We start from the raw sequence: 53,931 nt of genomic DNA, 5'->3' as shown, positions 1-53,931 counted from the left end.
CCGGGGTGCTGATCGCCATCGGGTTCAGCTCGCTGGTGGGGCTCACCTGGTGGAGCCTGGCGCTGATCATCCTGGCGGCGCTGACCCTGGGTCCCTATGTGCGGGCCGGGGAGTTCGTACCGGAGGTGGCGATCAGCGCGATGCTGGTGCTGGGGCTGACGCGGGTGGGGCCCGGGGCGTTCGACCGGGTGCTGGAGACGCTGATCGGGGCGCTGACCGGGCTGGCGTTCAATCTGCTGTTCGCGCCGCCGCTGTGGGTGGAGACGGCGGGCGACTCGATGGTGGACCTGTCGCGCCGGATGCGGCGGCTGCTGCTGCACCTGGGCGAGCAGTTGGAGTCCCCCACCCCGTGGCCGAAGGCGGCGGAGAGGCTGCACGAGGCGCGCCGGCTGGACCATGACATCGCCGAGGTCGACGCCTCGATGCGGCAGGCCGAGGACAGCCTGCGGCTCAACCCGAGGGTGCGGGAGGGCCGGCTGCACCGGGTGGTGCTGCGGACCGGTCTGGACACCCTGGAGATCTGCACGGTGGTACTGCGGGTCATCGCCCGCACCCTCACCGACCTGGCGCGGGAACGTGAGCCGCAGCCGCTGGTGAGCCGGGAGGTGGCGACGGCGCTGCGGGAACTGCTGGGATATGTGGCGGACGCCCTGGTGAGTTTCGCCGTACTGGTCACCACCCGCACCAGTGAGGACGCGGAGCGGGCCGAGGAACGGCTGCGCAGCGAACTGGAGGCGGCGGGCGCGGCCCGGGAGACGGTGGCCGGGCTGCTGCTGGACGTGGTGCGGGAGGACGCCGACGAGTGGCAGTTGCACGGGGCGCTGCTCACCGAGGTGGACCGCATCCTCGACGAACTCGATATGGAGCACCGCTCCCGCAGGCTGATGGAGGAGCTGGACCGCAGCTCGGCGGTACTGCACGAGCGGCTGCCGAGGCTGGCGGCGGCACAGCGCCGGCTGAAGGCGGCGGCGCGGGGACGGCGGTAGCCGGCGGCGGAGGTACACCGCGGTCAGCCGGGGGACTCATGCGGCGGCGGGTGCTCGGGGTGGACCGCGCCACGCTGTGCGGCCCCGCGCCGCCCGGTGCCCGCCTCGTCGGTGTCGGGCACGGACTCGTCCGGGTGCTCCGGGTCCGGTCCCTCCTCGCCGCTGTCCTCCCCGGCCTGCTGGTCGGGCAGGTCACGCGGTACGGGCGGCTCTCCGCCCGGTCCGCGTCGTCGTCGTTGCGCCACGGGGCATCCTTCCTTCCGGTCCGGATCGGCGGTCCGGTCTCGTAGGGGCGGCCCGGGCGGGTACCCGGAGTGCGGCGGGCGACACACGTCACGCCGGGAAGGAGCACCGGAGATGAGCGGGAGCGGCGAGGGCAACGCCGAGTACGGCAGGAAGAAGTTCAAGCGGTCCAGGAGCCACTTCGCGGACCGGATCACGGCGGACGGGCGGGACGGCTGGCCGGTGGAGGCGGGCCGCTACCGGCTGGTGGTGAGCAGGGCCTGCCCGTGGGCGAGCCGCGCCCTGGTGTCCCGGCGGCTGCTGGGCCTGGAGGACGCGCTGTCGCTGGCGGTCGCCGATCCCCTTCAGGACGACCGGAGTTGGCGCTTCACCCTGGATCCCGGGGGCCGGGACCCGGTGCTCGGCATCCGGTATCTGAGCGAGGCGTACGACGCGCGGGAGTCGGGGTATCCGGGCGGGGTGAGTGTGCCGGCGGTGGTGGATGTGCCGAGCGGCCGGCTGGTGACCAACGACTTCCAGCAGCTCACCCTGGACCTGGCCACCGAGTGGCGCTCCCTGCACCGGCCGGGCGCCCCCGACCTGTACCCGGAGGCGCTGCGCGAGGAGATCGACTCGGTGATGGACGGCGTCTACCGGGATGTCAACAACGGTGTGTACCGCAGTGGTTTCGCCACCACCCAGGACGAGTACGAGGCGGCCTGCGGGGATGTGTTCCGGCGGCTGGCGCAGTTGTCGGAGCGGCTGGCGGACCACCGCTATCTGGTGGGCGACACCCTCACCGAGGCCGACATCCGCCTCTTCACCACGCTGGTGCGGTTCGACGCGGTATACCACGGCCACTTCAAGTGCAACCGATGGAAGCTGGCGGAGGACCCGGTGCTGTGGGCGTACGCGCGTGATCTGTTCCAGACGCCGGGCTTTGGCGACACGGTGGATTTCGACCACATCAAGCGGCACTACTACCGGGTGCACACCGGGATCAACCCCACCGGCATCGTGGCCGTGGGGCCGGACACCGCACTGTGGCTGACGCCGCACCACCGGGAGCAGTTGGGCGGCCGCCCGTTCGGCGAGGGCACCCCGCCCGGCCCGGTCCCGGCATCCGAGGTGGTCCCGCCCGCGGGCCGCGCCGGAGCCGCGGCCTGACCGGTACGGCCCCAACGGCCTTGCCCCGGGCCTCGGTTGGGCGGGTCCGGGTCAGGCGGTGGGCAGCGGGCGGCGCACTACATAGGCGCCCACCGCGGACGCCAGGACGATGACGCAGCCCGCGAAGACCAGGCCCGCGGTGCGCAGCCCCAGGGTGACGGCGAGGGCGCCGACACCGACCACGGGCAGCGAGATACCGCAGTAGGCGACGACGAAGAACGCGGAGATGGTGGCGGCCCGGCCGGCGGCGGGGGCGGCCGCGCCGACCGAGGTCAGCCCGGCCCGGAAGGCGAGCCCCTGCCCCGCCCCGCCGCACACCGCCCCGAGCACCAGCAGCGGCGCCGTCTCCAGCAGCAGCGACAGCCCGACCAGCACGAGTCCCGCGACCAGCACCGCGCAGCCCAGCGGCAGCGCCCGAGGCGGCGGGACCCGCCCGCCCGCGGCCTGCCCGAGCGTCGAGGCGAGGAACACGGAGAACACCACGGCACCGGTGACGGCCAGATTGCGCTGGTGCAGCGTCTCCGCGAGGAAGCCGGGGGCGACCGCGGTGAACAGCCCGAGCAGGGCGAAGCCGGCGAACGCGGCCAGCGCGGCCGGGGCGAACACCCCACGCACCTGAGCGGGCACCACCACGCCCCGCGGCCGCGGCAGGCCCCACACCGGATCGCGCACCGTCTCCGGGAGCCGCTGGACCACCACGGCGGCCAGGCCCAGCAGCACCAAGTGGACCTGGAAGGGCAGGGTCAGCGGGTGCGCGGTGTACTCGGCGAGGATCCCGGCCAGGAGCGGGCCGCAGCCGAGGCCGCCCATGTTGGCCGCGGTGGCGGCGAACCCGGCGCGGGCCTGGCCGCCGGGCGGGGCGAGTTCCAGCACGGTGGCGGTGGCGGCGCCGCTGAACAGCCCGGCGGCGAAGCCGGACAGCACCCGCCCGGTGAACAGCAGCGGCAGCCCGTCCTCCAGCAGGAAGCAGCCGGCGCTGGCCGCGGACAGGGCGAGACCGGTCCACAGCACGGGCCGCCGCCCGATCCGGTCGGCGAGGTCCCCCGCGGTGAGCAGCACGAAGATGACCCCGACCGCGTACGCGGCGAAGACGATCGTCACCATCAGCTCGGAGAAGCCGAGTCGGTCCCGGTAGAGGCCGTACAGCGGGGTGGGGAGGGTGGTGCCGGCCATACCGACGGCGAAGACGACGGCGGCGGCCAGGTAACCGAGGCGGCCGGCGCGGGCGGAGCTGGTGCTCATCCGGTCACCGTACGGGGAGGGTGCGGGGCCCGGTGGGCTGGGCCAAGCTGAAGCGGTGGCGGCGCGGTGGGCGCGCCGCGGCGAGCGGAGGTGGCGATGGACCCCGTGGACGCGCTGCGGCGGATCGCCTTCCTGCTGGAGCGCGACCAGGCCCCCACCTACCGGGTACGGGCCTTCCGTACCGCGGCCGCGGTGGTGGCCGCGATGCCGGCCGGGGAGCGGGAGCGGCGGGCGGCGGACGGCACGCTGGAGAAGGCGCGCGGTATCGGGCCGAAGACGGCGGGCGTGGTGCGGGAGGCGCTCGCCGGCCAGGAGCCCGGGTATCTGGCGAAGCTGGCCCGGGAGCCGTGGCCGCCGGTGGAGGGCGGGCGGCGGTTGCGGGGGCTGCTGCGCGGCGACTGCCATCTGCACTCGGACTGGTCCGACGGCGGCAGCCCGATCGAGGAGATGGCGCTGACGGCCCGTGCCCTGGGCCACGAGTGGGCGGTGCTCACCGACCACTCGCCGCGGCTGACGGTGGCCCGCGGCCTCTCCCCCGACCGGCTGCGGGAGCAACTCGCCCTGGTCGCCGCGCTCAACGAACGGTGGGCGCCGTTCCGGCTGCTCACCGGGATCGAGTGCGACATCCTCGACGACGGTTCGCTGGACCAGAAGCCGGAGTTGCTCGACCGGGTCGACCTGGTGGTGGTGTCGGTCCACTCCAAGCTGCGGATGGACGCCCCGGCGATGACCCGTCGGCTGCTGGCCGCGGTGCGCGATCCGCACGCGGACGTACTGGGGCACTGCACCGGGCGGCTGCTCGACGGCCGGGGGCGGCCCGAGTCCCGTTTCGACGCGGACGCCGTCTTCGCCGCGTGCGCCGAGTCCGGTACCGCCGTCGAGATCAACTCCCGTCCGGAGCGGCTGGATCCGCCGCGGCGGCTGCTGCGGCGGGCGGTCGCGGCGGGCACCCTCTTCTCGGTGGACAGCGACGCCCACGCGCCGGGGCAGCTCGACTGGCAGATCCTCGGCTGCGCCCGCGCCGAGGAGTGCGGGGTGCCGCCGGAGCGGATCGTCACCACCTGGTCCGCGGACGCGCTCCTGGAGTGGACCCGCACCGGCCGCACCCCGGGCGCCTGACCGCGGCGTGCCGCTGCCTGGCGGTGTCCGGGGCGCGGGGTGAGGATGGGCCGTCATATCCGACGACGGACGAAGGAACAGCAGATGCCACTCGACGGCGAGTACGAGCCCAGCTCCAGCCAGTTCGTCCGCGACCAGGTCGCGTTGTACGAACGGTCCGGCGGGACCGAGGGCACCACCATGAAGGAGTTGCCGGTGGTCATCCTCACCACCCGCGGGGCCCGCAGCGGCAAGATCCGCAAGACGCCGTTGATGCGCGTCGAGCACGACGGCCGCTATGCGGTGGTGGCCTCGCTGGGCGGCGCGCCCCGGCACCCGTTCTGGTACCACAACCTGGTGGCGGAGCCGCTGGTGGAGTTGCAGGACGGGCCGGTGCGGCAGGACATGACGGCGCGTGAGGTGAGCGGCGAGGAGAAGGCCCTGTGGTGGGACCGCGCCGTGGCGGCGTTCCCCGAATACGCCGAGTACCAGAAGAAGACGGACCGGCAGATCCCCGTCTTCGTGCTGGAGCGGGCCGGTAGTTGAGGTGTCCGCGCACCCCGCCGCCGGGCCGTCAGGTGCCGTCGGCGGGGGCGGCGGCCCGGGGGCGGGGGCCGGACACGGCGCAGGTGCGGGTGGTGACGGCGGTGGCGGCGGGCACCGCGGGGGTGGTGTCGGCGTCCGGCACCAGGTGCACGGCGGCCTCCTCAGCGGAGGCGGCGGCGCCGTCGATGCCGACGTCCCGGCCGACGAGGTCCTTCTCCTCGTCGCGGTGGGCACCCTCGTCGGGAGCGACGAGACGGCCGGCGCGCACCCCGCCCACCTCCTCGTCCCAGAGTTCGCCGTCGCCGCCCGGCGCGTCCCCGATGCCGTCCCCGTCGGCGGATGCGTCCCGGTCGGGCTCCTCCTCGGCGAGCCGCCGGTCCAGGCTCTCGCCGCCGTACTGCTCGGAGAGGGCGGTGCCGCGGTGCTCGACCGCGTAGGGCCGCTCCGGCGGTGAGACACCCTCCTCGTACGGGTCGGTGCCGCGGTCGTCCAGGGTGTCCTCGCGGTCCCGTACGCACTCGGCGGTGGCGATCTCGCCGTCGTCCGGGCCGCCGGGCTGGTACACCTCGTCGCCCCATACGCTGCTGTCGCTGGTCATGGCTCTCGCCCTCCGTCCGGAGCGGGTCGCACCGCCACCGCCTGTGCACCGCGTATCCAGCCTGGGCCCGCCCACACCATCCGGCACACCGGGCCGGGGTGTCAGAGGGCGGTGGCGGTGACCTCGTGGCAGAGCTCGACCACACCGTTGCCGAAGGTGCGGGTGCCGGTGAGGCGGAGGTCGGCCGGGGGCGGGGCGGGGGTGGCGCCGTCCGGGTTGAAGAAGGGGGTGCCGCGGCCGACCAGCACGGGGTGGACGTAGACGCGGTAGACGTCGATAAGGCCGAGGCGGCGGAAGGTGTCGCCGAGCCGGGCGCCGCCGAGGACCAACTCACCGTCACCGCCCGCCTTCAGGGCGCGTACCTCGTCGGGGTCGACGCGGGGGACGACGGTGGTGTTCCAGTCGGCGGTGCGCAGGGTCGTGGAGTACAGGTACTTGGGCATCTCGCGCCAGATTCCGGCGAACTCGGCCATCTGCGGGGAGGTGTCCGGGTCCTGGTCGGCGGTGGGCCAGAAGTCCGCCATGAGCTGGTGGGTGATCCGCCCGTCGAGGAACGCGTCGGCGGTGCGGAGGCGGTCGTTGAAGTACTGGTGGAGTTCCTCGTCGACGCGGTGCCAGGAGATGTCGGCGTCCTCCCCCTCGTAGAATCCGTCCAGCGAGACCGACATGACCTGCACGATCTTCCGCATGATCCTCATCCTTCCTGGGTCCGGTTCCGCGGCAGTACATCACGGAACAAGCCCATCCAGATGACGTTCCGTGACTCTCCGGGGGCCTTTCGGGCGGCATTCCGCGGCGCGTTCACGCCGGATCTGCGCACATCTGGATTCACAGGCTGCCGAGTGTCCGGATTGCCCTTGGATGACGGACCATGGAAGAAGACGGCCCGGCGGATCCGCGCACGGCGCGGCGGTGCCGGGCCAGGCCTGCCGAAGGGTTCCGGGGTGATGGTGAAATGCAGAGCCGCTTCCAGCCCGACCGGAAGCTGACCGCCCGTATGGGCGTGACGCTCTTCCTGCTCGGTCTGCTCTACGTGGCCTTCGTGGCCGCACTGATCGTGCTGCTCAAGTCCGTGGTGCTGGTGGTGGTCGTGGCCGGTGGGCTGCTCTTCGCCCAGTACTGGTTCTCCGACCGCATCGCCCTCTACGCGATGCACGGGCGGATCGTCGAACGGGACGAGCAGCCCAAGCTGCACGGCGTCGTGGACCGGCTGTGCGCCACCGCCGATATGCCGAAACCGCAGATCGCGGTCGCCGACATCCCGCTGCCCAACGCCTTCGCCACCGGACGCAACGCCGACCACGCGGTGCTCTGCGTCACCACGGGGCTGATGCGGCGGCTGGAACCGGAGGAACTGGAGGGCGTCCTCGCGCACGAGCTGTCCCATGTGGCGCACCGGGACGTGGCGGTGATCACCGTCGCCTCGTTCCTCGGGGTGATCGCCGGGCTGATGGTCCGCTTCGCGCTCTACTCGCAGCTCTTCGGCGGTGGGCGCCGCGACCAGAACACCCTCGCACTGCTGGGCATCATCCTCGGGGTGTCCGCCGCGGTGTACGCCATCAGCTTCGTCCTGATCCGCGCCCTGTCCCGGTACCGCGAACTGGCCGCCGACCGCGCCGCCGCCATGCTCACCGCACGGCCCTCCGCGCTGGCCTCCGCGCTCACCAAGGTCACCGGTGACATCGCCCGCATCCCGCACGAGGACCTGCGCACCGCACAGGCCTTCAACGCCTTCTACTTCACGCCCGCCTTCGGCGAGGGCTCCAACATCTCCCGGATCTTCGCCACCCACCCCAGCCTGGAGCAGCGTCTGGAGCAGCTCGCCCGGATCTCCGCCCAGCTCGGACCCACCCCCGACGCCGACCGCCGGAGCTGACACATGGGATTCCTGGACACCCTCCTCGGCCGCAGCCGCCCCGCCCAGCCCGACCTGGACCAGTTGTTCGCGCTGCCCTCGGCGGCCATCACGCTGGAGGCCGCGGCCGGCTTCACGCCCACCGGGATCGGCTCGGTGTGCTTCGCGCGGGCCGAGGGCGCCGAGTTCGACCGGGTCCGCGAGGAGGTGCGGGAGCTGCTGGACGCCGACACCTCCCGCACCACACCCCCCGTCGAAGCCGAGCAGGACGGCTACGGCTACTCCTGGCTGGTCTCCCGCCGCACCCACGACGACCTGGCCGGTCTCGTCGGCGATCTGCACGCGGTCAACTCGGTGCTCCAGGACGGCGGTTTCGGCCCCCAACTCCTCTGCTCCCTGGCCGCGTTCCGGGACACCGAGAACCGGCGGCTGGCGCTGATCTACCTCTACAAACGCGGCACCTTCTACCCCTTCGCCCCACTCCCCGGGGAGCGCCGGGACAGCAGCCTGGAACTCCAGGTACGGGCCGCCCTCGGCGACGATCTGCGGCTGGAGAAGGACCTCGCCCGCTGGTTCCCGGTGTGGGGGGCGCCGGGGATGCGGGACGCGGACTGAGCCGGGCGGGCTCCCGGCGCGGGCGGGGGTCCTGGGATTCCTGAAGCACCTGGCGTTTCCCTGGGCGTTATTGCATAGTGTGGGCACTGCTTCGCCTGGCATCCTGCGGGTCGAAGAACTTCCGCGGGGCCGGCCCCCTTGGACGGTCAGGGAGTGCACACGGATGCGTTCGACAGGGGACCGGCCCCCCGCTGCCCGCCGCGCTCTCGCCCTCGACCTCGGCAGCGCCCGCACCCGCGCGTGGGTCCCTGGTACCGGTCTGGTCGCCGATCTGCCCAGCGGCGTCCCGCACACCCGGCTGCCCAGGACAGCCCGGTCCGAACCACGTCCGGTCCCGGTCCGGTGGGGCCGGGTCGCGGACCAGGAGGCCTGCGCCAGGTTGCTGTACGAGATCGCGGACGGCGCGCTCGGACCGGAGCGCCGGGACTGCCTCGTGGTGGTGTCCCATCCGGTACTCGCCGGGCTTGAGCACCGCGAGCATCTGCGGACGCTGGTCGGCTCGCTCGGTGTGGGCCGGGTGCTGCGGGTGGACAGTGCCCGCGCGGCCGCCGCGTACGCCGGGGCCGGGTCCGAAGGGCCGCTGCTGGTGGTCGACTTGGGCGCGGGGCTCACCGAGGCGACGCTGCTGGTGCACGGCGCGGTGCAGGACGCCCGGCTCGCCGAGATCGGCCTCGCCGACCTGCCCGCCGGATCCACCCCCGCGCCCCTGGTGGGTACCGCCGCCTCCCTCGTCGAGGAGATGTGGCTGCGGGACCGGCACGGCGCGGTCCGGGGTGCGCTGCGCCGCGGGGTGCTGGTGACCGGGGGCGGTGCGCTGCTGCCGGGGCTGCTGCCGCGGCTCGCCGCCCGCCTCGGCGCCAAGCTGCGGCCGATCACCGAGCCGGAGACCGCGGTGGTACAGGGCGCCGCCCTCCTCGCGGACGCGGCCGTACGCCACCCGGCGGGTCGCCGCACCACCCAGGACCGGCCGCTGTGACGCCCCACCCGCCGCCCGCTCCCCGAAGGCGCACCGCGCCGGGTCTGGCGACGGCTCCGGGTGTGCGGCGGGGTGTGCGTGCGGTGACCTCGGTGGCGGCGCCGCTGACCGTACTGCTGACGCTGCTCGCCGTGCTGTGCGGTGCGCAGCCCCCGCCGCTGGCTGCCGCCGCCCACCCGGTGCCCCCGGCCGCCACGGCCCACGCCCACCTCCCGCTCTCCCGCGACGGCGCCCACCCGCCCTACGCCCACCGTGCGCCCGCCGCCGCGGCGCCGGCCACCGTCAACTCCCCTGCGCCGCCTTCGGGTTGGACGCCCCCGCGACCCAGCCGCCCGGCACACCCCGGCCCGCGCACCGCGCCCGCCGACGCCGCCCCCAACGCGCCGCCGCACTACTCCCCCGCGACTCCGCTCACGCCCACCGAGCAGTCGGTGGCCCCGGGGAGCGACGCGGGGGCGCCGCACACCGTCGAGGCCCGGGTCGGGTTCCCGCACGCCCGTTCCGCGTTGCCCCACGCGGAGCCGGTACGGCGGGCCGGGGCCGGGTTCGGGGCCGAGGCCCATCGCTATCCGCAGCCGTATCCGCACACGGGTGCCGTGCTGCCGGAGTGCGGGATGCCGGGGCCGCCCCTCGCGGGTACGGCGGTGGCCGCGGGGGCCGGTGACCGGGTCTGCGCGGCGCGGCGGGAGGGGCTGCCCGGGGTGCGGGCGCCGCCGGTGAACTCCGTGTCCAGGTAGGCCCGTTCACCCCTATCCGGCCCCTCCCCCGCACTTCGCGAACCGATGGTCACCGCACCGGCGGGCACACCCTTGCCCGGCCGCGGTGGGCCGTGGTGTCCGTGTGCCGCGGGGCGGGCCGGGCACCGGAGGAAGACCCGCACGTGAAAACGACCCCGTCCCCATCCCGCGCCACCCTGGTGCGGGCCGTACTGGCGGCCGTGGTGCTGCTGGCCTCGGTCTGCATCGCGCTGACCGTCCCGCCCCGACTCGGCCTGGACCTCCAGGGCGGCACCCGGATGGTGCTCCAGGCCAAGGACACCCCGGGCGCGGCCGCGGACCGCTCGGCCACCGACCGCACCATCGAGGTGCTGCGCGGCCGTATCGACGCGCTCGGTGTGGCCGAGCCGACCCTGACCCGTTCCGGCGAGGACCGCATCGTCGTCGAACTCCCCGATGTGCAGGACCCGCGCAAGGCCGCCGAGGTCCTGGGCCGTACCGCGCAGCTCGCCTTCCACGCGGTGGAGGGACCGGCCGCGGGCGACCCGGCGAAGGACAAGGCGAAGGAGAAGACCGAGAAGAAGCCACAAGACCCGCGGGCCGCACGGGAGTTGGCGGACGAGCAGGGCAACAGGCTCCGCCTCGCGCCGGCCGCCTTCTCCGGGGCCGGGGTCAAGGACGCCACCGCCCGCTTCGACGCGGAGCAGGGCGGCGGCTGGTATGTCGACCTGGCCTTCCGCAAGGGCGCCGGGAAGGACTGGGCGAAGCTCACCGGTGCGGCCGCCTGCCACCCGGCGGGCGACGAGCGGCGCCGGGTGGCGGTCGTCCTCGACCACCGGATGATCTCCTCGCCGCAGGTCGACCCCTCGGTGGCGTGCCGGGTCGGGATCGACGCGGGCGCCACCCGTATCTCGGGCTCCTTCACCGCCGAGGAGGCGAAGGAGCTGGCGCTGCTGATCAAGGGCGGCGCGCTGCCGGTGCCGGTGGAGGTGGTGGAGCAGCGCACCGTCGGCCCGACGCTGGGCGCCGCGGCGATCGACGCCAGTATGCGGGCCGCGATCATCGGAGCGGTGCTCACCGCGGTCTTCATCACCGTGGTGTACCGCCTCTTCGGCGCCCTCGCCTCGGTGGCACTCGCCGCCTACGGGGTGATCTCGTACGCGGTGCTGGTGGCGCTCGGGGTGACGTTGACGCTGCCGGGTCTGGCCGGGTTCGTGCTGGCGATCGGGATGGCCGTGGACGCGAATGTGCTGGTCTTCGAGCGGGCCCGGGAGGAGTGGTCGGCGATGCCGCGGAAGTCGCTGCGGTCGGCGATGACGCGGGGCTTCAAGGGGGCGTGGAGCGCGGTCGCCGACTCCAATGTGACCACGCTGATCGCCGCCGGACTCCTCTTCTGGCTGGGCTCGGGGCCGGTGAAGGGCTTCGGGGTGACGCTGGCGGTCGGTGTCATGGTGTCGATGTTCTCGGCGCTGGTGGTCGCCCGCGCACTGACCGAACTCGCCTCCCGCGCTGGGTGGGTGAACACCCGGGCGGGGGTCAACGGCATCGGACGACCAGGCGCGGTACGGACCCGGCTGCTGGCGTGGAACCCGCGGCTCTTCCGGCGTCCGGCGCGCTGGCTGCTCTGCTCCGGGCTGCTGGTCGTGCTCGCGGTGGCGGGGATCGTACTGCGGGGTGTGCACCCCGGGGTGGAGTTCACGGGTGGACGCCTGATGGAGTTCTCCACCAGCAGACCGGTGGGGATGGAGGCGGCCCGGGACGCGCTGGCCGGTGCCGGGTACGGCGACGCGGAGGTGACCACCTCGGGCGACGGCGAACTGTCGGTACGTACCGGGGTGCTGGACGACGACGAGGCGGCCGGGGTGCGGACCGCGCTCGCCGGGGCGGGCGGGCACACCGAGAAGCTGCGCGACGAGCTGATCGGTCCGAGCCTCGGCGACGAGCTGAAGCGCAACGCGCTGATCGCGCTGGGCATCGCGGTGGTCGCCCAGCTCTGCTATCTGTCGGTCCGCTTCCGGCTGGCCTTCGCGGCGGGAGCGGTCGGGGCGCTGCTGCACGACGTGGTGATCCTGGTGGGCGCCTTCGCCTGGCTGGGCCGCGGTATCGACGGGGTGTTCGTGGCCGCGACGCTGACCGTCATCGGCTACTCCGTCAACGACTCGGTGGTGGTCTTCGACCGCATCCGCGAGTTGCGGGCCAAGCGGCGCAAGGCCGGGCCGCGGGAGACGGCGTCCCAGGCGGTGCTGCAGACAGTGCCGCGGACCGTGAACACCGGTATGGGCGCGCTGTTCATCCTGGCGGCGCTCGCGGTCCTCGGCGGTGACTCGCTGATGGACTTCGCGCTGGCGCTGCTGATCGGTGTGGTCGTCGGCACCTACTCCTCGGTGCTGACCGCGGTGCCCGCCGCGCTGGTCCTGGAGCGCGGCGACCGGGCCCCGGCGCGCTCCGTCACCCGGGGCGGCCGGAAGCCCACCACCCGCGCCCGCGACAACGGCGCCCGGGTGTGACCCGCCCCGCCCCCGCCGACCTCGGCGGGGGCGCGGTCGGCGCCGCCCGGGATGTCGGCCGCCGCGGGCGGCGCCATCATGGGGTGATGACTTCCCCCCAGGACCAGGACCCGCAGAGCGCGGCCCCGCTGCCGGAGGACTGGGACCGCTGCCTGTGCGTGGTGGCCCACCCCGACGACATCGAGTACGGCACGGCGGCCGCCGTCGCCCGCTGGACCGGGCAGGGCAAGCAGGTCGCCTATGTGCTGGCGACCCGCGGCGAGGCCGGCATCGACAGCCTGCACCCCGACGAGGCGGCCCCGCTGCGGGAGCGTGAGGAACGCGCCGGAGCCCGTGAAGTGGGCGTCACCGACGTGGAGTTCCTCGGCCACCGGGACGGCGCCGTGGAGTACGGGCTGCCGCTGCGCCGCGATCTGGTGCGGGCGATCCGCCGGTTCCGGCCCGAGGTGGTGGTGACGGGAGGGTTCACGGTGCGGATGGTGATGGGGGTGACCAATCAGGCCGATCACCGTGCGGTGGGCCTCGCCGCGCTGGACGCGGCGCGGGACGCGGGCAACCGCTGGATCTTCCCCGAGCTGGCCGAGGAGGGCCTGGAGCCGTGGCCGGGGGTGCGGCTGGTGTGCGCGGCGGGCGCCGCGCGGCCCACGCACGGCGTCGATGTCACCGGTGAGCCGCTGGAACGCGGTATCGCCTCGCTGACCGCGCACGCCGAGTACACCAAGGGCCTGGACACCGATGTGTTCGAGCCGCGGCCCTTCCTCACCTGGGCGGCGCGGCAGGCGGGGGCGGCGCTGGGTGTGGAGTCCGCGGTCCTCTTCGACGTCCACGAACTCATCCCGCAGGAGCCGCCGCCCTGGGCGTGAGGGGGCCGTCGCTAGATGCGCCAGGTGCGGAGCCGGTCGGCCGCCAGGTAGAGGTCCGCGCGGCCTTCGCGTACTTCCCTTACCAGGGTGGAGAGTTCACCGTAGGGCGGATCGATTCCCTCGCCGGCCTGGCCCATGTACTGGGCGGCGACGAGGGCCGCGTACAGGGAGTTGAGGTGGGGCAGGGGCTCCAGGCGGACGATGCTGTGCAGCAGGGCGGAGGCGCGCCAGGCGGCGTCCGGGTCGGAGGCGGCGAGGGTGGGCATCCGGGTGCGGTGCCGGGAGACTGCGGCGACCAGTGCCGAGTAGTCGGCGATGGTCACATCCTCGGGTATGGCCCGCTCCTGGACGTCGAGCAGCCAGGACACATCGACATAGAGAGGCTGCATCAGGCGGCGTGCCCCGCGGGCGGCAGCTCGTCGGGGAAGGCCTCGTCGAATTCCGCGCGCAGCCGTTCGCTCCAGGTGACCGCGCCCGCCACGAACTGCTTGCGCTGGTGCTCGCGCACTCCCAGATCGTGCAGATACTGCTTGAGGCTCTTTCCCTCGGCAGCGGCGGCCGCCCGGACCCCCTCCAACTCCTCTTCGGTGAACGACACGTTCAGCGATGGCATCTCCTCACGGTACCAACGAGGTGCCGGGCGGAGAACAGTCCGGTGGCGGCCGCCCGTGCGGTGCCGCGGTGCCAACTGTCAGGCGGCGGGCCGGGGTTCACCTCGGTAGGTGCCGAAGGACCAGTGGTTGCCCTCCGGGTCGGCGATGGCGAACTCGCGGTTGCCGTACGGCTGGTCGGCGATCTCCCGGATGATCGACACCCCGGCTCGGGTGAGCCGCTGGTACAGCTCGTCCACCCGGTCGGTGACGACATAGGCGCCGAAGGTGCCGGGGAGCCGGGACCAGCCCTCCGCCGGTTCCTTGTAGGAGCCGAGCATCACCCCGCCGCCCTCGGGCCAGTCGAGCTGGGCGTGGGCGACCCGGTCGCCGTCCTCATGGACGGCGGTGCGCAGAAAGCCCACCGTGCCGGTGAGGAAGTCGATCAGGGCGAGGGCGTCGTGGGCCTGAAGGGAGGGCCAGACGAGCGGGGCGCGGGGGGAGTCCGCGGGCTGGTTCTGTTCCGTGGTGCTCATGGGGTCCAACTCTCGGTAGCTGCGGTCGGATCGGGGTTGCCGTGGTCCCAGTCTCGGCCCCGCGCCGCCCACCGGCTCGGTCATTGCGGCAGCCGGTGGAGATCCGGCGTCGCCCCGGCCGCCCGAATCCGTCCCGATACCCGCCTCCAGCACTACACATAAAGGGCGAATAAGAGCAGAATGGAAGTACGCGCCTTCCGGCGCGACTCGGTCGGACTTCGAGCGAAGGAGTCGAGTTCCATGGCCGATGTACATCACTCCGGAGACCTTGCAAGTCATCCGGATGTCTCAGAGATGCGCGCCCGGTACGACCGGGTGCTCGGCGGGCGCGATGTGGTGCTTGTGGACGGGCCGGTGTTCCTGGTCGGCCTGTACTGCGCCGTCTCGCCCTGGATCATCCACTTCACCGCGAGCCAGCCGCCCCTGGTCACCCACAACCTGATCATGGGCATCGCGATCGGCCTGCTGGCCCTGGGCTTCACCATCAACCCGGCCCGGATGTACGGGCTGAGCTGGGCCATGAGCGCCATGGGCGTCTGGCTGATCATCGCGCCGTGGATCGTGGGCACCCACCCGGACCGGGGGGTGATCATCAGTAATGCCATCGTCGGCGGCTTGACGGTGCTGCTCGGCATGATCTGCGCCGGCGCCGCCCTACGCAGTGGTAAACACGCCGCGACTCAACGGACGGCAGGCACCCGCACCTGACCGGTCCCGAAACCCGCCCCTGAAGTCAACCTCCGGGCGGGAGACCGGGGTTGAGGCGGCCGGTCCGCGAGCAGCGGGCCGGCCACCGTATGCCCGCCGCCCCTTCCGGACCTGCCCGCCGCCCCTTCCGGACCGCTTTCCCACCCAACGGTGCGCCTCGCCGCCCACCTGGCCCCTGTTCCCTTCCGGTCCCGACCGCTCCCCGGCAAACCCGGCGGGCGGCCCCGGTGCGGGCCTACCCTCGTAGGCGGCGGCGTGGCACGAGGAGAGCGAGTGGGGCGTGGTCCTGGGCGAGCGGCACGAGGGAACCCTCGCAGTGCAGCACATACGGCCGGGCGACCACGCCTTCCTCGGCTACGGCGGCGAGGGCGGCTGGGACGTGCTGTCGGCGTTCGTCTGGGCCGGGCTCGCCCACGGTGAGCGGGTCATCGTCGTCGTCCCGCCGGGCCTCGGCACCCGCGCCGCCTTCGCCCGGCTCCAGTCCGCACCGGGCCCCCTGCTCGCCACCGGCCGTGCGACCGGGCAGCTCACCCTCGCCACGATGCCCGAACTCCTGGGCCCACACGCCCCGTTCACCGTGGAACGGCAGGCACACCGGATCGCGGAGGAGATCACCAAGGCCCGCCGAGCCGGCCTCCCCGGAGTGCGTGCCTGCATCGACCGGGGCTGGACTTCCCCGAGCGAAGGTCGGGGCGATTCTCCGGCCGAGGACATGGGCGCCGCGCCGGACCCGGTGGCGGTCGCGCGGGCCGCCGAGGAGGCCTCCGCACACCTCTTCGCGGACGGCTTCTACCGCCAGATCTGCGCCTACGACCGGCGCCGCTTCCCGCCCGCCACGCTGGCCGCGCACTGCGCCGCGCACCCCCGCAATCTGCTGCCCGCCCTGGGGCAGTTGCGCGCCCTGCCGGGTCCCGACACCCTCCGCCTCATCGGCGAGGCGGACCTGGCGACCCGCGACACCCTCACCGACGCACTCGCCACCCTCACCCCGCCCGACGCACACCCCGCCGCCCCGCACACCGTCGACCTCACCGGGCTCACCTTCCTGGGCACGGAGTGTGCGGCGGCCCTGGTCGAAGCGGCGCGCCCGATGCCCGGCCGGTCCGGGGTGACGCTCCGGTGCCGGCCCCGCGACGCCCTGCTCCTCCGCCACCTCGGCGCCACCCCGGACCGCCTCGACATCACGGCCGACTGAACACACCCGATCCGACCGACCACGTCCACGGCCCCGGCCCCGGCCGGTTCGGCCAGGTGGCGCAAGGGCGGGGGCGGCGTGGTCATCCGATCCCCTGACCTTCCGGCGATCCGGCTTACCCGCCGAGGCCACGGGCGATACAAGCCTGCGTCGCCCCAGGGACCCCCGTACACGAGAGTGTGTGCAGCCCTGCGGCCGGAGAGGAAACCATGTTCCGGATACGCGCCGCCGCCCTCGCCGCCGGGTTCGCCGCCCTGACCGTGTTCGCCGGTGCCACCGAGGCCGCCGCCGGGGACGAGATCAGCGGTGCGAGCGCCACCGTCTCCCCCTCCAAGGTGCCGCCCGGCGGCACCTTCACCCTCACCGTGGACTGCTCCGCGTACGCCAACCCCTCCCCCGGTCCCGGCGAGGGTCAGGGGCTGGCCGGACCGGTCACCCTGCGCCCCATCGGCGGCGGCCGCTTCCAGGGGACCGGCCGGGTCGCCTCCAGACTCGGCGGGGAACGCGCCGTCGGCATCAGCGGCACCTGCCAGGACGGCCACGGCCAGTGGTTCGCCACCGTCCGGGTGTCCTCCGGCACGAGCCCCACGGTGAGCCCCACCCGAGGGGTGCAGGGCGGACTCGGCGGCACCTCGGGGCCGCACCTCGGCACCGCGACCCTGGCGGCGGGCTCCGGACTCACCGCCACCGCGCTCGGCGCGACCGCCTTCTTCCTCTACCGCCGTCGCCGCCCCACCCACTGAACCCTCCGCCCGCACCCGTAGTCCCGTCGAAGTCCACGCCCCAAGTCACCGTGTGGGGCGTGGACTTCGGCGTGTGGGACCAAATCGCCTCGTCCACATGAACGGCCCTACGCGCGACCGCACTTCAGCCGCTACGCCTTCGACTCCCCTTCACCTAGCGGCACTTCACCGATCGCCTCCGCAACTCCCTTTCACCGCAGTCCGGTTGGAATCGGCCATTACCCACATTCTCTTGACGTGCCCGCACCCACGAGTATGGTCTAGTCCAAGTGGTGGAGCGCGTCTGGCATTCCGCGGCAATCCCGCGTCGGCGCCCCCACTGCCGAAGCCCCTTCGCGCCTCTGGTCCCACTCTCCAGAGGCCCGCCTGCCCGGATGCGGTCCCCCACGGCCCCGGGCCGGAAGACCTGTGGTGAAGGAGAACCCCCATGCACCCCAAGCGCAAGCTCGCCGCACTCACCGGCGCCGTACTCGCCCCCGTCCTCGCCCTCAGCCTGCCCGCCTCCTCCGCCGACGCCCACGGCTATATCTCCGACCCGCCGAGCCGCCAGGCACAGTGTGCCGCGGGCACCGTGAGCTGCGGACCCATCAAGTACGAGCCGCAGAGCGTGGAGGGCCCCAAGGGGCTGAGCAGTTGCAGCGGCGGCAACGAGGGCTTCGCGGAGCTGGACGACGACTCCAAGGGCTGGCAGGCCACACCGGTCGGCCACACCCAGGCGTTCCAGTGGACGCTCACCGCGCGGCACTCCACCAGCACCTGGCAGTACTTCATCGGCGGCGACAAGATCGCCGAGTTCGACGACGGCGGAGCCCAACCCGGCTCCACCGTCACCCACCAGGTCGACTTCGGCTCGCACACCGGCCCGCAGAAGGTCCTCGCGGTGTGGAACATCGCCGACACCGCCAACGCCTTCTACGCCTGCATCGACGTCAACGTCGGCGGCTGACGGCGGCCCGCACTCCCTCCGCGACGAGGCAGCGCCCGGCCCGGCCGAGGTGCCGCGGCCACCCCCCACCCGCACTATGGGCCGCCTCGTCACGGGGCGGCCGGCAAGGAGCGAGTCCCATGCGCATCCGCAACCGCGTCCTGGGGGTGACCGCGGCCGCCGTGTCCGCCGCGGCCCTCTCGGTGCTCTCCCTGGCGCCCACCGCGTCCGCGCAGAAGACCGGTGCCGATGATGAATTCATCGTCAGCGAGGCGCAGTTCGAGAGCATGTTCCCGAACAGGAATCCGTTCTACACCTACCAGGGCCTGACCGACGCGCTCAGCGCCTACCCCGGTTTCAGCAACACCGGCAGCGACACCGTGCGCAAACAGGAGGCCGCGGCCTTCCTCGCCAACGTCAGCCATGAAACCGGCGGCCTGGTCTATGTGGTGGAGCAGGACACCTCCAACTACCCGCACTACTGCGACAGCAACCAGCCCTACGGCTGCCCCGCGGGCACCGACAAGTACTACGGGCGCGGGCCCATCCAACTGAGCTGGAACTTCAACTACAAGGCCGCGGGCGATGCGTTGGGCATCGATCTGCTCAACAACCCCGACCTGGTGCAGAACGACTCGGCCGTCGCCTGGAAGACCGGCCTCTGGTACTGGAACACCCAGAGCGGCCCCGGCACCATGACCCCGCACGACGCCATGGTGAACAGCGCCGGCTTCGGTGAGACCATCCGCAGCATCAACGGCACCCTGGAATGCGACGGCGCCAACCCGGGCCAGGTACAGAGCCGAGTCGACAGCTACCAGGCCTTCGCCCAGGTCCTCGGCGTCGAACCGGGCGCCAACCTCACCTGCTGAAGGGCGACTTGACGCTACGGTCCAAGGCGGGCCGGGTACGGATCAACCTGCCCGGCCCGCCACACCGTGCGTCACCGCTGCCCGACGTACCGTGCCCGCGGCGCGCACACTGGCCGGATGGACACCGCACACCTCACGGCCTACCTCCGGCGCCTCGGTGTGGAGCGCCCGGCCGAACCCACCGCCGCCGCCCTGGGCACCCTGCACCTGGCCCATCTGCACACCGTGCCGTTCGAGAACCTCTCGGTGCACCTCGGCGAGGACATCGTGCTGACCGACGAAGCGCTGGTCGCCAAGGTCACCGACCGCCAACGCGGCGGATTCTGCTACGAGTTGGGCGGTGCCTACGCGGCACTGCTCACCGCTCTCGGCTACCGCGTCGACCTGCTCCCGGCCCGGGTACACGGCGCCGGCGGCCACCCGGGCATCCCCTACGGCCATCTCACCCTGCGCGTGTACGGCAGCACGGGGCACCCCTGGCTGAGCGACATCGGTTTCGGCTCCCTCAGCCGCCACCCCCTCGATCTGACCGCCCTGGACACCGAACAGGCGGACCCGGACGGCACGTTCACCCTCACCCCGGCCGCCGACGGCGAGCTGGACCTGGTGCGGGACGGCACACCGCAGTACCGGTTCGAACCGCGTCCGCGGGCGCTCGGCGACTTCCGGGCCGGTGCCTGGTACCACCGCACCCACCCCGACTCGCACTTCACCCACTCCCTGGTGTGCTCCCGCCTCACCGGGACCGGCCGCCTCACCCTCAGCGGCACCACCCTCAAGGAGACCACCGGCACCGGGCACACCAGTACCGAACTCACCAGCGACACCGAGGTACTTGACTGCTACCGCACCCGCTTCAACATCTCTCTTGACCGGGTGCCGCAGGTGACACCACTCCGCCCCACCACCGCCTGAGCCCCGCGGACCGGCCGGCACAGCATTCGCGCCAATCCCCGCTCCGGCGGCACCCGTTGTCGCCGCGCGGCTGACGCCCGGTGGCGAACACTCTCGGCCAGAAGGCACCTCGTACGGATGCCGCAGGCATCTCCGGGGCCCTACAGTCGTATCAGCCGGTACGCACTCCAAGGGCGCTCCGGCGGCTGCCGCGTCGTACGGGCCATGCCAGTTGGGCTCCCCCGTCCCGACCTCCCCACGGCGCGGCGGCCTCGAACTCCCCACCTCCACAGGGCAGTTCACTCTCCTCGGCACCTCGAACCCGTCGCCGGACCACCTTCCGCCCCTGCCGACGCGGTGGCAACCCCCGGGGCGGGGGTGTACCGATCAAGGTGATGTTTCCCGGTACTCATGCGGTGCGCACCGCGGGTTGTGGGTACCATCCGGCACCAACACACCTACGGCAAACCAGGAAAGCAGGGACACCATGCCGGAACACGCCTCGGAGCAGACCGCCCGAACCGACCTCCAGTCCCAGTACGCGGCGCAGGTCTCCGCCGATCTCGACAGCAACACCCGGGAACAGGAGCGCGTCGCCGCGGAAATCACGGCGCTCCAGGGCAAGTTGAAGGATCTGGAGCGGGACCACGGACTGTTGCTGACCATGCGTCAGGCACTGGCGGCGAAGGACGGTGCGCAGGAGAAGCCCCCGGCGGCGGCACGGGTACCGAAAGCGCGGCGCGCCGCGGACTCCGAGTCCACGCCCGCCAAGCGCACCACCAAGGCGACCGGCAAGCGGGCCGCAGCGGTGAAGTCGGCCCCGGCGAAGGCCACTTCACCCAAGAGCAGCACCCCGGCCAAGGCAGCCACGACCAAGCCCGCCGCGAAGGCCGACACCCCGGCGGACACCAAGCCGGAGGCCAAGACGGGCACCAAGGCGAACGCGAAGGCCGGTGCCAAGACCGGTACCGCCAAGGCGGCCACCAAGTCCGCCGCCAAGTCCCCCAAGGGCGGGGCCCGTTCGGGGCGGAGGTCGGCGGCCGGCGGTGGTCCCACTCTGCGCGAGGTGATCGGCGCCATGCTCGCCGGGTACAGCGAGCCGCGTTCGGCGGCCGAGGTGACCCAGGAGCTGGCCGCCGCGCACCCCGAGCGCAAGGCGGGCGCCACCGTGGTGCGCAACACCCTGGAGGCCCTGGTCGCCAAGGGCCACGCACACCGCTCCAAGCAGCAGAAGTCGGTGTTCTACACCGCGGTCACCCCGGCCGCCACCACCCCCGCCGAGGCAGACACCCCCTCCGTCTGACCCCCGCCGCCGCACACACCGCCGTCCCCCGCCAAGGCGGTTGGTGCCACGCCGCCCACACGACGGCGTGGCACCAACGGACCTGGTACGGAAGGGACTTCGGGACACGGCGCGGGAAGGCCGCCCGACGCCTCAGACCTGCGCCATATACGTACGCCAGCCGCCCGTCGGCTGCTGGCCGACCTCCAGGCCCTGGAGTCTGGCCAGGACCTTCGGGTCCTGGGCGTCCAGCCAGTCCACGAACTGCCGGAAGGACACCAGCCGTACGTCCTTCTGCCCGGACACCCGCTTCATGGTCTCCTCGACGGCGTCCATATAGATGCCGCCGTTCCACTCCTCGAAGTGGTTGCCGATGAAGAGGGGTGCCCGGTTGGTCTCGTAGGCGCGGGTGAACCCGGCCATATAGGCCTCGGTGGCCTGGGTGCGCCAGGCCGGGTAGTTGTACGCGGGGGCGTTGGTCGAGTTCTTCGACTGGTTGGCGAGGATGTTGTAGTCCATCGACAGCACCTCGAAGGTGTGCCCGGGGAACGGGATGCCCTGGAGCGGCAGATCCCACAGGCCCTGCTTCTTCTGCGGCCAGCGCTGCACACCACCGGGTGAGGAGGCGTCGTAGCGCCAGCCGAGTTCGCGGGCGGTGGGCAGCAGGTTCTCCTGGCCGAGGAGGCAGGGGGTGCGGCCGCCGACCAGTTCGTGGTCGTAGTCGAACGGCAGGGGTTCGTCGGCGCGCCAACCGGTGTTGGTACGCCAGGTCTTGACGAACTGCTGGGCCTGCTCGATCTCGCTCCGCCACTGCGCCCCGGTCCAGTTGGCGACCGAGCCGGAGCCCCCGCAGAAGTGCCCGTTGAAGTGGGTGCCGACCTCGTGCCCCGCGAGCCAGGACTGGCGGACGCACTTGAGGGTCTCCCGGAGGTGGGCGTCGGTGAGGTAGCCGATGTCCGAGGCGCCCATGGGGTTGTTGGGCGGGTTGTAGAGGCGGCGCTTGGACTCCGGGAGCAGATAGAGGCCCGAGAGGAAGAGCGTCATCTTGGCGCCGTTGTCCTCGGCAGCCTTGAGGAAACGGGGGAAGAGCCCGTTGCCCACCTCGCCGGCGCCGTCCCAGGAGAACACCACGAACTGCGGGGGTGTCTCGCCGGGCTCCATCGGGGTGGGGGCGGGCGGTTGGTTGGGCTGCCGTCCGGTGTAGGCGGTGGAGCCGTCACCGATGAGTCTCGGCAGGTTCTTCTTGCCGGGGGCGGCGGCGCCCGGGGCGACGTCATGTCCGGGGCCCGAGGGCCCGTGCACTTGCTTGTCCTGTTCACCACATGCCGTCAGCCCGACCGCGGCGGCACCGAGTCCCAGTCCAAGCCCTACTGCGCTTCTCCTGCTGATCTCGCTCACTGGCATCCCAACCCGTGCCCACGGACGGACACGTTGTGCGTCACCTCCGATAACAGCCGCACCATATGTCCGTTAATCAGACAAATACGACATTCACACCGGCGCGCCTTATAAAGGGGCGCCCATGACACCGGCGGAAGAGAGCCGACAGCGGCCGGAAGGGATACCGAAGACGCAGGTCAGGACGGTGGACGGACACTCGCGGCGGACATGGGGCGGCGGCCGCCGGCACCAGGCCGACGACCGCCGCACACGGGACACCCCAGCCGTTACGGGAAGGACGTCACCTTCGAGGGCACGGTGTCGCTGCCCGAGGTGGCCCCGCCCGTCTCGTTGATGACGTGGTCGTACTGCCCCTTGCCTCCGAGGGACACCACCAGGACGTCATGGAACTTCACGCCCTCGGTCACCGGTGTCCGGAAGCCGTGGCCCTGGCGGATGGTGTCGTCCGCGGTGTAGTTGCAGTAGCTGCCCAGGCCCCAGGCCTCGTGGCTGGTGACGGAGTCGGCCACCCGGTAGGCGGCGAAGCCCTTGATGTCGCCGTCCTGGATCGCGTCCTGGTCGGGCGCGTCATAGGCCTTCTCGTTCTGGAAGAAGACCGTGCGGCCGCGCTCGCCGTTCCACTGCACGTCGTATTTGTTGAAGTGCTCCACGAAGAGGCCGGTGGCGAGGACGTCGTCGCCATTGACGATCAGGCCGTAGTCGGCCCGGTTCACGTCCCAGCCGACGCCGGTGCCGTGGTCGGCGCGCCAGAGCCAGGTGTGGTCGACGATGGTGTGGTGGGCGTTGATCACCATGCTGGTGGTGGCCTTGCCCGCGCCGGCGCCGCCGATCCGCACGAACACGTCCTGCACGGTGATCGGGTTGGCGGAGTGGTCCGCGGAGGCGCCTTCGGGTCCAACTTCGAGCAGGACTTCCGAGTTGGCCTCCCCGGCGTCGATGAGGAAGCCGGCCAGCCGTACGCCGTCCACATCGGCCACCCTGAGCGCGGTGGCACCTCCGTCGGGCACCAGGGTGGCCAGGCCGAGGCCCAGTACCACGGTGCCGGGGCGCTTCACCTCGATGGCGCGGTCCAGGTGGTGGACGCCGGGGGTGAGGAGCAGGTTCAGGCCCTGGTCGAGGGCGGCGTTGACGGTGGCCGCGGTGGCGCCCTCCTTGACCACGTAGAAGTCGGTGAGGGGCAGTGACTCGCCCTGCGGGGTGCCGGAGCCCCAGGTGACACCGCGGGACTCGGTCCGCAGTCCGGGCAGGAACACCTTGTAGTCGTCTCCGTCGAGATAGAGGAACGGCTTCTCGCGGGAGACGGGGGTGGTGTCGAGGGTGGTGTACGGCGGGTCGGGGAAGCTCTGGGCGGGGGCGCCCTCCACCCCGGAGAACACCATGTTCCACACCGCGTTGTGCCAACCGCCGATCGAGCTGTCCCGGGTGTACCACTGCTGCTGCGAGTACGGGCCCACCTCGCCGTCGATCCTGCTGTCGGCGATATAGCCGCCGCTGGCCCAACCGTAGCCGTCGGGCGCCAAGTTGAGCCCGCCCCGCACATGCATCCGGCGGAAGGGGGCGGCCTGGGCGACGGCCCAGCGGTTGGTGCCGCTGACGGGGACCAGGGCGAGGTTCTCCGCGGAACGCCAGAAGTTCTGGGTGGCGTTGCCGTCGAACCAGCCGGCGTCCACCGTCACATCGCCGTTGATGGTGGTGTCGTCGGGTGAGAGGCCGAGCCCGGCGATGGAGGTGTAGAAGCCGAGTTGCGCGTTGAGGCCCTGGTAGGTGCCGGGTTTGAACAGCAGCGCGAAGCGGCGGTCGTCGAACTGCGCGGACTCCTGCTGCTGGAACACGGCGTCCAACTGGGCCTGGATATCGCCCATGGAGGGGTCGAAGACCTTCACCTGAGGGCCGAGGTCACCGCCGCCCGCCACCGGCTCGGGTGTCCCGCTCCCGGCGAGTGCGGGCGCGCCCGGCAGCAGCGGCACCGCGGCGGCCCCGGCCAGGGCCGCGGCGACGAACGTTCTGCGCCGCATCGGATAGCGGGACGCCTCGGACCCGGTGGGTTCGGTGGGGGGTTCGGACATGGGGGTGCCTCCTGGGTCGGGGTCGGACGCCGTGCGGCACCGCGTGGGGACGGGGCGGCACGGGTGGGGGGCATCCGATGCGAGGCGCGCGACTCGCACGGGGAGAGGGCACGGGGCCGGCTGGAAGCGCGGTCCGGGGTCTTGCAGAGAGCGCTCTCACCAACGGGATGGTCGTCCGCCGGGCTCCCCGGCGTCAAGAGTTGTGCACACACTCGCCGTCAACGCCCTTGCGCTGTACGGCAGATGCCCCGTCACCGCGGTCAGCGTGCCACAGGGAGCGCCGAGTTGGCGGCAGCGGTGGGCGGTGCGCCTTCAAGTCATCGTCGCAGCAGGGCCGTTCGGGGGATCGGTTCGCTCACCTCGTGAAAGCCCGCTCCGGTGGCCGTAACCTCGGCTCCGGTCCAGACCAAGGGGTTGACAGCGGGTGGGTTCACTTCTTAACTCGATCGGCGAGCGGGAAATCCGGCACCCCGGGGCACAGGCCCCATCCCGCTCTCCCCCACCCATTCCTCCACCCACCGTGCCCCCCCCACTTCGCGGCCCGGCGTTCCGTACGGCGGCCGCCCACCCCCCACACGGAAGGGAGAGTCATGGACTCCCCGCGTATCTCCCGGCGGCTGCTGGTCGCCGCGCTCTCCGCACTGCTGGCGGTGCCCTGCCTGGCCACCGCCTCCGCGGCCGAACCGCACCGCACCGCGTCCACCGACCGCACCCGGGAAGTCGCCTTCGAGGACACCTTCGACGGCGCGGCGGGCTCGGCCGTCGACGGGTCCAAGTGGCAGTTGGAGACCGGCGACAACGTCGACAACCACGAGCGGCAGTTCTACACCTCGGGCACCGACAACGCGGCGCTCGACGGCCAGGGCCATCTGGTCATCACCGCACGCAAGGAGAACCCGGGCAACTACCAGTGCTGGTACGGCAGTTGCGAGTACACCTCGGCCCGGTTGAACACCTCGGGGAAGTTCACCGCACAGTACGGGCATGTGGAGACACGGATGAAGATCCCGCGCGGGCAGGGGATGTGGCCCGCGTTCTGGATGCTGGGCGAGGACATCGGTTCGGTGGGCTGGCCCGAGTGCGGCGAGATCGACGTCATGGAGAACGTCGGCTTCGAACCGTCCACCGTGCACGGCACCCTGCACGGCCCCGGCTACTCGGGCTCCGGCGGCATCGGCGCGCCCTACTCCCTGCCCGACGGCCGGGCCTTCGCGGACGACTTCCACATCTTCGCGGTGGACTGGGCGCCGGACAGCATCTCCTGGTCGGTCGACGGCACCGTCTACCAGACCCGCACCCCGGCCGACCTCGGCGGCAACCGGTGGGTCTTCGACAAGCCCTTCTATCTGATCCTCAACCTCGCGGTGGGCGGCTACTGGCCCGGGGACCCGGACGGCGGCACCAGCTTCCCGCAGCAACTGGTCGTCGACGAGGTGAAAGTCAGTACGAGCAACTCGGCGGCGCCGCAGGGTAGTTGAGGCACGAGCCGGGTGGCGCCGGTGGGCGCCGGTTCGGGGTGGGGCCGTGGTGTGCCGGGTGCGGTCCCATCATGGCTGCCGCGGTGGGTGGGCCGGGTGCGGGACACCGGCGGCGCGGCGGTCGGGGCCGGACCCGCGGGGCTCGCTGCGCCGATCGAGGAAGGAGACGGGCCGCGGCGGTGGAAGCGTCCCGCGGCGGGAAGGCTCCACGGACACCACCCGCCCCCGCCGCCAGGAGTCCCATGCCCACCGCACCCGCCGCACCTTCCGCCCCAACCACCCCGTTCCGGCCACGAGTTGCGCTGGCGATGTCGCCCGAGGCGGCGCAGGCCGTGTTCACACCGGAGGCGCTGGCCGCGCTCGGCGAGGTGTGCGCCCCGGCTCCGCCGCCACTGCTGGACGACCTCACCACCGACCAGGCCCGCGCCGTACTCGCCGAGGTGGATCTGCTGGTCACCGGCTGGGGCTGCCCGCCGCTCGACGCGGCCGTCCTCGCCGCGGCGCCGCGACTGCGGGCGGTGGCACACACCGCGGGCAGTGTGCGCGCCCACATCACCGATGCCTGCTGGGAGCGCGGTGTCGAGGTGTCCTCCGCGGCCGCCGCCAACGCGCTGCCCGTCGCGGAGTACACGGTGGCGATGATCCTGCTCGGCGGCAAGCGGGTACTGGAGCGGGCCCGCGCCTACCGGGAGACCCGGCGTCGCGACATCTGGCTGCGGGACGAGCCCGGTGTGGGCAACTACCGCGCCACGGTGGGCATTCTGTCCGCCTCCCGCATCGGCCGCCGCGTCATGGAGCTGCTGCGCCCCTACGATCTGGACGTCCTGCTGCACGACCCGTATGTGGACGCGGAGGAGGCGGCGGAGCTGGGGGTGCGGGCGGTGGGGCTCGGCGAACTCTTCGCGGAGAGCGACACGGTGAGCGTGCACACCCCGCTGCTGGACGCCACCCGCGGTCTGGTGGGCCGCGACCTGCTGGCGCGGATGCGGCGGGGCGCGCTGCTGGTGAACACCTCCCGTGGTGCCGTCCTCGACCAGGACGCCTTGGTCGAGGTCCTGCGGGCGGGCCGGATCCGGGCGGTGCTCGATGTGACCGACCCCGATCCGCTGCCCACCGGACACCCCCTGTGGGACTGCCCCGGCACCCTGATCACCCCGCATCTGGCCGGGTCCCAGGGCAATGAGTGGCAGCGGCTGGCGGAGCTGACCGTGGGCGAGGTGCGGCGGTGGGCCGCGGGGGACGGTTTCGCCCATCCGGTGACCCGCGGGACGCTGGTGTACCTGGCCTGAGTTCCCCCAGCGAACTCCCCGGCGACGAACGGGAGTTGATCCCGCACACCGGATCCCACAAGGTGTGTCGCGGGGCGCCCCGTTCAGGTCCCCGATGGCGGTGTGCGCACTGCCGCTGTAGGCGCCGCTCGGCACCGGCGCTGGCACGACCGGGCGCCCGCCGGTTCGCCGCGGGGTGCGGCGGGTGGCGGGCGCCGTTGTCTGCGCTCGGTACTCGGTGTACTGGATGTGCTGAGTGTTTCAGTGGCCGCGGGCGATCCACTCGTCCAGGCGGGGTGCCTCGGCGCCGATGGTGGTCAGCTCGCCGTGCCCGGTGCGTACCTCGGTGTCCGGCGGCAGGGTCAGCAACTGGTCCTTGATGGACGCGATGATGGTGGGGAAGTCGCTGAACGAGCGGCCGGTGGCGCCCGGCCCGCCCGCGAAGAGGGTGTCGCCGGTGAAGACGGCGCCCAGGTCGGGTGCGTAGAGGCTGACCGCGCCGGGGCTGTGGCCCGGGGTGTGCAGGACCCGCAGCTCGGTACCGGCCACGGTGAGGACCTGCCCGTCGGCGAGCGGCCCGTCCGGCTTGAGGTGCGGGTGGGTCTGCTTCCACAGCGGCAGGTCGTCCGGGTGCAGCAGGACGGGGGCGCCGGTGTGGGAGGCGAGGTCGGGCGCCGCGCCGATGTGGTCGTCGTGGGCGTGGGTGCAGATGATGGCGACGAGTTCCCGCTGCCCGACGGCGCGGGCGATGACGTCCGGGTCGTGGGCCGCGTCGATGACGACGACCTGGCGGTCGTCGCCGACGAGCCACACATTGTTGTCGACGTCCCAGGTGCCGCCGTCGAGGGAGAAGGTGCCGGAGGTGACGAGGTGTTCGATACGGGCGGCCATCACAGCACCACCACCGAACGCAGCACATCGCCCTGGTGCATCCGGGCGAAGGCCTGCTCGACGTCGCCGAGCGGGATGGTCTCCGTGACGAAGGCGTCCAGGTCCAGACGGCCCTGCCGGTAGAGGTCGATCAGCATCGGGAAGTCCCGGGACGGCAGGCAGTCGCCGTACCAGGAGGACTTGAGGGCGCCGCCGCGGCCGAAGACGTCGAGCAGCGGCAGATCGAGTCGCATCTCCGGGGTGGGCACTCCGACCAGGACGACGGTGCCGGCCAAGTCCCGGGCGTAGAAGGCCTGTTCATAGGTCTCGGGGCGGCCGACGGCCTCCACCACGACATCGGCGCCGAAGCCGTCGGTGAGTTCGCGGACGGCGGCGACGGGGTCGGTGGTGCGGGAGTTGACGGTGTGGGTGGCGCCGAGGCGGAGGGCGGTGGCGAGCTTGTCGTCGTCGATGTCGACGGCGATGATGCGGGCGGCCCCGGCGAGGCGGGCACCGACCACGGCCGCGTTGCCGACCCCGCCACAGCCGATGACGGCGACCGAGTCACCGCGGCCCACCTGCCCGGTGTTGATGGCGGCGCCGAGCCCGGCCATCACCCCGCAGCCGAGGAGGCCCGCGGCGGCCGGCGAGGCCTCCGGGTCGACCTTGGTGCACTGCCCGGCGGCCACCAGGGTCTTCTCGGCGAACGCGCCGATACCGAGCGCCGGCGTCAGCTCGGTGCCGTCCTGGAGGGTCATCTTCTGCCGGGCGTTGTGGGTGTCGAAGCAGTACCAGGGGCGACCGCGCTTGCAGGCGCGGCACTGGCCGCACACCGCACGCCAGTTGAGGATCACGAAGTCGCCGGGTACGACCTCGGTGACGCCCTCGCCCACGGACTCCACCAGGCCCGCGGCCTCATGGCCGAGGAGGAAGGGGAACTCGTCGTTGATGCCGCCCTCCCGGTAGTGCAGATCGGTGTGGCACACCCCGCACGCCTGGATCTTCACCACGGCCTCGCCGGGTCCCGGGTCGGGCACGGTGATCGTCTCGATCTGGACCGGCTTCCCCTTGGCCCGTGCGATGACGCCCTGCACCTGCTGTGGCATGTGCGGCAGCCTCTCTCTCGTCGCTCTCTGCGGCCCTCTGGCTCTTCGCAGTTCTCTGTGTCCATGGCGCTTTGTCGCTACGGCGCTTTGGATACCCGGCTGTTGCGGCCCGCGTATCCACGACTGTTGTAGCCCGCCCTGCACCGTTCTTTACGGCTTTTTGCAGCTTTGTGTCGTTGCACCGGCCGTGCCGGGCGATGCGTGCGGACCGCCGGTGGGTGCGACGCCCCGCACAGTCTCTCGCGCTGGGGTGGGTGCTCCGTGTAGGCGGGCCCGCAACGGCGGCGGGGCGTGGCACACCCCTGGTGAGAGTTCCGGCATGGCTGACGACGAGCGGGGATCGGGTGCGGGCGGCGCCCGAAAGACGGGGGCGGCGGGGGATGCGGCAGGGGCCTGGTTCGCCGCCGACCGGGTGTCCGGGCTGCTGGGGTTCACCCTGGTGGAGAGCGGGCCGGGGCGGGCGGTGCTGCGGATGGCGGTGCGCGGCGACATGGTCAACGGGCATGGCACGGCGCACGGCGGCTATCTCTTCCTGTTCGCCGACACCGCCTTCGCCTGCGCCTGCAACAGCCATGGGCCGCTGACGGTCGCCGCCGGTGCCGACATCGACTTCCTGGCGCCGGTGCACGAGGGCGACACCCTGCTCGCGGTGGCCGAGGAGCGCACCAGGGCGGGCCGCAGTGGCATCTACGATGTGCGGCTGCTGTGCGGGGAGACGGTGGTGGCCGAGTTCCGCGGCCGCAGCCGCACCCTGCGCCCGGGCAACGGCGGTACCACGACGGGCAGTTGACGCCCGGGACCGGTACCGGGCGCACCGCGGCGGAGCGTGACCGGTCCCCTCACCGGACCCGCGTGCTCATCGCGCGATATGCCACTCGCCGTTGCGGACCTCCAGCAGGGCGAGGGACTGGGCCTGGATTCCGGAGTGCTGTTCCGCGGTGTTCTGGATACGGCCGGAGAGCCCGTCGAAGGCCTCCTTCTCCAGGGCGTCGCGCAGCGCTTCCCGGCTGTCGGTGTCCGCTCCGGCGTCCGCGATCATCCGGGCCGCGTCGGCCGCGAAAGAGGCGAAGCCGGAGTAGGCGCCGTACTTGTCCCGGTAGTCCTTGACCCAGCGCTTCTGCTCGGCGACGTAGTCGCTGGTGTCGGCGACGTCCTCGATGGCGAGGACGCGGGGGAAGACCATCCGGGTGCCCTCGGCGACGGCCGTGCCCGCGCCCTTGACGAAGAGTTCGGCGCCGGCGCCCGCGTCCAGGTAGAGGCCGCCCTTGTAGCCGCTGTCCTTGGTGTTCTTGGCGATGATGCCGGCCGCGGGCATCACCGCCCAGACCACGATCGCGTCCGGCCGGGCTTCGGCCAGCTTCCCGACCTGGGGGCTCATGTCCTGGTCGTCCTGCTCGAACCGCTGGCGGCTGATGATGCGGATTCCCGCCGCCTCCGCCCGCTGGGTGACGGAACGCCGCCCGTCCTCCCCGTAGACGTTGTCGACGTTGATCAGGCCGATGGTCTTGATACGGCGCTGCTTGAGCGCGCTGACGAGGACCGCGGCGTCCTGGGCCGGGCTGGGCGAGATCTTGAAGGTGTAGTGGCGCTGGGTGACCGGTTCGGTGATGGCGCTGGCCGAGGCCAGGGACACCGTCGGCATCTTGAGGTGCTCCACGATGGGTGCGACGGGCACCATACAGGCGGAGCAGGCGCCGGTGATGAGCGCGTCCACCTTGTCGTGCTCGACCAGCGCCTTGACGTTGGCGATGTTCTGCTGCGGGGTCGTCTTGTTGTCGCGTATCACCAGACGTATCTTGCGGCCGCCCGGTGGACCGCTGCGGTTGAGGCGGTCGACTTCCAGTTCCAGGGCCTGTCTGTAGGTGGTGCCGATACTGGCGGTGGGGCCGGACAGTTCGAGGCTGGCGCCGATCACGAGGTCCTCACCACCCTGGTGCTTGTCCTCGCCCGCGGCGCAGCCGGCGGCGGCGAGCACGGTCAGGGCGAGGGCGCCCGCGGCGAGACCGGCGACGGCCTGCCGGCACTGGGGGTGGTGGGGCACAGTGGGTCCCTTCCCTGGGTCGGACGTTGAGGAGCGTGTGATCACTGCTGTGGGGCCTCTTCGATACCCGGTGACGGACGGCGGCGCGCGGTGACGGAACGGGCGACGCCATGTGGCAGGAAGCCATGTAACAAGACGCGGGCCGCCGGGCTGCGCGCGGGGGCGTGCCGGGAGAGTCCAGCAGGTTTCGGGCGGGGGTGTCGTCTGGTGGGAGGGGCCAACTGCCCTGGTCCGCCCCGCAGTTCGGTACCGGTGGACTTGCCCGCGGTGTGGGGTGCGGCGGGACCGGTGGCACCGTCGGTGTCGTGGCGGTGGCGCGCAGTGACCTCGGCGGGGGTGGGGTGGTCGCGGTGGCGGCCGGTGGTCCGTGCGATGGCCGTCATCGGCCGCCCGCCGCGTAGGCCTGCGCTCCGGTGTGGCCGGTCGGCCGGTGGTGCACCCGTCCCCCTGGTGTCGCTGGTCCCCCTGCTGCGATGATGCGCCGACCGCGGCGGGCGCGAGTCGTCCTGGCCGGGAGCCGTCAAGACAGTGTCCGGCCGGAAATAATCCTCGCTCGGGATCTTCAACAGGCAGCGCTTTACCGTCTCTTGACGAGCACCCCATAGGACCGGAATTCGGCAAACCCTCCCCAACACGGCCGCCCCGGGCCCCCCTCAACCACCGGCCGACGGGCCTCACCGGTGACCGGATTCCCACCTGGCCCGGGTACGTCTCCGGGGCAGCCGGTACCGGTCGGACTTCAGGCCCAGGTACGTCTCCGGAGCGGCCGGTACCGGTCGGACTTCAGGCCCAGGTACGTCTCCGGAGCGGCCGGTACCGGTCGGACTTCAGGCCCGGGTGCGGAGGCGGCGCAGGCCGTGGCGGCCGGCGAGGGTCAGGGCGCCGGCGATCAGCAGGCTGCCGAGGGCGAGTTGGGCGATCTCCCAGGGGCCGGTGGCGTCGGCGCCGACTCCGGCCCGCACTCCGTGCTCGGCCGGGCCGCCGGGCTTCTCACCGTGCCAGTCCCCGCCGCCCGGTTCCCGTTGACCGGGGTCCTTGGGGCCCTGGTCGTGGTGCTCTCCGGGAGGCTGCTGGTCCGGGGGCCGGTGCCCGCGGTCGCCGCCGTCGGGTGGGCGGTGGCCGTCCTCCTTGCCGCCGCCGGGACCGCCGCCGTCATGCCCGCCGCCTCCCCCGTCGCCCCCGCCACCGTCCCAGCCCGGGACCGCGTTGTCCTTCTGCTCGGGGCCCGCACCGGAACCGGTCGCGGCCCCGGAGAACGTCTCGGAGAATGCGGAGCCGCCCTGCTCGCCGCCCTGCTCGCCGCCTTCGGAGCCGTCCGGGCCGCCGGGGCCGGCGGGTTCGGAAGCATCGAGTCCGGTGTCCACGTCCGCCGAGCCGCTCCCCGGATCGGCGGCCGGATCGTCCTCGGCCCTCACCACGCCGGTCTGTTGCGGAGGGGTACCGCCCGACTGCGGGAGGCCCGCGGCCTGGGCCGTCGGCACCGCCCCGAGGGCGAGCGCCGCAGCGCCCGCAGCCGCGGCCGCGCCGCGCACCATCGCTCGCATCCTTGCTCCTTCGTCCGACTCCGGCATCCCGGCCCGGGACTCTCGGAGTCCCGTCTTCCGGAAGGGCTGACGGCAAGCCACGCTAGGAGCGCCCCGGTGGGCCCGCCCCCGGGGCGGGTCCGGACGTATGACGGGCGGGGACGGGTGCGGCGGGTGGGGTTCAGGGTTCGATGAGGCCGGCGCGGATCGCGTACCGGGTGAGTTCCAGGCGGTCCCGCATCCCGAGTTTCTGCAGCAGGTTGGCGCGGTGCCGCTCCACCGTCTTGACGCTGATCACCAGCAGGTCGGCGATCTCCCGTGAGCTGTGGCCCTCGGCGACCAGCTTGAGGATCTCCTCCTCCCGCTCGGTGATCGCCCGCGAGGGCAGTTTGCCGCCCTGCCGGGCCCGTTCCAGATAGTCGCGGACCAGGGCGGTGACCGCGCCCGGATATATGAAGGGCTCATTCCGCATCGCGGCCCGGCACGCCTCCACCAGATCCCGGTCGGCGACCGACTTCAGCACATAGCCGCAGGCGCCGACGCGCAGCGCCTCGAAGAAGAACTGCTCGTTGTCGTACATGGTGAGGATCAGGATGGGCAGCCCCGGCGCCCGGCGGGAGATCTCGCGGGCCGCCTGGAGTCCCGTCATCCGCGGCATGGCGATGTCGAGTACGGCGAGATCGACGCCCCCGGCCCGCGCCAGCTCCACCGCCTCGGCGCCGTCCCCGGCCTCCGCCGCCACGGTGAGGTCCGGCTCGCCGTCGAGGATCAGCCGTACCCCGCGCCGCACCAGGGCATGGTCGTCGGCGAGCAGGATCCGGGTGGGCGGCGCCGCGGACCCGGGCGTGCTGGGCGTCATGGGGTGTCCCGTCGGTGGTGCGGGGGCGGCGGGAACGGGAGGGCGAGCCGGACCCGGGTGCCGCCGCCGGGGAGGTCGGCCAGGTCGAGGGTGGCGCCGATCAGCAGGGCCCGCTCCCGCATCCCGCGGATACCGGAGCCCTCGGGCGCCCCGCCAAGTCCGGTGCCGTCGTCCGCGACCAGCAACTCCACGCCGTCCGCGGTCCGCCGCAGGGTGAGGGCGGCGCGGTCGGCCGCGGCATGGCGGGCCGTGTTGGTGAGGCTCTCCTGCGCGACCCGGTACACCACCAGCTCGGGCGCCTCCACCAGCGGCGGCAGCTCCGGATCGATCTCCGGCACCACCCGCAGCCCGCCGGTGGTGAACTCCGCCGCCAGCGCCCGCAGCGCACGCACCAGCCCCAACTCCTCCAGTACGCCGGGCCGCAGACGGCGCGCGATCCGGCGGATCTCGTCCAGGCTGCCGCGGGTCGCCTCCTGCGCCAGCGCGACCTCGTCCCGCAGCTCCCCCGGCACCCGGTCCGCGACGCGCTTCATCTGGAGCAGTACAGCGGTGAGGGTCTGCCCCACCTCGTCGTGCAACTCCTGCGCCACCCGCTGCCGTTCGGCCTCCTGCGCGGACAGGACACGTGCGGTGCTGCCGGCCCGCTCCCGTTCCAGCCGGTCCAGCATGGTGTTGAAGGTGGCGGTCAGCGCGGCCATCTCGCCGGGGCCGGTGACCTCCGGGCGGCGGCAGCTCTGCACCAGGTCGGCGGTGGCCATGGCGCGGCTGAGCCGCTGGAGCGGGGCCAGCCCGATCCGCAGGACGACCGCGTTGGCGAGGAGGATCACCGCGAGTCCGCCGATCACCAGGACCGCCTCCGCGGACCGGGTCGGGGTGGAGACGGTGACCGGGCCGAGCAGCAGGACCGCGGCCACCACCAGGACACCGGTGTTGAGGAGGAAGATCCGGCGGAACAAGGTGCCCCGGGCCGCGGCGTTCCGCCGCCGGGCAGGCAGGACCTGCCGCATCCGCCGCACGAGCCACACCTGCCATGCTCCCCTCGGCGAACTCTCTCCCCGGCCAGTTTGCAAGGCACCGCGGGCCGCTGTCCATCCGTGCTGACACCCATGTGGGAGTCAGCGCTCCGGATGGCAGCATGACCCCCCGCGGACGGTGCACTGCACCGTCCCACTCATGTCAGAACGGTCAAGTCCACAACGGTCACGTCCACCACAGTCACGTCCACAACAACAGAAGCAGGGGGGACAGGCAGTGCCTGCTCCACGGATGCGTACGACGCCGCTGCCCGGCATCGGTGTCCAGTACGACCTCACCACCCGCGAACACCGGCATCTCTCGGTGGTCGCCCACCGGGACGGGGCGCGCACCCTCAGCGTGTACAACTCCGACGACCCGGACGCCTGCGCGCAGTCGCTGCGCTTCACCGCGGCCGAGTCCGCCTCACTGGTGGACGCGCTGCTGCCGGCCCACCACAGCGCGAACCTGCTGCACACCACCGACATCGGCCTGGTCGCGGAGCGGATCGAACTGTCCGCCGTGTCCGTCTGGAACGGCAAGCTCCTCGGCGAGACCCGGATGCGGACCGAGACGGGCACCTCGATCGTCGCCGTACTGCGGCGCGCGGACGCCATTCCGTCCCCCGCTCCGGACTTCCGGCTGGCGGGCGGCGACACCCTGATCATCATCGGCACACGGGAGGGCGTCGACGCGGCGGCCACCATCCTCGGGCGGGAGTGAGCGCTTGCATTCCGCGGTATTTCTGATCGAATTCGGTGCCATCATCCTGGCGTTGGGCCTGTTGGGGCGGATAGCAGGCCGGTTCAGCTTCTCCCCGATCCCGCTCTATCTGCTGGCCGGACTCGCGTTCGGCCAGGGCGGGCTGCTACCGCTCGGGGCGAGCGAGGAGTTCGTGGCGACCGGCGCCGAGATCGGCGTCATCCTGCTGCTGCTGATGCTGGGCCTGGAGTACACGGCCAGCGATCTGGTCTCCAACCTCAAGACGCACTACCCGGCCGGTGCGGTGGACTTCGCGCTGAACGCGCTGCCGGGGGCCGCGGCCGCGCTGCTGCTGGGCTGGGGCCCGGTCGCCGCGGTCGTCCTGGCGGGCGTCACCTGGATCTCGTCGTCCGGTGTGATCGCGAAGGTCCTCGGTGACCTCGGCCGGGTCGGCAACCGCGAGACGCCCGTCATCCTCAGCGTGCTGGTCCTGGAGGACCTGGCGATGGCGGTCTACCTGCCCATCGTGACCGCGGTGGTCGCGGGCGTGGGGCTGGCCGCGGGCAGTGTGACCCTGGCGGTGGCCCTGGGCGTGGCCGGGCTGGTGCTCTTCGTGGCACTCCGCTACGGCAGGGTCATCTCCCGCTTCGTCTCCAGCGACGACCCGGAGAAACTGCTGCTGGTGGTGCTGGGTCTGACGATCCTGGTCGCCGGGATCGCGCAGAAACTCCAGGTGTCGGCGGCGGTCGGCGCCTTCCTGGTGGGCATCGCCCTCTCCGCGGAGGTCGCGGAGGGCGCCCACGCCCTGCTGTCCCCGCTGCGGGACCTCTTCGCCGGGGTCTTCTTCGTCTTCTTCGGGCTGAACACGGACCCCGGCAGCATCCCGCCGGTCCTGCTGCCGGCGCTGGTACTCGCCGTGATCACCGCACTCACCAAGGTCGGCACCGGTTACTGGGCGGCCAAACGCGACGGGGTCGGTGTCCGTGGCCGGTGGCGGGCCGGCGGCACCCTGGTGGCGCGCGGTGAGTTCTCCATCGTCATCGCCGGGCTCGCGGTCACCGCCGGAATCGAGCCCTCCCTCGGCCCGCTGGCCACGGCCTATGTACTGATCCTGGTCATCCTGGGCCCGCTGACCGCCCGCTACACCGAGCCGGTGGCCCGCCGCCTCGCCCGCCTGCGTTCCGACGGCGACACCCCGCCACCGCCCCCGGCCCCCACGCCGAAGGAGGCGACGGTGAGCAGTGAGTAACGGCGACGGCCGCCGGTAGACCGACCTGGTCGGGGCGGGGAGTTGGGGTGGCGGGACATACAGCCTCTGGCGGTCTGGCCTGCGGGCGTACGGCCCCGGCTCCCCGCCCCCGCCATCCGGCGGGGGCGCGTCGCGCACACGCTGATCGATCATCCGATGGCTCGATTGCGTAAGGGATCCATATTTCTCGATCGCCCGCAGACCATCAGCCCCCTCCGTCCGCCTTACACCCCAACTACCGCTAGCCCAGGAGGAGTTGGTCGACGCCCGGCCCGCTTGGCGACGCCCGGGACCGTACGGCACCGTCAGCGCGCGGCCGCCCGCCCGGCCATCCCGCGAACTTCCCGACATTACGGACTTACCCTGGACTGGCAGGCTCCGAGACGATTGTCAGGGGGTCGTCATGGTCGAGGGTCTTGTCGTCGCGATAGTGCTGATCATCTGCGCGGCACTGATCTACGGATCGGCCGCGATACGTGTGATCAAACAGTATGAACGCGGCGTGGTGTTCCGCCTCGGGCGACTGTACGGCGGGGTGCGTCCACCGGGTATGACCTTGATCATCCCGGCGGTGGACCGCTTGCGGAAGGTCAATCTCCAGATCGTCACGATGCCGATCCCCGCCCAGGAGGGCATCACCCGCGACAACGTCACGGTCCGGGTGGACGCGGTCGTCTACTTCAAGGTGGTCGACCCGAAGAACGCGGTGATCGAGGTGGAGGACTACCGCTTCGCCGTCTCGCAGATGGCGCAGACCTCGCTGCGTTCCATCATCGGTAAGAGCGATCTGGATGATCTGCTCTCCAACCGCGAGAAGCTCAACCAGGGCCTGGAGTTGATGATCGACAGCCCGGCCGTGGGCTGGGGTGTGCAGATCGACCGGGTCGAGATCAAGGATGTGTCGCTGCCCGACACCATGAAGCGCTCGATGGCCCGCCAGGCCGAGGCGGACCGGGAACGCCGGGCGCGCGTGATCAACGCGGACGCGGAGTTCCAGGCGTCGAAGAAGCTGGCGGAGGCGGCCCAGCAGATGGCCGGGACCCCGTCCGCCCTCCAACTGCGGCTGTTGCAGACGGTGGTGGCGGTCGCCGCGGAGAAGAACTCCACCCTGGTCCTGCCCTTCCCGGTGGAGCTGCTGCGCTTCCTGGAACGGGCCCACGCCGGCCCCCCGGAGGCACCCCCCGCCGCGGCACCGCCCCCTCCCCCGCCGCCCGCCGCGGAAGAGCCGGAGCAGGTGACCGGTACGGACGCGGCACCCGCCGCCGTGGAGGAGGCCGCCGAGCACACCCCGGAGCAGCTCGAACGCCGCGCCGCCGAAGCCCTGGCCGCCGAACTGCACCCCCCGCTCACCGAAACACCCCCCGACACCGCCTTCCCCAGCGAGACGGACACCCCGCCCGAGTCGACCGCGGCAGAGGAGTCGGCAGAGGAGTTGGCGGAGGACACCGAGTCGAGTACGGCGGACGAGCCGACGGAGTCGGCCGAGGCGGACGCGGGGCCCGGGCCGGACGCGGCACCCGGGACGTCCGGTACTTCGGGTGCACCCTCGGAGAAGTCGGCGCACCGCCGTCGCGGGAAGCCGGTGTCCCACGGTGGCTCCGGGCACTCCCGCCGCCACTTCGGCAAGCACTCCTAGAAGCCTTGGCGGAGTGGGGAGTTGGGAGTTCGGCGGGGCGGAAGGGGCGCACCCACGGGTGCAGGGACACCCCTCCGTCCCGTCGTGGCTACCAGGTCACCATCAGTGTCTGCGGGCCGCGGATAAAGCCCTTGCTCTGCCACTCGGTCTCCTCCGGAGGGCCGGCGAGCCGTAGCCGGGGGAAGCGTGGGAGCAGGGCCGCGAGCATCACCTCGGATTCCATCCGGGCCAGCATCGCGCCCATGCAGTGGTGCGGGCCGTGCCCGAACGACAGATGGGCGGTGCCGCCGCGGTCAAAGTCCAGGGTGTCCGGCTCGGAGAAGACCGCCGGATCCCGGTTGGCCGTGAGATACGAGGCATAGACGGCCTCCCCGGCGCGGATCAGCACCTCGCCCACCCGTACGTCCTCGGTGGCGACGCGTGGCAGGCCGACTCCGTTGCGGTGCGGGATATGGCGGAGCAACTCGTCCACCGCCTGGGGCAGGGACTCGGGGCTGGACCGCAGTGCAGCCAGCTGCTCGGGGTGGGTGAGCAGCATGTACACCATGTTGGCGCTGTTGTTGCGGACCGCGTGGGCGCCGCTGACCAGGACGGCGGTGGCCAGCGACACCGCCTCCGCCTCATTGATGTCCCCGGCGTCCCAGGCCTCGGCGAGGACCGAGGCCAGGTCGTCCGTATCGCTGCCGCGCCGCTCCTCCAGCAGGCCCACGATGTAGGAACGCACCTCCTCCTTGGCGGCGTTGCTGGTGGCGGCGCCCGCGCCGGTGGACAGGATGAGGTCCGGTGAGGAGGCGAGTCTTTCCCGGTCCTCCAGTGGCACACCGAGCAGATCGCATACGACGGCGAGCGGCAGCGGGCCGTGCAGGTGCCTCATCAGGTCGGCGGGCGGCCCCTGTTGCTCCATGGCGTCGAGGAGTTCGCCGGTGCGCTGCTGGGCGAGGGGGCGGAGCCGTTTCATGTGCTGCCCGGTGAACGCCTTGGTGATGATCTTGCGGAGCCGGGTGTGGTAGGGCGGGTCGGCGAAGTTGAGTCCCGCGGGTGAGGCGATGCGGTGCCCGGCCATGCCGGTGACGGTGCGGTCGACCAGTGCTTCCCGGCTGAAGCGCGGGTCGGAGGTGACCAGGCGGACGTCCTGGTAGCGGGTGACCAGCCAGGCTTCGCGGTCCCCGTCGAAGGGGAGGCGGATGCGGGCCACCGGTTCGTTGTCCAGCAGCTCCCGCAGCAGCGGGTCGAATTCCAGGGCGGGCAGGTCGTCCACGTTCCATACATGGGCGGCCGGGGTCGACGGTGAGGTACGGGGTTCTGCGGTCATGGGGGCGGCTCCGGAGGTGAGTGCGGTCGAAGGCGGCCGCTGGGGGCGGACGGGCACGGCCGTACGCCGACGGGTCGTGCCCCGGGACGCGCCCATGCCTTCCCGGTGGTCCGCCCCGGTGACGCCGGGCGCATCGCGCTCCCCCTGAACGGAGCACCTGCCGCGCAGGGGGCCGCCAGGGCCGTATCGGGAGACGGGTGGTTGAGTGGCCGGAGGTACCGGAGTGTGTTGGGCGAGAGGGCGAGGAGTGCGGATGGCTGGGCTGCTGGGGGTGGCGGTGCTGGGTGCGGGCCGGATGGGCGCCGACCATGTGCGGCGGCTGGACCGGGTGGTGAGCGGGGCACGGGTGGCGGCGGTCGCGGATCCGTCATCGGAGTCCGCACAGCGGGCCGCGGCGGGCATCGAGGGGGCGTCGGTGCACACCGATCCGCTGGCGGCGCTGGCCGCGCCCGGAGTGGATGCGGTCCTGGTGGCCTCGCCCGGAGCGGCGCACGAGGAGGCCGTCATGGGGGCGTTCGCCCGGGGGCTGCCGGTGTTGTGTGAGAAGCCGCTGGCGTCGGAGGCGGCGGGTGCGTTGCGCATGGTGGAGGCTGAAGTCCGTTCTGGTCGGCGGTTGTTGCAGGTCGGATTCATGCGCCGGTATGACGTGGAGTACCGGCGGATGAAGGCGGTGTTGGACGGGGGTGGGCTGGGGCGGCCGCTGATGCTGCACTGCACGCACCGCAATGTGTCCTCGCCGCCGGACTTCACCACCGGGATGCTGGTGAGCAGTTCGGTGTCGCATGAGATCGATGCGAGTCGCTGGTTGCTGGCGGATGAGGTCCATGCGGTGCGGGTGCTGCGGCCGGCGCCTTCGTCCGGGGCGCCGGAGGGCCTGGGTGATCCGCAGTTGGTACTGCTGGAGATGGGGCGGGGCGCCCTGGTCGATGTGGAGATCTTCGTCAACTGCGGCTTCGGCTATCAGGTGCGGTGCGAGGCGGTGGGTGAGCGTGGCTCGGTGCGGATCGGGGCTGAGCCCGCGGTGGTGGTGGAGTCGGCCGGTGAGGCGCGTACCGCCATCGCGCAGGACTATCTGGTGCGCTTCTCGGACGCCTACGACCGGGAGGTGCAGGACTGGGTGGACGCCACCCGGGCGGGGCGGGTGACCGGGCCGACGGCTTGGGACGGCTATGCCGCGGCGGTCGTCGCGGAGGCCGGGGTGCGCGCCCAGGCTTCGGGCGAGCGGGAGCCGGTGGAGTACGCTCCCCGTCCCGCGCTGTACGGAGGCTGAGCGCGGGCGGGATTCTTCGGCGCCGGGCGTGCAGGGAGTCGGGGCACGACCGGTCGCGGGAGGAATGTTGGGGGGCGTGGGCTGCTCGGTGGTGAGGGGCATGGTCCGTCTTCCGTTCTCTCGGTCTCTGCTTGTTTCGACACCTGTTTCGACACCGCGAACCGCCAGGAGTCACGCCGGCACAGCGATCCATTTCAAGTGATCTGTGACACGGCGGTTTTCGGCCAGTCGCTTTCCGGATCGCCGTGGGCTCGCCTGGGTCATATGCCATAGGCACCACCGCATCGTGTGTCGCCAAACCCCTTACGAGCCGCCCCCGGCTGTGCAACAGTCATCGTTGTCGCCGCCCCCGAGGGCCCCGTAACGACACCGTGCCGCTCGCGGATGCCGCTGCTCCCCGAGGACCGCCCACCCCCTGTCCGTCCGTGTGCGCCCACCCCGCGCCAGTCCCGGAGTCCGTCATGCCGTCCCATGTCCCAGCGGACCGTCCGGCCGCCGAACCGCCCGCCGGTGACACGGTCGACGCGCTCATCTCGCAGGCCCGCCGACTGCGCGGCGGTCTGGACGCGGTACGGCGCGCCACGCTGTACACCGTGGAGCCCGGCGAGCCGCACGGCCGCTGGCAGCGCGCCCTGCTGGAGCTGGCCGGGCACCAACTCGACGATCTGGACGGCCACTTGGCCCAGCTCCGCGAGGTCGGCCCCTCCCCCGTGACCGTCCGCCCCACCCGCACCCGCGAGAGCGGCACCCCACCCCCGCGCACGGCACCCGGCACACACCCCGGCCCCCACCCCGAAGCGCACACCCACCCGCGCCCGTACCCCTGCCCACGCCCCCACGCCCACCCGGAGCCCGCCGCACACACCGCTGACACCGCAGATACCGCAGACGTCGCAGACACCGCAGACGCCGCGAACACCCCCGCCACACCCGACCCCGCGGCCCCCACTCCGGACGGGACGGTTCCACCACCCCGTCCCCTGCCGGACTCCGGACCGGACTCCGCCGAGCCGCAGCGTTCGCTGCTGAGCCGGGTCGGTACCGCCGAGTGGAATCTCCTCACCGACCAGGCCGACTGGTCCGCCGAGTTCTACGAGATCCTCGGCCGGGCCCCGGACACCGAGCCGCTCACCCTGGACGAACTCCCCGCCGTGGCACACCTGGAGGACCGGGCGCGGCTGACCGCGATGGTCACCGACTGCCTGGTGGACGGGAAGCCGATCGACGGCGAGTTCCGGGTGCTGAGGCCCGACGGCACGGCCCGTACCGTGCACATGATGGGCGAGCCGGTGCTGGACGTCCACGGCGGGACCGCCTCCATGTGGGCGGTACTGCGCGACGTCAGCGCACTGCGCCGCAGCCAGCGCGTGCTGAGCGAGACCCATGACTCGCTCCAGCGCCACCGGCATGTCGCGCAGAAGACCGAGCACCGGCTCGCGGTAGAGCTGCAGGAAGCCGTCCTCCCCGCTTGGCGCGGCTCCCTGCAGCTCCCGCGATCCGGGTCCACCGCGCTCGATCTGGCGGGCCGCTATCTGCCCGCCGGGCATCCGTCACTGATCGGCGGCGACTGGTACGACGCGCTCGAACTCCCGGACGGCCAGGTCCTGTTGAGCGTCGGCGACCTCGGCGGGCACGGCGTGCCGGTGACGTCCTCGGTGGCCGTACTGCTCGGCGCGCTGCGCGGTATGGCGGTGACCGGAGCCCGCCCCGGCCCACTGCTCGGCCTGCTCAACCACCTGGTGGACGACGCGGCGCAACCGGCCCTCGGCAGCGCCCTCTGCTGCCGCTACGCACCGGGCACCCGCACCCTGACCTGGGCGCAAGCCGGCCACCCCGCCCCGCTGCTGTTCCGCGGCGGTACCGGGTGGCCGCTGCCGGTGCCCGACGGGGTGCTGCTCGGCACCCTCTCCGGAGCCGCGTACGGGCAGGCGGAGGTGGAGCTGGTCCCGGGGGATGTGCTGCTGCTGCACACCGACGGGCTGGTGGCACGCCGCTCCGGTGTGGACGCGCAGCGTGAACTGCTGGCGCTGGCACCGGAGTTCACCGCGGCCCGCTGTGCGCTGGAGTGTGCGCGCCGGGTGGTGGAGCGGTTCGACGGGCAGGGCGCGGTGCGTGACGACGACGCCTGTGTGCTGGTCGCCCGGGTCACCGCCTGACACACCGCCGTACGTACCCCGCGGCCGGACGCACGCGGGCAACCGGCTCGCCCCGGTCCCCCGGTGAACGGCCGGTCGCGCGGGGCCCGTTCAGACCGGGGCGATGCCGCCCCGGCGCGGCCGGGGCAGCCGCGGGACGCCCGCCGCCGCACCCGAAGCCGCCTTGGGCAGCACGCACTTGATCTCGTCGCGCAGGTCCTTGATCTTGGGGTAGTCGGCGTACTTGCCGGTCAGCCGGTACATCTCGCGCAGCCGGTCCCAGGTGCGCTGGGAGGAGCTGTCGCCCATGGACACCAGGGCGAGGCGGGCGTACCGGTCGGCCTGCTCCGGGTCGTCGGCGATGAAGCAGGCCGAGGCCAGCGAGAGGTAGTCGAAGATGGTGGACCGCTGGCGGCCCCGGGCGCGCAGCTCGATGGCCTGCTTGGCGTGCCGCTCCGCGACGGGGGCGGCCGAGGGGTCGTGCTCGGCGAGGGTGCGGTACGCCAGGGCCTGCATCCCGTGCAGGTCGGCCTCGTCGAAGAGCTGCATCCAACTCGGCGCCGGCACATCGCCCTTGTCGGATCCGAAGAGGTCCTCGGCGAGGCCCAGGGTGCGCCGCATCGCCTGCCCCTGGCCCATGGACGCCTGCGCCCACGCCTCGATGGTGCAGAGCAGCGCCTTGGTCCGCGGCAGGGTCTGCTCGCCTGATCCGGACTGGGCGAGCTTCATCAGGTCCAGCGCGTCGTCCGGCCGGCCCAGGTGCACCATCTGGCGGGCGGCGCGGGAGAGCGCCTCCCCGGCGCGCGGCCGGTCGCCGCTCTCCCGGGCCGCGTGCGCGGCGATCACGAAGTACTTCTGGGCGGTGGGCTCCAGGCCGACGTCGTGCGACATCCAGCCCGCCAGGACGGCCAGATTGGCGGCGACGCCCCACAGGCGCCGCTGGAGGTGCTCGGGGTGGCGGTAGGAGAGGATGCCGCCCACCTCGTTCAACTGGCCCACTACGGCCTTGCGTTGGAGTCCGCCGCCGCGGGCCGCGTCCCAGGCGCGGAACACCTCGACGGAGCGCTCCAGTTCCTCGATCTCCTGCGACCCGATGGGGGCGGCCTCGTAGCGGTCGTATCCTGCGGGTTCGGCGGCCGGGGAACCGTCATGGGGGGTGGCGTGGGCGGTGCCGGCCGCGAGGGCCGGATCGGTGTGCAGCCAGTCGTGCATGGCACCGGTGAGGGTGGATCCGGCGGCGAGCGCGGCACCCGCGCCCACCAAGCCGCGTCGGTTGAGCATGAGGTCCATTCCCGTGAATTCGGTGAGGACCTCAGCCGTCCGCTCGGGCGCCCACGGCAGTCCGTCGGGATGCTCCTCGCTCCCGTCGTCCCGTCGCTTCCCGATACGCCCGCGGCGGACCAGACCGAGATCCTCGATGGTCACGACACGGCCGAGCCGCTCGGTGAACAGGGCCGCCAGCACCCGCGGTACGGGATCGCGCGGGATCTCTCCCATGTCGATCCACCGCCTCACCCGCGAGGTGTCGGTGGCCAGTTGGGGGTGGCCCATGGCCGCCGCCTTCCGGTTCACCAGTCTCGCGAGTTCGCCCTTGGACCAGCCGGCCAGGCCGAACAGGTCGGACAGGCGGGTGTTGGGTTCTCCGCTCACGTCAAGCCCCCAGGTTCTCGGCTGAGTCGACAGTAGCCCCGCTGGACACGGCCGGGCGACTATCCGCCACCGTTCGCCAGGGTGCGCCACGTGGTGTGCCACGGGACTCCGGGTGTCGGGTAGGAGTGCGCCACCCCGGCCCGGTGCCGGATGTGCACTCCCCAGGGTGCACGGCCCGTGGCGGGTCCCCGCGAGGAGCCCGTACGGGAGCCGGAGCCGGGCCCGGGGTGCGCAAGGGAACTCGCAGGCACACGAAGGGATCTGTCTCCCCCATGTACACAGCATCGTCTTCCGTGTCCGCACCGCCTCGGCCGCTGCGCACCCCGTCTCCGGGGCAGCGGACCCGGGAGGCGACCCCGGTGACGGGAGGCGGTCCGTATCTGGAGCCCGGTCGCCAGGGGCTCGTGGGGCGGCCGCGCCGCCCCGTCGCCCCGGGAGCCCGAGCGGTCAGCGGGAGGCTCGACCTGTCCGGCCCCCAGGGCGCCCAACTCCGCTCCGCGGTCGCCGCGGTGGCCCGGATCTGCCCGGAGTTCAGCCCGGTGCAGGTGCTGCGGCGCAGCGGGCGTTCGGTGCTGCTGGTCGGCACGACGGGGCGCAGTACCGCGGTGGCGAAGTGTTTACTGGACCACTCGCCGGCGTGGGTGGAAAGGTTTCAGCACGAGATAGCGGCATACCGCGCGTTCGTCCGGCACCGCCCTCCGGTACGGGTGCCGCGGCTGATCGCGGCGGACCCGGAGAGCGGCGCGCTGGTCATCGAGCGGATGCCGGGACGGGTGGCGGCACTTCAGCGCCATCCGATGCAGGCCCCGCCGCGGGCGGACATCCGGGCCGCGCTGGGCGCGGTGTGCCGGCTGAACCAGTGGCAGCCCCCGGAGGACGTCTTCCGCCGGCCGCTGGACTACGGGGCGCGTATCACCCGCGACCACGAGCTGGGGCTGCTCACCGACCGGGATCTGGACGATCTGCAGAAGCTGCTGCACGGCATCGCGCACTCCGCGAGCCGGGCGGGGGGCGAGCTGTGGCAGTTCTGCCACGGTGACGCGCTGCTGTCCAATGTGCTGCTGTCCCCGGCCGGCCCGGTGCTGGTCGACTGGGAGCACACCGGCTGGTACCTGCCCGGCTACGATCTGGCCACGCTGTGGGCGGTGTTGGGGGACGCGCCGCTGGCCCGCCGCCAGATCAGCCAGCTCGCCCAGGCCCCGGGCCCGGCGGCACGGGACTCCTTCCTGGTCAATCTGATGCTGGTGCTGACCCGGGAGATCCGCACCTACGAGACGGCGGTGCAGCGTTCGCTGCGGGAGTCGACCGCGGCGGCGCCGGGTCCCGCCCAGCCCGGGGCGGTGCCCTCCGGTGAGGAGCAGCGGCTGCTGCTGCGCAGGCTGCACGACGACTGCCAGTTGGCCCGCCGCGCAGTACGGGCGGCGGTCGGCACCCGCTGAGTGACAGTACGGCCCGCCCATCGGCCTCTGCCGGTGGGCGGGCCGTACTGCGTACGTGTGGCGTGGCGCCGCGGTGGGCACCGGTTGTCCCGCGGGCCACTTCCGACAATCCGCCCAGGCGTCAAATCCCTTGCCGCGAGGGCGCATTGGTCCACTCCTCTGACGCTGTGCAGGCCTGGCCGGTGCCGTGCCGAAAGGCTTCCCGGAACGCTGCTGACATGGGAAATTCCTTGCCCTGAGCATGATTGACGGATCGTCGGTGAGCCGGTACCACTGATCCACGCTCGGCCCCGCCCGTACGCCCTTCGTGCTCGACCCTCCCAGGAGGCTGCCTTGCGAGAATCCACCACCCCCCACAACCCCGGGGCACCGAGACGCCTGCGGCGCGCCGCCGGTACCACGGTGGCCTGTGCCGCGCTGGTGCTGCCGCTGATCGGTGCCTCCAACTCCCCTGCGGCGCCCGCCCAGGACGGCCTGCAGGGCGCCTTCGCCGCCGCGGCCAAGGAGTACCAGGTCCCGCAGAGCGTGCTGCTCGGTGTGTCCTACCTCCAGTCCCGCTGGGACACCCACCACGGGGCGCCCAGCGTCTCCGGCGGCTACGGCCCCATGCACCTCACCGACGCCCGTACCGCGCTCGCCGCGTCCGGGGAGCACCAGGCGGAGGGGGCGGTCGATCCGCGGGGCGACTCCTCGCGGCCCGCGCTGCGGCCCACCGCCGATGTGCCCGCCGAGTCCGAGCTGCCGGCCCGCCTCAGCACCCTCCGCAAGGCCGCCGAGCTGACCGGTATCTCCGCCGAGCGGCTGCGTACCGACGCCGCGGCCAACATCCGCGGTGGTGCCGCGCTGCTCGCGCAGGCCCAGAAGTCCGCCGGCGGGTCGCTGAACGGCTCCGCCGCCGACTGGTACGGCGCGGTGGCCCGCTTCTCCGGAGCCGACGACAGCTCCACCGCCGCCACCTACGCCAACGACGTGTTCGCGGTGATCCGCGACGGCGAGCAGCGCACCAACGACGCGGGCCAGCAGGTGGCCCTCACCGCGCAGCCCGGACTGCGGCCGGAGGCCGCCCAGGTGGAGCGGATGGGGCTGCGCGCGGCGAAGGACGGCGCGGAGTGCCCGCGGACCGTGTCCTGCGAGTGGCTGCCGGCTCCGTACCAGGAGACCGGCAAGGACGACTACGGCAACCACGACAAGGCCGACCGGCCCAACGACCAGAGCATCGACGCGATCATCATCCATGACACCGAGGGGTCCTACGACGTCTCGGTGAAGCTGGCGCAGGACCCCACGTACCTCGCCTGGCACTACACGGTGCGCTCCACCGACGGGCACATCGCGCAGCATGTGAAGAACAAGGACGTCGGCTGGCAGGCCGGCAACTGGTACATCAACTCGCACTCCGTCGGCATCGAGCACGAGGGCTTCCTCGCCGACCCGGACGCCTGGTACACGGAGGCGATGTACCGCACCTCGGCCCGGCTGGTGTCCTACCTGGCGCACCGGTACGACATCCCGCTGGACCGGCGGCATGTCATCGGCCACGAGGAGGTGCCCGCCACCACCGGCGCGGGCATCCCCGGGATGCACACCGACCCCGGCCCGTACTGGGACTGGGGGCACTACTTCGCGCTGATGGGCAAGCCGTTCCACCCGACGGCCGGTCCTCGGGGCGGCCTGGTGACGATCGCTCCGGACTACGAGTCCAACAAGCCCGAGTACACGGGCTGTTCGAAGGGCAAGCCGTGCCCGGAGCACGGTTCCAGTGCGATCCGGGTGCACACCGAGCCCCGTGACGACGCCCCGCTGATCAAGGACATCGGGCTCCGCCCGGGCGGCGGGGACTCCACCATCGACGTCAACGACATCGGTGCCCGCCTCGCCGCCGGCACCCAGTACGCGGTGGCCGACCGCGAGGGCGACTGGACCGCCGTCTGGTACCTCGGGCAGAAGGCCTGGTTCCGCAACCCGGCGGACGCCCCCGTCACCAAGAACGCCAAGGGCCTGGTGGTCCAGCCGAAGGCCGGCCTCAAGGAGATCCCGGTGTACGGCAGGGCGTACCCGGAGAAGTCGGCGTACCCCGAGGGCGTGCCGGTGCAGCCGGTGACACCGATGCCGTACAAGCTGCTCGCGGGGCAGCGGTACGTGGTCGGTGAGAAGGTCCACGGCGAGTACTACTACTCCGCGACCTTCGACGTGGCCGACCACAAGGTGGTGCGCGGCAAGGACGTCTACTACGAGATCCAGTTCGGCCACCGGGTCGAGTATGTGCGGGCGGCCGATGTGGACGTGGTGTCGTCGCGTTCCTGATCCACCGGACGCTTGACGGGCCCGGACCTGCCGTGGGGGCAGGACCGGGCCCGTCGGGCGTTCCGGGGCCGGTCAGCGCTGCTGGAACAGCTCCGCGGGCAGCGGCTTCAGCAGGGCGTAGAGGTCGTCGGTGATGGGCCGGTCCCAGGCGGCGATGGTGACGAGCACACCGTCGCTGCGGTCGAACTGCACACAGGAGATGCGTCCTTCGGAGAGCTTCACCCGGCGCACGATGAGGAGGTTGTCGCCCTGCATCACGGGCACGTCCTCGGTGCCGACGACGCCGACCTCCTCGTCGTTCTCCAGCGCCAGCAGCAACTGGGCCACCTCGAAGGGGATCTCGCCGTCCTCGGTCTCGCGGGCGGGCGAGCCCTCCGGGAGGTTGCCGATGATCATCGCGGGGCCGCGGCCGCCGAAGAGGTCGTAGCGGAGGAAGACGCCCTGGCAGGTGCCGTCGGGCGCGGGCAGCAGGCCCGCGCCGAGATTGCCCGGCCAGTCCCCCGGGTCCATGGCCAGGACGTCGAAGTCGGGGCCCGCGGGGGTGGCGGAGCTGCGGCGGCGGAGGAACGACATGCGGACATGGTACGTGCCCGCCCCCGGCCCCCGCCCGAGGGGAACCGCCCCGGTCAGGAACCGGTGGCGGACTGCCCGTTGTGTCCCTCCGCGACGGCCTCGGGGCCGGGCTCGGGCACCGCGGGCGGGACGACGGCCACCGGGCTCACCGCGTGCAGCAGCACCGCGTGGGTGACGGAGCCTAGCAGCCGGGTGGGGCTGAGGCGGCGCCTGCGGTGGCGGCCCACCACCACCAGTTCGGCGCCCCGGGAGGCCTCCACCACATGCCCGGCGGCGTCACCGGGCGCCACCAGCACCTGGTACGCCACCTCGGGCCGCCGCTCGCCGTGCGGGCGCACCGCGCCGGCGACCTCCTCCTCGGTGGCGCGCTGGGCCTCCCGCTGCTCCGCCGCGGTGGGGGTGAAGTCGCCGGCCGCCGTCCAGGCGTAGCCGGGCCACGGGTAGGCGGCGACCACGTCCAGGGCGGCGCCGCGGCGGGCCGCCTCCTCGAAGGCGAAGGCGAGGGTGTTGCCGTCGGGCGCGTCCGGGGACACCCCGACCACGATCCGCGGCCCGGGGCGCGGCGGGGCCTCGCCGTGAGCCTTCCGGCCGGGGCGGGTCACCACCACGACCGGGCAGTCCGCGTCCCGGGCGGCGGCCATGCCGTTGGAGCCGAGCAGCAGGCTGGCGAAGCCGCCGCGGCCCCGCGAACCGAGGACCAACAACTGTGCCTCGGCGCCCAGTTCGGGCAGCAGCGCACCGGGCACACCGATCAGGGACACATACTCGGTGTCGGGCGGCCCGGCCGGGTCGGTGCGCTCCTCGACGGTGCGGCGCACCTCGGCCAGGAGCAGGTCCTCGGGCGGCTCCAGCGCCTCGGCGACGAGCACCTCGGGCTGGCCCCAGGCCGCGTACTGGCGGACGTGGACCAGGCGCAGCGGTGCGGAGCGCAGCAGGGCCGCGTCCCGGGCCCACCACAGGGCGCGCAGGGCGTCCTCGGAGCCGTCCACCGCGACGATCACGGGCCGTGTACTCATGGGCACCTCTGTCTCGACTGGCGGCCGGGGCACATTCCGGACCGGGTACCCGTCCCGCATGTGCCCAACCAAGCCCTGTGGGGGGGGCGGGCCGTCAGGTGAGGTCGAACTCGCCCGCGCGGGCGCCGAGGACGAAGGCGCCCCACTCGTCCGGGGCGAAGATCAGGGACGGGCTGTGCGGGTGGCCGCCGTTGCGCAGGGCGATGAAGCCCTCGACGAAGGCGATCTGCACTTCGCCGCGGCCGCCGCTGGTGGACCGCCAGTCCGCGTTGCTGAGGTCGAGGTCCGGCTTGGGCCGGCCGGCGAAGGGGTACTGCTCCACAGTGCTCTCGGCCACGACCGTGCTCCTCCCGGTGGATCGTCGCCGGCCAGCCTAACCACCGCGGCCCGCCCCGGACAGGCCCCAGCGGCGGGCTGGCACAGGGCCTCACCGGCGCCTTTGCCAACTCCCCCGGTGCTGGGGTGAGTTGGCCGCGGAGCCGGGGGGAGCGGCAGGTGAGCGGTCAGTCCCCGGCGGGGGCGGCGAGCCGGTCCCGCAGTTCGCGCTTGAGGATCTTGCCGCTGGCGTTGCGCGGCAGGGCCTGGGCGAAGACGACGCGCTTGGGAGCCTTGAAGTGGGGCAGGCGGTCGCGGGCGTAGGCGATCAGCTCCTCCGCCGCGATCTCCTCGCGGGTGACCACCACGGCGGTGACGGCCTCGATCCAGCGCTCGTCGGGCAGCCCGACGACGGCCGTCTCGGCGACCGCGGGATGGGTGTACAGCACGTCCTCCACCTGACGTGAAGCGACCAGCACCCCACCGGAGTTGATGACGTCCTTGACCCGGTCCACGACGGTCAGGAAGCCCTCGGCGTCGCGGACCGCGAGGTCGCCGGAGTGGAACCAGCCGTCGCGGAAGGCCTCCTCGGTCTCCTGCGGCTTGTCCCAGTAGCCCTCGCAGAGCTGCGGCGAGCGGTAGACCACCTCGCCCTGGGTGCCGTCGGGCACGTCCTGCCCCGCCTCGTCCACGACGCGGGCCTCGACGAAGAGCACCGGGCGCCCGCAGGAGTCCATCCGCCCCTCGTGCTCGTCCGGCCCGAGGACGCAGGCCAGCGGGCCGATCTCGCTCTGCCCGAAGCAGTTGTAGAACGCCAGCCCCGGCAGCCCGGCCCGCAGCTTCTCCAGCACCGGCACCGGCATGATCGACGCGCCGTAGTAGGCCTTCCGCAGGGCGCTCAGGTCCCGGTCGGCGAAGCCGGGGTGGTTGGCGAGGGCGATCCACACGGTGGGCGGCGCGAAGAGGCTGTCCGCGCGGCCCTCCTCCACCAGCCCGAGGACGGTCGCCGGGTCCGGCCCGTCCAGGACGGTGCTGTGCGCGCCCACCGCGAGATACGGCAGCAGGAAGACATGCATCTGCGCCGAGTGGTAGAGCGGCAGCGAGTGCAGCGGCAGGTCCCCGGCCCGCAGGTCGAGGGCGTGCACCGCGCTCAGATACTCGTGGACCAGGGCGCGGTGCGTCATCATCGCGCCCTTGGGGAGGGCGGTGGTGCCCGAGGTGTACAGCAGTTGCACCAGGTCCTCGGAGTCCGCGCCCGGCCCGTCGTACGGGTCGGTGCCGGGGATCAGCGCCAGCAGCGAGCCCTCGGCGTCCCGCAGCGGCAGTACGGCGGTGCCCTCGGGGAGCCGCCCGGTGAGCGCCGGGTCGGCGAGGACCAGGGAACTCCCGGACTGGTCCAGCAGATACGCGAGGTCCGCACCGGTGAGGTTCTGGTTGACGGGCACATGCACCAGCCGGGCGCGGGCGCAGGCGAGGAAGGCGATCAGATAGGCGTCCGAGTTGTGCCCGTAGGCGGCGACCCGGTCACCGGGGGCGAGACCGGCGGCGCACAGGACGGCGGCCGCACGGGAGACGGCCTCGTCCAGGTCGGCGTAGGTCCAGGTGCGGTCGCCGTAGGTGAGGGCGGGGCGCTGCGGAGTGCGGCGGGCGCTGCGCCGCAGCACTCCGTCGACGGTGCTGGCCTGTCCCGCGGGGGCGCGTCGCGGCGCGCCGGTGTTGCCGTGTCCACCGATCATGGCGCGATCCTCGGCCGCCCGCCGGGGGCAGGTCAAGTGCGGTACGGCAGGAGCCGCCGAAGCCGGGGCCGTCCCGGGCGATTGGCCTGGGCATGTCCGACAGATCGGGGCGCGCTCAGGGCGCGGGGGTCCGCAGTTCCTTGCGGAAGACGGTGGAGCTGTGCCGGATCGTCATGCCCACCCGCAGATACAGGTCGAGTGCGCCGGTGTCGGAGTGGGTCCAGAGGGTGCAGGAGCGGCGGCCCGCCCGGTGGAAGTCGCGGAACGCCCGGCGCAGCAGCAGCCGCGCGATGCCCCGGCCCCGCTGGTCGCGGCGCACCGCGACCTGCTCGATATGCCCGTCGTCCCACTCGGGCAGCTCCAACGACAGTGCGGCGCCGACCAGTTGGCCCTCGTGGAAGGCGAGTGGGGACATCGCGGGGGCGAAGGCGGGCCGGTCGGCGATGTGCCGGGCCCACTCCCCGTAGGGCTGGCGGCGCTGCTGCCACTCGTCGAAGGCGTCCTGCACCAGCCGATGCACGGCGGGCCCGTCGCCGTGGCGGTACGGGCGGACGGTGATCCCGGGCGGGGCCTGCGGCACCCGCGGTTCGTCCGGCATGGCGTACTCCAGCAGCCAGGCCCGTACCAGCGGGACGTAGCCGCGGGTGCGCAGCAGGGTGACGGCGGCGGTGTCGCCGTCCGGGACGGTCTGCACGACGCCCTCGCTGCCCGCCCGCCCGGCCCGGTCCCCGGCCCAGTCGAGGAGCGCGGCGCCCAGGCCGCGCCCGCGGTGCCCGGGGTGCACATCGATCTCGGAACGCCGGTCCACCCAGGCCCGTGCCACCAGCCGCCCCGAGCGGTCGTGGACGAGCACAGTGTCCGACTCCGGCACCAGCCCGGGCCGGGCGAAGACCGCGGCCACCGCCCCCTCGTCGGACTCCACCCGCCCGTACTCCGCCCGCTCGCACTCCGCGACCAGCGCGAGGATCGCCCCGGCGTCAGCGGCGGACGCGGGACGCGCACGGTAGCCGGGCGGCAGCTTCGGTACGGGGCGGGGCACCGGAGAACCGTAGTGCGGAGGTGATCAAATCGTCCAGGGCCAGCGCGCGTTGGCGAAGCGGGCCGACACGGACGTCAGGTGCCCGGGGGTCGGGGGCTGTCCGCCGCTGGTGGGAAAAGTCAGGTGGCCACGGCGCGCTGTCCGGGTAGGGTCGGGCAGTGCCCGAGCTGAAGCGGCTGAACGCCGGTCATGCCCCGGCGGTCCTGGCCTTCGAGCTGGCGAACCGCGCCTACTTCGCTGCTTCGGTCCCCGACCGCGGCGACGCCTTCTTCGACCGGTTCACCGACCGGTACAACGCCTTGCTGGCCGAGCAGGAGGCCGGCATCTGCGCCTTCCACGTGCTCGTCGCCGAGGACGGCTCGGTACTCGGCAGGTTCAACCTGATCGACATCGAAGACCACACCGCGGAACTCGGCTACCGGGTCGCGCAGCATGTCGCCGGCCGTGGTGTGGCGACCGCGACCGTCCGGGAGCTGTGCCGGCTGGCGGCGGCCCGGCACGGGCTGCGCACCCTGCAGGCGGCCACCACCCGCCGGAACACCGCGTCCCAGAAGGTGTTGGCCAGAGCCGGGTTCGGGCCCGTCGGCCCCGCCGGCCCGGACCACCTCGGCGGTGAGCCAGGCATCTGGTACCAGCGCGAGCTGGCTCTGCGGCTGGAGTACTAGGCCGTGTCGTTTGGATCTCCGTGGGTGAAGGAGCGGGTCCTGGTGCGTGCTCTCGCTGTGCCGGCCGGACTCCCTCGTACTGGACGTACTTGGGTGTTCGGCCGGTGCAGCGAGAGTGCGTGCCAGGG

At 72.7% G+C, this 53,931-nt stretch carries 49 protein-coding genes and 1 pseudogene; 28 read left to right on the top strand and 22 right to left on the bottom strand.

What is annotated here, in order from left to right; translation table 11 throughout:
• Positions 1-986: aromatic acid exporter family protein (locus ACFVST_RS21475; protein ID WP_390154293.1), on the top strand; the 986-nt coding region annotated here is incomplete at its 5' end.
• Between the two features lie 23 nt (positions 987-1,009).
• On the opposite strand, the gene ACFVST_RS21470 is transcribed toward ACFVST_RS21475, so the two are convergent.
• Positions 1,010-1,231 (bottom strand): hypothetical protein, encoded by a 222-nt coding sequence (locus ACFVST_RS21470; RefSeq protein ID WP_390154290.1) that lies wholly within the window; start codon positions 1,229-1,231, stop codon positions 1,010-1,012.
• Between the two features lie 112 nt (positions 1,232-1,343).
• Here ACFVST_RS21470 and ACFVST_RS21465 point away from each other — a divergent pair, with 112 nt between their 5' ends.
• A complete protein-coding gene (locus ACFVST_RS21465; protein WP_390154287.1) occupies positions 1,344-2,375 on the top strand; it encodes a glutathione S-transferase family protein in 1,032 nt (343 codons plus the stop codon).
• A 51-nt stretch (positions 2,376-2,426) separates the two neighbouring features.
• Here the strand turns inward: ACFVST_RS21465 and ACFVST_RS21460 are convergent, their stop codons facing one another.
• Positions 2,427-3,617, bottom strand: coding sequence for an MFS transporter (locus ACFVST_RS21460; protein WP_390154284.1), 1,191 nt, complete (start codon positions 3,615-3,617; stop codon positions 2,427-2,429).
• Between the two features lie 96 nt (positions 3,618-3,713).
• Between ACFVST_RS21460 and ACFVST_RS21455 the strand changes: the two genes are divergently transcribed.
• Both ACFVST_RS21455 and ACFVST_RS21450 read left to right on the top strand, forming a co-directional pair.
• A complete protein-coding gene (locus ACFVST_RS21455) occupies positions 3,714-4,736 on the top strand; it encodes a PHP domain-containing protein (protein WP_390154281.1) in 1,023 nt (340 codons plus the stop codon).
• 84 nt (positions 4,737-4,820) lie between these two features.
• Positions 4,821-5,261: a nitroreductase family deazaflavin-dependent oxidoreductase gene (locus ACFVST_RS21450; RefSeq protein WP_390154278.1), complete on the top strand. Its 441-nt coding sequence runs from the start codon at positions 4,821-4,823 to the stop codon at positions 5,259-5,261.
• A gap of 118 nt (positions 5,262-5,379) precedes the next feature.
• On the opposite strand, the pseudogene ACFVST_RS21445 reads toward ACFVST_RS21450, so the two are convergent.
• A pseudogene (locus ACFVST_RS21445) lies at positions 5,380-5,859 on the bottom strand (DUF5709 domain-containing protein); the annotation flags it as partial.
• A gap of 101 nt (positions 5,860-5,960) precedes the next feature.
• Positions 5,961-6,548 carry a dihydrofolate reductase family protein gene (locus ACFVST_RS21440; protein ID WP_390154275.1) on the bottom strand — a complete coding sequence of 196 codons (588 nt, stop codon included), beginning with the start codon at positions 6,546-6,548 and terminating at the stop codon, positions 5,961-5,963.
• Between the two features lie 266 nt (positions 6,549-6,814).
• Here ACFVST_RS21440 and htpX point away from each other — a divergent pair, with 266 nt between their 5' ends.
• The 6 genes from htpX (at position 6,815) to ACFVST_RS21410 (ending at position 13,391) form a co-directional block, all read left to right on the top strand.
• Positions 6,815-7,735, top strand: a complete 921-nt coding sequence (htpX, locus tag ACFVST_RS21435; protein WP_390154272.1) for a zinc metalloprotease HtpX — start codon at positions 6,815-6,817, stop codon at positions 7,733-7,735.
• A gap of 3 nt (positions 7,736-7,738) precedes the next feature.
• Positions 7,739-8,329, top strand: a complete 591-nt coding sequence (locus tag ACFVST_RS21430) for a hypothetical protein (RefSeq protein WP_390154269.1) — start codon at positions 7,739-7,741, stop codon at positions 8,327-8,329.
• 163 nt (positions 8,330-8,492) lie between these two features.
• Positions 8,493-9,305, top strand: a complete 813-nt coding sequence (locus ACFVST_RS21425) for a rod shape-determining protein MreC (protein WP_390154266.1) — start codon at positions 8,493-8,495, stop codon at positions 9,303-9,305.
• A gap of 74 nt (positions 9,306-9,379) precedes the next feature.
• Complete coding sequence (locus ACFVST_RS21420) at positions 9,380-10,042, top strand: hypothetical protein (protein WP_390154263.1); 663 nt, start codon at positions 9,380-9,382, stop codon at positions 10,040-10,042.
• Between the two features lie 143 nt (positions 10,043-10,185).
• A complete protein-coding gene (gene secD / locus ACFVST_RS21415) occupies positions 10,186-12,528 on the top strand; it encodes a protein translocase subunit SecD (RefSeq protein WP_390154260.1) in 2,343 nt (780 codons plus the stop codon).
• Positions 12,529-12,614: 86 nt separating this feature from the next.
• Positions 12,615-13,391 carry a PIG-L deacetylase family protein gene (locus tag ACFVST_RS21410; RefSeq protein ID WP_390154257.1) on the top strand — a complete coding sequence of 259 codons (777 nt, stop codon included), beginning with the start codon at positions 12,615-12,617 and terminating at the stop codon, positions 13,389-13,391.
• A gap of 11 nt (positions 13,392-13,402) precedes the next feature.
• Here ACFVST_RS21410 and ACFVST_RS21405 read toward each other — a convergent pair whose 3' ends face one another.
• The 3 genes from ACFVST_RS21405 to ACFVST_RS21395 form a co-directional block, all read right to left on the bottom strand.
• The gene (locus tag ACFVST_RS21405) at positions 13,403-13,780 is read right to left on the bottom strand and encodes a toxin Doc (RefSeq protein ID WP_390154254.1); all 378 of its coding nucleotides are present in this window, start codon (positions 13,778-13,780) and stop codon (positions 13,403-13,405) included.
• On the bottom strand, positions 13,780-14,004 hold the full coding sequence (locus ACFVST_RS21400) for a hypothetical protein (RefSeq protein WP_390154252.1): 225 nt from the start codon (positions 14,002-14,004) through the stop codon (positions 13,780-13,782). Before ACFVST_RS21400 ends, ACFVST_RS21405 begins: the two co-directional genes overlap by 1 nt.
• Before the next feature lie 78 nt (positions 14,005-14,082).
• On the bottom strand, positions 14,083-14,517 hold the full coding sequence (locus ACFVST_RS21395; protein ID WP_390154249.1) for a VOC family protein: 435 nt from the start codon (positions 14,515-14,517) through the stop codon (positions 14,083-14,085).
• 240 nt (positions 14,518-14,757) lie between these two features.
• Between ACFVST_RS21395 and ACFVST_RS21390 the strand changes: the two genes are divergently transcribed.
• From ACFVST_RS21390 to ACFVST_RS21360, 7 genes are all read left to right on the top strand, one after another.
• Entirely contained in the window at positions 14,758-15,225 is a 468-nt protein-coding gene (locus tag ACFVST_RS21390; RefSeq protein ID WP_390154247.1) for an SPW repeat protein, read from the top strand.
• A gap of 316 nt (positions 15,226-15,541) precedes the next feature.
• Positions 15,542-16,420 carry an MEDS domain-containing protein gene (locus tag ACFVST_RS21385; protein WP_390154244.1) on the top strand — a complete coding sequence of 293 codons (879 nt, stop codon included), beginning with the start codon at positions 15,542-15,544 and terminating at the stop codon, positions 16,418-16,420.
• A 209-nt stretch (positions 16,421-16,629) separates the two neighbouring features.
• Positions 16,630-17,163: a hypothetical protein gene (locus ACFVST_RS21380; RefSeq protein ID WP_390154241.1), complete on the top strand. Its 534-nt coding sequence runs from the start codon at positions 16,630-16,632 to the stop codon at positions 17,161-17,163.
• Between the two features lie 427 nt (positions 17,164-17,590).
• The gene (locus tag ACFVST_RS21375; RefSeq protein WP_390154239.1) at positions 17,591-18,109 is read left to right on the top strand and encodes a lytic polysaccharide monooxygenase auxiliary activity family 9 protein; all 519 of its coding nucleotides are present in this window, start codon (positions 17,591-17,593) and stop codon (positions 18,107-18,109) included.
• 119 nt (positions 18,110-18,228) lie between these two features.
• Positions 18,229-18,960: a chitinase gene (locus tag ACFVST_RS21370; RefSeq protein WP_390154236.1), complete on the top strand. Its 732-nt coding sequence runs from the start codon at positions 18,229-18,231 to the stop codon at positions 18,958-18,960.
• Positions 18,961-19,077: 117 nt separating this feature from the next.
• Complete coding sequence (locus tag ACFVST_RS21365; protein WP_390154233.1) at positions 19,078-19,875, top strand: arylamine N-acetyltransferase; 798 nt, start codon at positions 19,078-19,080, stop codon at positions 19,873-19,875.
• A 466-nt stretch (positions 19,876-20,341) separates the two neighbouring features.
• The gene (locus ACFVST_RS21360) at positions 20,342-21,157 is read left to right on the top strand and encodes a hypothetical protein (RefSeq protein WP_390154230.1); all 816 of its coding nucleotides are present in this window, start codon (positions 20,342-20,344) and stop codon (positions 21,155-21,157) included.
• A gap of 132 nt (positions 21,158-21,289) precedes the next feature.
• Here the strand turns inward: ACFVST_RS21360 and ACFVST_RS21355 are convergent, their stop codons facing one another.
• Together ACFVST_RS21355 and ACFVST_RS21350 are read right to left on the bottom strand one after the other, a co-directional pair.
• Complete coding sequence (locus ACFVST_RS21355) at positions 21,290-22,438, bottom strand: hypothetical protein (protein WP_390154227.1); 1,149 nt, start codon at positions 22,436-22,438, stop codon at positions 21,290-21,292.
• A gap of 365 nt (positions 22,439-22,803) precedes the next feature.
• Complete coding sequence (locus ACFVST_RS21350) at positions 22,804-24,603, bottom strand: coagulation factor 5/8 type domain-containing protein (RefSeq protein ID WP_390154224.1); 1,800 nt, start codon at positions 24,601-24,603, stop codon at positions 22,804-22,806.
• Between the two features lie 590 nt (positions 24,604-25,193).
• Between ACFVST_RS21350 and ACFVST_RS21345 the strand changes: the two genes are divergently transcribed.
• Positions 25,194-26,081, top strand: a complete 888-nt coding sequence (locus ACFVST_RS21345; protein ID WP_390154221.1) for a family 16 glycosylhydrolase — start codon at positions 25,194-25,196, stop codon at positions 26,079-26,081.
• 242 nt (positions 26,082-26,323) lie between these two features.
• On the top strand, positions 26,324-27,370 hold the full coding sequence (locus ACFVST_RS21340; RefSeq protein WP_390154219.1) for a hydroxyacid dehydrogenase: 1,047 nt from the start codon (positions 26,324-26,326) through the stop codon (positions 27,368-27,370).
• A 240-nt stretch (positions 27,371-27,610) separates the two neighbouring features.
• Here the strand turns inward: ACFVST_RS21340 and ACFVST_RS21335 are convergent, their stop codons facing one another.
• A complete protein-coding gene (locus ACFVST_RS21335; protein ID WP_390154216.1) occupies positions 27,611-28,240 on the bottom strand; it encodes an MBL fold metallo-hydrolase in 630 nt (209 codons plus the stop codon).
• Positions 28,240-29,325, bottom strand: a complete 1,086-nt coding sequence (locus ACFVST_RS21330; RefSeq protein WP_390154213.1) for an S-(hydroxymethyl)mycothiol dehydrogenase — start codon at positions 29,323-29,325, stop codon at positions 28,240-28,242. The genes ACFVST_RS21335 and ACFVST_RS21330 overlap by 1 nt, the downstream gene beginning before the upstream one ends.
• Positions 29,326-29,644: 319 nt before the next feature.
• On the opposite strand from ACFVST_RS21330, the gene paaI reads away from it, so the two are divergent.
• Positions 29,645-30,115 (top strand): hydroxyphenylacetyl-CoA thioesterase PaaI, encoded by a 471-nt coding sequence (gene paaI / locus ACFVST_RS21325; RefSeq protein ID WP_390154210.1) that lies wholly within the window; start codon positions 29,645-29,647, stop codon positions 30,113-30,115.
• Positions 30,116-30,181: 66 nt separating this feature from the next.
• On the opposite strand, the gene ACFVST_RS21320 is transcribed toward paaI, so the two are convergent.
• From ACFVST_RS21320 to ACFVST_RS21305, 4 genes are all read right to left on the bottom strand, one after another.
• A complete protein-coding gene (locus ACFVST_RS21320; protein WP_390154207.1) occupies positions 30,182-31,366 on the bottom strand; it encodes an ABC transporter substrate-binding protein in 1,185 nt (394 codons plus the stop codon).
• 827 nt (positions 31,367-32,193) lie between these two features.
• Positions 32,194-32,910, bottom strand: coding sequence for a hypothetical protein (locus ACFVST_RS21315; protein WP_390154204.1), 717 nt, complete (start codon positions 32,908-32,910; stop codon positions 32,194-32,196).
• 160 nt (positions 32,911-33,070) lie between these two features.
• Positions 33,071-33,748 carry a response regulator gene (locus ACFVST_RS21310; protein ID WP_390154201.1) on the bottom strand — a complete coding sequence of 226 codons (678 nt, stop codon included), beginning with the start codon at positions 33,746-33,748 and terminating at the stop codon, positions 33,071-33,073.
• Positions 33,745-34,755, bottom strand: coding sequence for a histidine kinase (locus ACFVST_RS21305; protein ID WP_390154296.1), 1,011 nt, complete (start codon positions 34,753-34,755; stop codon positions 33,745-33,747). The genes ACFVST_RS21310 and ACFVST_RS21305 overlap by 4 nt, the downstream gene beginning before the upstream one ends.
• A gap of 244 nt (positions 34,756-34,999) precedes the next feature.
• Between ACFVST_RS21305 and ACFVST_RS21300 the strand changes: the two genes are divergently transcribed.
• The 3 genes from ACFVST_RS21300 to ACFVST_RS21290 all read left to right on the top strand — a co-directional run bounded on the left by ACFVST_RS21300 (position 35,000) and on the right by ACFVST_RS21290 (position 38,349).
• Positions 35,000-35,485 carry a cation:proton antiporter regulatory subunit gene (locus tag ACFVST_RS21300; RefSeq protein WP_390154198.1) on the top strand — a complete coding sequence of 162 codons (486 nt, stop codon included), beginning with the start codon at positions 35,000-35,002 and terminating at the stop codon, positions 35,483-35,485.
• Positions 35,486-35,489: 4 nt separating this feature from the next.
• Entirely contained in the window at positions 35,490-36,713 is a 1,224-nt protein-coding gene (locus ACFVST_RS21295) for a cation:proton antiporter (RefSeq protein ID WP_390154196.1), read from the top strand.
• A 403-nt stretch (positions 36,714-37,116) separates the two neighbouring features.
• Positions 37,117-38,349: a slipin family protein gene (locus ACFVST_RS21290; RefSeq protein ID WP_390154193.1), complete on the top strand. Its 1,233-nt coding sequence runs from the start codon at positions 37,117-37,119 to the stop codon at positions 38,347-38,349.
• 88 nt (positions 38,350-38,437) lie between these two features.
• Here the strand turns inward: ACFVST_RS21290 and ACFVST_RS21285 are convergent, their stop codons facing one another.
• The gene (locus ACFVST_RS21285; RefSeq protein WP_390154191.1) at positions 38,438-39,661 is read right to left on the bottom strand and encodes a cytochrome P450; all 1,224 of its coding nucleotides are present in this window, start codon (positions 39,659-39,661) and stop codon (positions 38,438-38,440) included.
• Positions 39,662-39,914: 253 nt separating this feature from the next.
• Between ACFVST_RS21285 and ACFVST_RS21280 the strand changes: the two genes are divergently transcribed.
• Positions 39,915-40,931: a Gfo/Idh/MocA family protein gene (locus ACFVST_RS21280; protein WP_390154188.1), complete on the top strand. Its 1,017-nt coding sequence runs from the start codon at positions 39,915-39,917 to the stop codon at positions 40,929-40,931.
• Positions 40,932-41,392: 461 nt separating this feature from the next.
• Complete coding sequence (locus ACFVST_RS21275) at positions 41,393-43,087, top strand: SpoIIE family protein phosphatase (protein ID WP_390154185.1); 1,695 nt, start codon at positions 41,393-41,395, stop codon at positions 43,085-43,087.
• A gap of 90 nt (positions 43,088-43,177) precedes the next feature.
• Here ACFVST_RS21275 and ACFVST_RS21270 read toward each other — a convergent pair whose 3' ends face one another.
• Positions 43,178-44,716 carry a hypothetical protein gene (locus tag ACFVST_RS21270; RefSeq protein WP_390154183.1) on the bottom strand — a complete coding sequence of 513 codons (1,539 nt, stop codon included), beginning with the start codon at positions 44,714-44,716 and terminating at the stop codon, positions 43,178-43,180.
• Between the two features lie 272 nt (positions 44,717-44,988).
• Between ACFVST_RS21270 and ACFVST_RS21265 the strand changes: the two genes are divergently transcribed.
• Positions 44,989-46,155, top strand: a complete 1,167-nt coding sequence (locus tag ACFVST_RS21265; protein ID WP_390154180.1) for an aminoglycoside phosphotransferase family protein — start codon at positions 44,989-44,991, stop codon at positions 46,153-46,155.
• 333 nt (positions 46,156-46,488) lie between these two features.
• Positions 46,489-48,459: an N-acetylmuramoyl-L-alanine amidase gene (locus ACFVST_RS21260; protein WP_390154177.1), complete on the top strand. Its 1,971-nt coding sequence runs from the start codon at positions 46,489-46,491 to the stop codon at positions 48,457-48,459.
• 72 nt (positions 48,460-48,531) lie between these two features.
• On the opposite strand, the gene ACFVST_RS21255 is transcribed toward ACFVST_RS21260, so the two are convergent.
• The 5 genes from ACFVST_RS21255 to ACFVST_RS21235 form a co-directional block, all read right to left on the bottom strand.
• Positions 48,532-49,032 carry a hypothetical protein gene (locus ACFVST_RS21255; protein WP_390154175.1) on the bottom strand — a complete coding sequence of 167 codons (501 nt, stop codon included), beginning with the start codon at positions 49,030-49,032 and terminating at the stop codon, positions 48,532-48,534.
• Between the two features lie 53 nt (positions 49,033-49,085).
• Complete coding sequence (locus ACFVST_RS21250; RefSeq protein ID WP_390154172.1) at positions 49,086-50,048, bottom strand: universal stress protein; 963 nt, start codon at positions 50,046-50,048, stop codon at positions 49,086-49,088.
• A gap of 94 nt (positions 50,049-50,142) precedes the next feature.
• A complete protein-coding gene (locus ACFVST_RS21245; protein WP_390154169.1) occupies positions 50,143-50,385 on the bottom strand; it encodes a DUF397 domain-containing protein in 243 nt (80 codons plus the stop codon).
• A gap of 166 nt (positions 50,386-50,551) precedes the next feature.
• On the bottom strand, positions 50,552-52,099 hold the full coding sequence (locus ACFVST_RS21240; RefSeq protein WP_390154167.1) for an acyl-CoA synthetase: 1,548 nt from the start codon (positions 52,097-52,099) through the stop codon (positions 50,552-50,554).
• A 115-nt stretch (positions 52,100-52,214) separates the two neighbouring features.
• Entirely contained in the window at positions 52,215-53,138 is a 924-nt protein-coding gene (locus tag ACFVST_RS21235; protein WP_390154164.1) for a GNAT family N-acetyltransferase, read from the bottom strand.
• A gap of 158 nt (positions 53,139-53,296) precedes the next feature.
• On the opposite strand from ACFVST_RS21235, the gene ACFVST_RS21230 reads away from it, so the two are divergent.
• The gene (locus tag ACFVST_RS21230; protein ID WP_390154161.1) at positions 53,297-53,803 is read left to right on the top strand and encodes a GNAT family N-acetyltransferase; all 507 of its coding nucleotides are present in this window, start codon (positions 53,297-53,299) and stop codon (positions 53,801-53,803) included.
• Positions 53,804-53,931 lie beyond the last annotated feature (128 nt).

Source organism: Streptomyces sp. NPDC058045, assembly GCF_042885635.1.
Lineage (GTDB): Bacteria > Actinomycetota > Actinomycetes > Streptomycetales > Streptomycetaceae > Streptomyces.
Note: the sequence above shows the minus strand (reverse complement) of the source record. Positions and strands in the feature narration are given on the sequence as shown.

Bases quoted from the DNA above. Each gene is read 5' to 3' on its own strand.
- ACFVST_RS21465 (WP_390154287.1), top strand. From the start codon at position 1,344: ATGAGCGGGAGCGGCGAGGGCAACGCCGAGTACGGCAGGAAGAAGTTC.
- ACFVST_RS21460 (WP_390154284.1), bottom strand. From the start codon at position 3,617: ATGAGCACCAGCTCCGCCCGCGCCGGCCGCCTCGGTTACCTGGCCGCC.
- ACFVST_RS21455 (WP_390154281.1), top strand. From the start codon at position 3,714: ATGGACCCCGTGGACGCGCTGCGGCGGATCGCCTTCCTGCTGGAGCGC.
- ACFVST_RS21450 (WP_390154278.1), top strand. From the start codon at position 4,821: ATGCCACTCGACGGCGAGTACGAGCCCAGCTCCAGCCAGTTCGTCCGC.
- ACFVST_RS21440 (WP_390154275.1), bottom strand. From the start codon at position 6,548: ATGCGGAAGATCGTGCAGGTCATGTCGGTCTCGCTGGACGGATTCTAC.
- htpX (WP_390154272.1), top strand. From the start codon at position 6,815: ATGCAGAGCCGCTTCCAGCCCGACCGGAAGCTGACCGCCCGTATGGGC.
- ACFVST_RS21430 (WP_390154269.1), top strand. From the start codon at position 7,739: ATGGGATTCCTGGACACCCTCCTCGGCCGCAGCCGCCCCGCCCAGCCC.
- ACFVST_RS21425 (WP_390154266.1), top strand. From the start codon at position 8,493: ATGCGTTCGACAGGGGACCGGCCCCCCGCTGCCCGCCGCGCTCTCGCC.
- ACFVST_RS21410 (WP_390154257.1), top strand. From the start codon at position 12,615: ATGACTTCCCCCCAGGACCAGGACCCGCAGAGCGCGGCCCCGCTGCCG.
- ACFVST_RS21405 (WP_390154254.1), bottom strand. From the start codon at position 13,780: ATGCAGCCTCTCTATGTCGATGTGTCCTGGCTGCTCGACGTCCAGGAG.
- ACFVST_RS21400 (WP_390154252.1), bottom strand. From the start codon at position 14,004: ATGCCATCGCTGAACGTGTCGTTCACCGAAGAGGAGTTGGAGGGGGTC.
- ACFVST_RS21395 (WP_390154249.1), bottom strand. From the start codon at position 14,517: ATGAGCACCACGGAACAGAACCAGCCCGCGGACTCCCCCCGCGCCCCG.
- ACFVST_RS21390 (WP_390154247.1), top strand. From the start codon at position 14,758: ATGGCCGATGTACATCACTCCGGAGACCTTGCAAGTCATCCGGATGTC.
- ACFVST_RS21380 (WP_390154241.1), top strand. From the start codon at position 16,630: ATGTTCCGGATACGCGCCGCCGCCCTCGCCGCCGGGTTCGCCGCCCTG.
- ACFVST_RS21375 (WP_390154239.1), top strand. From the start codon at position 17,591: ATGCACCCCAAGCGCAAGCTCGCCGCACTCACCGGCGCCGTACTCGCC.
- ACFVST_RS21370 (WP_390154236.1), top strand. From the start codon at position 18,229: ATGCGCATCCGCAACCGCGTCCTGGGGGTGACCGCGGCCGCCGTGTCC.
- ACFVST_RS21365 (WP_390154233.1), top strand. From the start codon at position 19,078: ATGGACACCGCACACCTCACGGCCTACCTCCGGCGCCTCGGTGTGGAG.
- ACFVST_RS21360 (WP_390154230.1), top strand. From the start codon at position 20,342: ATGCCGGAACACGCCTCGGAGCAGACCGCCCGAACCGACCTCCAGTCC.
- ACFVST_RS21350 (WP_390154224.1), bottom strand. From the start codon at position 24,603: ATGTCCGAACCCCCCACCGAACCCACCGGGTCCGAGGCGTCCCGCTAT.
- ACFVST_RS21345 (WP_390154221.1), top strand. From the start codon at position 25,194: ATGGACTCCCCGCGTATCTCCCGGCGGCTGCTGGTCGCCGCGCTCTCC.
- ACFVST_RS21340 (WP_390154219.1), top strand. From the start codon at position 26,324: ATGCCCACCGCACCCGCCGCACCTTCCGCCCCAACCACCCCGTTCCGG.
- ACFVST_RS21335 (WP_390154216.1), bottom strand. From the start codon at position 28,240: ATGGCCGCCCGTATCGAACACCTCGTCACCTCCGGCACCTTCTCCCTC.
- ACFVST_RS21330 (WP_390154213.1), bottom strand. From the start codon at position 29,325: ATGCCACAGCAGGTGCAGGGCGTCATCGCACGGGCCAAGGGGAAGCCG.
- paaI (WP_390154210.1), top strand. From the start codon at position 29,645: ATGGCTGACGACGAGCGGGGATCGGGTGCGGGCGGCGCCCGAAAGACG.
- ACFVST_RS21315 (WP_390154204.1), bottom strand. From the start codon at position 32,910: ATGCGAGCGATGGTGCGCGGCGCGGCCGCGGCTGCGGGCGCTGCGGCG.
- ACFVST_RS21310 (WP_390154201.1), bottom strand. From the start codon at position 33,748: ATGACGCCCAGCACGCCCGGGTCCGCGGCGCCGCCCACCCGGATCCTG.
- ACFVST_RS21305 (WP_390154296.1), bottom strand. From the start codon at position 34,755: ATGCGGCAGGTCCTGCCTGCCCGGCGGCGGAACGCCGCGGCCCGGGGC.
- ACFVST_RS21290 (WP_390154193.1), top strand. From the start codon at position 37,117: ATGGTCGAGGGTCTTGTCGTCGCGATAGTGCTGATCATCTGCGCGGCA.
- ACFVST_RS21285 (WP_390154191.1), bottom strand. From the start codon at position 39,661: ATGACCGCAGAACCCCGTACCTCACCGTCGACCCCGGCCGCCCATGTA.
- ACFVST_RS21280 (WP_390154188.1), top strand. From the start codon at position 39,915: ATGGCTGGGCTGCTGGGGGTGGCGGTGCTGGGTGCGGGCCGGATGGGC.
- ACFVST_RS21275 (WP_390154185.1), top strand. From the start codon at position 41,393: ATGCCGTCCCATGTCCCAGCGGACCGTCCGGCCGCCGAACCGCCCGCC.
- ACFVST_RS21265 (WP_390154180.1), top strand. From the start codon at position 44,989: ATGTACACAGCATCGTCTTCCGTGTCCGCACCGCCTCGGCCGCTGCGC.
- ACFVST_RS21255 (WP_390154175.1), bottom strand. From the start codon at position 49,032: ATGTCGTTCCTCCGCCGCCGCAGCTCCGCCACCCCCGCGGGCCCCGAC.
- ACFVST_RS21250 (WP_390154172.1), bottom strand. From the start codon at position 50,048: ATGAGTACACGGCCCGTGATCGTCGCGGTGGACGGCTCCGAGGACGCC.
- ACFVST_RS21240 (WP_390154167.1), bottom strand. From the start codon at position 52,099: ATGATCGGTGGACACGGCAACACCGGCGCGCCGCGACGCGCCCCCGCG.